At 70.9% G+C, this 55,138-nt stretch carries 60 protein-coding genes (2 of these 60 only partly in view); 26 read left to right on the forward strand and 34 right to left on the reverse strand.

The window, feature by feature from the left end; translation table 11 throughout:
• Positions 1-185 carry the beginning of a GH92 family glycosyl hydrolase gene (locus ABD733_RS15250; RefSeq protein WP_344797742.1) on the reverse strand. The gene continues 4,837 nt to the left of window position 1, outside the view, so only the first 185 of its 5,022 coding nucleotides appear in the window; its start codon is at positions 183-185; its stop codon lies off the left edge, out of view.
• 339 nt (positions 186-524) lie between these two features.
• On the opposite strand from ABD733_RS15250, the gene ABD733_RS15255 reads away from it, so the two are divergent.
• Positions 525-4,394, forward strand: coding sequence for an SCO7613 C-terminal domain-containing membrane protein (locus tag ABD733_RS15255; RefSeq protein WP_344797743.1), 3,870 nt, complete (start codon positions 525-527; stop codon positions 4,392-4,394).
• Positions 4,395-4,486: 92 nt separating this feature from the next.
• The gene (locus ABD733_RS15260; RefSeq protein ID WP_344797744.1) at positions 4,487-5,596 is read left to right on the forward strand and encodes an LLM class flavin-dependent oxidoreductase; all 1,110 of its coding nucleotides are present in this window, start codon (positions 4,487-4,489) and stop codon (positions 5,594-5,596) included.
• Here the strand turns inward: ABD733_RS15260 and ABD733_RS15265 are convergent.
• The 9 genes from ABD733_RS15265 to ABD733_RS15305 form a co-directional block, all read right to left on the reverse strand.
• Entirely contained in the window at positions 5,593-7,494 is a 1,902-nt protein-coding gene (locus ABD733_RS15265) for a bifunctional copper resistance protein CopD/cytochrome c oxidase assembly protein (protein ID WP_344797745.1), read from the reverse strand. The genes ABD733_RS15260 and ABD733_RS15265 overlap by 4 nt on opposite strands.
• Positions 7,495-7,581: 87 nt before the next feature.
• On the reverse strand, positions 7,582-7,869 hold the full coding sequence (locus tag ABD733_RS15270; RefSeq protein ID WP_286345348.1) for an HU family DNA-binding protein: 288 nt from the start codon (positions 7,867-7,869) through the stop codon (positions 7,582-7,584).
• 108 nt (positions 7,870-7,977) lie between these two features.
• Positions 7,978-8,283, reverse strand: coding sequence for a 30S ribosomal protein S14 (rpsN, locus tag ABD733_RS15275; RefSeq protein ID WP_344797746.1), 306 nt, complete (start codon positions 8,281-8,283; stop codon positions 7,978-7,980).
• A gap of 2 nt (positions 8,284-8,285) precedes the next feature.
• Positions 8,286-8,453: a 50S ribosomal protein L33 gene (gene rpmG / locus ABD733_RS15280; RefSeq protein WP_043595944.1), complete on the reverse strand. Its 168-nt coding sequence runs from the start codon at positions 8,451-8,453 to the stop codon at positions 8,286-8,288.
• Positions 8,453-8,689, reverse strand: a complete 237-nt coding sequence (gene rpmB / locus ABD733_RS15285) for a 50S ribosomal protein L28 (RefSeq protein ID WP_055961461.1) — start codon at positions 8,687-8,689, stop codon at positions 8,453-8,455. The genes rpmG and rpmB overlap by 1 nt, the downstream gene beginning before the upstream one ends.
• A gap of 168 nt (positions 8,690-8,857) precedes the next feature.
• Positions 8,858-9,253 carry a Fur family transcriptional regulator gene (locus tag ABD733_RS15290; protein ID WP_344797747.1) on the reverse strand — a complete coding sequence of 132 codons (396 nt, stop codon included), beginning with the start codon at positions 9,251-9,253 and terminating at the stop codon, positions 8,858-8,860.
• On the reverse strand, positions 9,250-10,158 hold the full coding sequence (locus ABD733_RS15295; protein ID WP_344797748.1) for a metal ABC transporter permease: 909 nt from the start codon (positions 10,156-10,158) through the stop codon (positions 9,250-9,252). Before ABD733_RS15295 ends, ABD733_RS15290 begins: the two co-directional genes overlap by 4 nt.
• A complete protein-coding gene (locus ABD733_RS15300; protein ID WP_344797749.1) occupies positions 10,155-11,018 on the reverse strand; it encodes a metal ABC transporter ATP-binding protein in 864 nt (287 codons plus the stop codon). Before ABD733_RS15300 ends, ABD733_RS15295 begins: the two co-directional genes overlap by 4 nt.
• Positions 11,015-11,935, reverse strand: a complete 921-nt coding sequence (locus ABD733_RS15305) for a metal ABC transporter solute-binding protein, Zn/Mn family (RefSeq protein ID WP_344797750.1) — start codon at positions 11,933-11,935, stop codon at positions 11,015-11,017. Before ABD733_RS15305 ends, ABD733_RS15300 begins: the two co-directional genes overlap by 4 nt.
• A gap of 180 nt (positions 11,936-12,115) precedes the next feature.
• Here ABD733_RS15305 and ABD733_RS15310 point away from each other — a divergent pair, with 180 nt between their 5' ends.
• Together ABD733_RS15310 and ABD733_RS15315 are read left to right on the forward strand one after the other, a co-directional pair.
• On the forward strand, positions 12,116-13,330 hold the full coding sequence (locus ABD733_RS15310; protein ID WP_344797751.1) for a sensor histidine kinase: 1,215 nt from the start codon (positions 12,116-12,118) through the stop codon (positions 13,328-13,330).
• On the forward strand, positions 13,327-13,977 hold the full coding sequence (locus tag ABD733_RS15315; protein ID WP_344797752.1) for a response regulator: 651 nt from the start codon (positions 13,327-13,329) through the stop codon (positions 13,975-13,977). Before ABD733_RS15310 ends, ABD733_RS15315 begins: the two co-directional genes overlap by 4 nt.
• Positions 13,978-13,990: 13 nt before the next feature.
• Here the strand turns inward: ABD733_RS15315 and ABD733_RS15320 are convergent, their stop codons facing one another.
• From ABD733_RS15320 to ABD733_RS15335, 4 genes are read right to left on the reverse strand one after another with little or no spacing between them, the layout of a single operon-like run.
• Positions 13,991-15,391 (reverse strand): dihydrolipoamide acetyltransferase family protein, encoded by a 1,401-nt coding sequence (locus tag ABD733_RS15320; protein ID WP_344797754.1) that lies wholly within the window; start codon positions 15,389-15,391, stop codon positions 13,991-13,993.
• Between the two features lie 10 nt (positions 15,392-15,401).
• Positions 15,402-16,367 (reverse strand): alpha-ketoacid dehydrogenase subunit beta, encoded by a 966-nt coding sequence (locus ABD733_RS15325; RefSeq protein WP_425552940.1) that lies wholly within the window; start codon positions 16,365-16,367, stop codon positions 15,402-15,404.
• 53 nt (positions 16,368-16,420) lie between these two features.
• Positions 16,421-17,569 (reverse strand): thiamine pyrophosphate-dependent dehydrogenase E1 component subunit alpha, encoded by a 1,149-nt coding sequence (locus ABD733_RS15330; protein ID WP_344797758.1) that lies wholly within the window; start codon positions 17,567-17,569, stop codon positions 16,421-16,423.
• A 35-nt stretch (positions 17,570-17,604) separates the two neighbouring features.
• Positions 17,605-18,678, reverse strand: coding sequence for a histidinol-phosphate transaminase (locus ABD733_RS15335; protein ID WP_344798020.1), 1,074 nt, complete (start codon positions 18,676-18,678; stop codon positions 17,605-17,607).
• A 45-nt stretch (positions 18,679-18,723) separates the two neighbouring features.
• On the opposite strand from ABD733_RS15335, the gene ABD733_RS15340 reads away from it, so the two are divergent.
• Genes ABD733_RS15340 through purB form a run of 3 tightly spaced genes read left to right on the forward strand, consistent with a single transcriptional unit; the run spans position 18,724 to position 21,105 of the window.
• Complete coding sequence (locus ABD733_RS15340; RefSeq protein ID WP_344797760.1) at positions 18,724-19,128, forward strand: phage holin family protein; 405 nt, start codon at positions 18,724-18,726, stop codon at positions 19,126-19,128.
• 4 nt (positions 19,129-19,132) lie between these two features.
• A complete protein-coding gene (locus tag ABD733_RS15345; RefSeq protein ID WP_344797762.1) occupies positions 19,133-19,732 on the forward strand; it encodes a low molecular weight protein-tyrosine-phosphatase in 600 nt (199 codons plus the stop codon).
• Positions 19,729-21,105, forward strand: coding sequence for an adenylosuccinate lyase (gene purB, locus ABD733_RS15350; protein WP_344797764.1), 1,377 nt, complete (start codon positions 19,729-19,731; stop codon positions 21,103-21,105). Before ABD733_RS15345 ends, purB begins: the two co-directional genes overlap by 4 nt.
• Before the next feature lie 72 nt (positions 21,106-21,177).
• On the opposite strand, the gene ABD733_RS15355 is transcribed toward purB, so the two are convergent.
• Both ABD733_RS15355 and ABD733_RS15360 read right to left on the reverse strand, forming a co-directional pair.
• On the reverse strand, positions 21,178-21,459 hold the full coding sequence (locus ABD733_RS15355; RefSeq protein ID WP_344797766.1) for a hypothetical protein: 282 nt from the start codon (positions 21,457-21,459) through the stop codon (positions 21,178-21,180).
• Positions 21,456-22,115, reverse strand: coding sequence for a DUF308 domain-containing protein (locus ABD733_RS15360; protein ID WP_344797768.1), 660 nt, complete (start codon positions 22,113-22,115; stop codon positions 21,456-21,458). Before ABD733_RS15360 ends, ABD733_RS15355 begins: the two co-directional genes overlap by 4 nt.
• A gap of 220 nt (positions 22,116-22,335) precedes the next feature.
• Here ABD733_RS15360 and ABD733_RS15365 point away from each other — a divergent pair, with 220 nt between their 5' ends.
• The 3 genes from ABD733_RS15365 to ABD733_RS15375 all read left to right on the forward strand — a co-directional run bounded on the left by ABD733_RS15365 (position 22,336) and on the right by ABD733_RS15375 (position 25,004).
• Complete coding sequence (locus ABD733_RS15365) at positions 22,336-23,412, forward strand: fatty acid desaturase family protein (protein ID WP_425552941.1); 1,077 nt, start codon at positions 22,336-22,338, stop codon at positions 23,410-23,412.
• 103 nt (positions 23,413-23,515) lie between these two features.
• Positions 23,516-23,908 (forward strand): hypothetical protein, encoded by a 393-nt coding sequence (locus ABD733_RS15370; protein WP_344797770.1) that lies wholly within the window; start codon positions 23,516-23,518, stop codon positions 23,906-23,908.
• 64 nt (positions 23,909-23,972) lie between these two features.
• A complete protein-coding gene (locus tag ABD733_RS15375; RefSeq protein ID WP_344797772.1) occupies positions 23,973-25,004 on the forward strand; it encodes an aldo/keto reductase in 1,032 nt (343 codons plus the stop codon).
• Between the two features lie 7 nt (positions 25,005-25,011).
• Here ABD733_RS15375 and ABD733_RS15380 read toward each other — a convergent pair whose 3' ends face one another.
• Complete coding sequence (locus ABD733_RS15380) at positions 25,012-25,761, reverse strand: FAD-binding oxidoreductase (RefSeq protein ID WP_344797774.1); 750 nt, start codon at positions 25,759-25,761, stop codon at positions 25,012-25,014.
• Entirely contained in the window at positions 25,758-26,336 is a 579-nt protein-coding gene (locus ABD733_RS15385; protein WP_344797776.1) for a molybdopterin-dependent oxidoreductase, read from the reverse strand. The genes ABD733_RS15380 and ABD733_RS15385 overlap by 4 nt, the downstream gene beginning before the upstream one ends.
• A 65-nt stretch (positions 26,337-26,401) precedes the next feature.
• Here ABD733_RS15385 and ABD733_RS15390 point away from each other — a divergent pair, with 65 nt between their 5' ends.
• Entirely contained in the window at positions 26,402-27,652 is a 1,251-nt protein-coding gene (locus ABD733_RS15390) for a mannosyltransferase family protein (protein ID WP_344797778.1), read from the forward strand.
• A 119-nt stretch (positions 27,653-27,771) separates the two neighbouring features.
• On the opposite strand, the gene ABD733_RS15395 is transcribed toward ABD733_RS15390, so the two are convergent.
• Entirely contained in the window at positions 27,772-28,674 is a 903-nt protein-coding gene (locus tag ABD733_RS15395; protein WP_344797779.1) for a 2-deoxy-5-keto-D-gluconate 6-phosphate aldolase domain-containing protein, read from the reverse strand.
• A 135-nt stretch (positions 28,675-28,809) separates the two neighbouring features.
• Here ABD733_RS15395 and ABD733_RS15400 point away from each other — a divergent pair, with 135 nt between their 5' ends.
• Complete coding sequence (locus tag ABD733_RS15400) at positions 28,810-29,853, forward strand: glycoside hydrolase family 6 protein (protein WP_344797781.1); 1,044 nt, start codon at positions 28,810-28,812, stop codon at positions 29,851-29,853.
• Positions 29,854-29,871: 18 nt separating this feature from the next.
• On the opposite strand, the gene ABD733_RS15405 is transcribed toward ABD733_RS15400, so the two are convergent.
• Both ABD733_RS15405 and ABD733_RS15410 read right to left on the reverse strand, forming a co-directional pair.
• Positions 29,872-30,588, reverse strand: coding sequence for a YqjF family protein (locus ABD733_RS15405; RefSeq protein ID WP_344797783.1), 717 nt, complete (start codon positions 30,586-30,588; stop codon positions 29,872-29,874).
• Entirely contained in the window at positions 30,585-32,069 is a 1,485-nt protein-coding gene (locus ABD733_RS15410; RefSeq protein WP_344797785.1) for a cryptochrome/photolyase family protein, read from the reverse strand. The genes ABD733_RS15405 and ABD733_RS15410 overlap by 4 nt, the downstream gene beginning before the upstream one ends.
• A gap of 38 nt (positions 32,070-32,107) precedes the next feature.
• Here ABD733_RS15410 and ABD733_RS15415 point away from each other — a divergent pair, with 38 nt between their 5' ends.
• From ABD733_RS15415 to ABD733_RS15425, 3 genes are all read left to right on the forward strand, one after another.
• Entirely contained in the window at positions 32,108-32,449 is a 342-nt protein-coding gene (locus tag ABD733_RS15415; protein WP_344797787.1) for an SdpI family protein, read from the forward strand.
• A 38-nt stretch (positions 32,450-32,487) separates the two neighbouring features.
• Positions 32,488-33,066, forward strand: coding sequence for a PadR family transcriptional regulator (locus ABD733_RS15420; RefSeq protein ID WP_344797789.1), 579 nt, complete (start codon positions 32,488-32,490; stop codon positions 33,064-33,066).
• Between the two features lie 65 nt (positions 33,067-33,131).
• Positions 33,132-35,018, forward strand: coding sequence for an MFS transporter (locus ABD733_RS15425; protein ID WP_344797791.1), 1,887 nt, complete (start codon positions 33,132-33,134; stop codon positions 35,016-35,018).
• Positions 35,019-35,190: 172 nt separating this feature from the next.
• On the opposite strand, the gene ABD733_RS15430 is transcribed toward ABD733_RS15425, so the two are convergent.
• The 4 genes from ABD733_RS15430 to ABD733_RS15445 form a co-directional block, all read right to left on the reverse strand.
• A complete protein-coding gene (locus tag ABD733_RS15430; protein WP_344797793.1) occupies positions 35,191-36,216 on the reverse strand; it encodes a C40 family peptidase in 1,026 nt (341 codons plus the stop codon).
• Between the two features lie 328 nt (positions 36,217-36,544).
• Positions 36,545-37,261 (reverse strand): SDR family oxidoreductase, encoded by a 717-nt coding sequence (locus ABD733_RS15435; RefSeq protein ID WP_344797795.1) that lies wholly within the window; start codon positions 37,259-37,261, stop codon positions 36,545-36,547.
• 115 nt (positions 37,262-37,376) lie between these two features.
• Complete coding sequence (locus tag ABD733_RS15440) at positions 37,377-37,865, reverse strand: winged helix-turn-helix transcriptional regulator (protein ID WP_344797798.1); 489 nt, start codon at positions 37,863-37,865, stop codon at positions 37,377-37,379.
• 4 nt (positions 37,866-37,869) lie between these two features.
• Entirely contained in the window at positions 37,870-38,217 is a 348-nt protein-coding gene (locus ABD733_RS15445; protein ID WP_344797800.1) for a LysR family transcriptional regulator, read from the reverse strand.
• A gap of 46 nt (positions 38,218-38,263) precedes the next feature.
• Here ABD733_RS15445 and ABD733_RS15450 point away from each other — a divergent pair, with 46 nt between their 5' ends.
• On the forward strand, positions 38,264-38,611 hold the full coding sequence (locus ABD733_RS15450; protein WP_344797802.1) for an MmcQ/YjbR family DNA-binding protein: 348 nt from the start codon (positions 38,264-38,266) through the stop codon (positions 38,609-38,611).
• 30 nt (positions 38,612-38,641) lie between these two features.
• On the opposite strand, the gene ABD733_RS15455 is transcribed toward ABD733_RS15450, so the two are convergent.
• Entirely contained in the window at positions 38,642-39,502 is an 861-nt protein-coding gene (locus ABD733_RS15455; RefSeq protein WP_344797804.1) for a thioredoxin-like domain-containing protein, read from the reverse strand.
• Between the two features lie 216 nt (positions 39,503-39,718).
• On the opposite strand from ABD733_RS15455, the gene ABD733_RS15460 reads away from it, so the two are divergent.
• The 3 genes from ABD733_RS15460 (at position 39,719) to ABD733_RS15470 (ending at position 41,705) form a co-directional block, all read left to right on the forward strand.
• On the forward strand, positions 39,719-40,123 hold the full coding sequence (locus ABD733_RS15460; protein ID WP_344797806.1) for a DUF3060 domain-containing protein: 405 nt from the start codon (positions 39,719-39,721) through the stop codon (positions 40,121-40,123).
• Positions 40,124-40,290: 167 nt separating this feature from the next.
• Complete coding sequence (gene pucL, locus ABD733_RS15465; protein WP_344797808.1) at positions 40,291-41,184, forward strand: factor-independent urate hydroxylase; 894 nt, start codon at positions 40,291-40,293, stop codon at positions 41,182-41,184.
• Positions 41,181-41,705, forward strand: coding sequence for a nucleoside deaminase (locus ABD733_RS15470; RefSeq protein WP_344797810.1), 525 nt, complete (start codon positions 41,181-41,183; stop codon positions 41,703-41,705). Before pucL ends, ABD733_RS15470 begins: the two co-directional genes overlap by 4 nt.
• 434 nt (positions 41,706-42,139) lie before the next feature.
• On the opposite strand, the gene uraH is transcribed toward ABD733_RS15470, so the two are convergent.
• Positions 42,140-42,463, reverse strand: coding sequence for a hydroxyisourate hydrolase (gene uraH, locus ABD733_RS15475; protein WP_344797812.1), 324 nt, complete (start codon positions 42,461-42,463; stop codon positions 42,140-42,142).
• A complete protein-coding gene (gene uraD, locus ABD733_RS15480; RefSeq protein ID WP_344797814.1) occupies positions 42,460-42,936 on the reverse strand; it encodes a 2-oxo-4-hydroxy-4-carboxy-5-ureidoimidazoline decarboxylase in 477 nt (158 codons plus the stop codon). Before uraD ends, uraH begins: the two co-directional genes overlap by 4 nt.
• Positions 42,937-42,955: 19 nt before the next feature.
• On the opposite strand from uraD, the gene ABD733_RS15485 reads away from it, so the two are divergent.
• On the forward strand, positions 42,956-43,558 hold the full coding sequence (locus ABD733_RS15485) for a nucleotidyltransferase family protein (RefSeq protein ID WP_344797816.1): 603 nt from the start codon (positions 42,956-42,958) through the stop codon (positions 43,556-43,558).
• Here ABD733_RS15485 and ABD733_RS15490 read toward each other — a convergent pair.
• From ABD733_RS15490 to ABD733_RS15505, 4 genes are all read right to left on the reverse strand, one after another.
• Complete coding sequence (locus ABD733_RS15490; protein WP_344797818.1) at positions 43,555-44,565, reverse strand: LacI family DNA-binding transcriptional regulator; 1,011 nt, start codon at positions 44,563-44,565, stop codon at positions 43,555-43,557. The two genes, ABD733_RS15485 and ABD733_RS15490, sit on opposite strands and share 4 nt — an antisense overlap.
• 40 nt (positions 44,566-44,605) lie before the next feature.
• Entirely contained in the window at positions 44,606-45,511 is a 906-nt protein-coding gene (locus ABD733_RS15495; protein ID WP_344797820.1) for a carbohydrate ABC transporter permease, read from the reverse strand.
• A complete protein-coding gene (locus ABD733_RS15500; RefSeq protein ID WP_344798024.1) occupies positions 45,511-46,377 on the reverse strand; it encodes a carbohydrate ABC transporter permease in 867 nt (288 codons plus the stop codon). The genes ABD733_RS15495 and ABD733_RS15500 overlap by 1 nt, the downstream gene beginning before the upstream one ends.
• Positions 46,378-46,582: 205 nt before the next feature.
• Positions 46,583-47,923: an ABC transporter substrate-binding protein gene (locus ABD733_RS15505; protein ID WP_344797822.1), complete on the reverse strand. Its 1,341-nt coding sequence runs from the start codon at positions 47,921-47,923 to the stop codon at positions 46,583-46,585.
• A gap of 193 nt (positions 47,924-48,116) precedes the next feature.
• Between ABD733_RS15505 and ABD733_RS15510 the strand changes: the two genes are divergently transcribed.
• Positions 48,117-50,117: a beta-galactosidase gene (locus tag ABD733_RS15510; RefSeq protein WP_344797824.1), complete on the forward strand. Its 2,001-nt coding sequence runs from the start codon at positions 48,117-48,119 to the stop codon at positions 50,115-50,117.
• A 37-nt stretch (positions 50,118-50,154) separates the two neighbouring features.
• Positions 50,155-51,123 (forward strand): aldo/keto reductase, encoded by a 969-nt coding sequence (locus ABD733_RS15515; RefSeq protein ID WP_344797826.1) that lies wholly within the window; start codon positions 50,155-50,157, stop codon positions 51,121-51,123.
• A gap of 66 nt (positions 51,124-51,189) precedes the next feature.
• Here ABD733_RS15515 and ABD733_RS15520 read toward each other — a convergent pair whose 3' ends face one another.
• A complete protein-coding gene (locus ABD733_RS15520) occupies positions 51,190-51,705 on the reverse strand; it encodes a peroxiredoxin (protein ID WP_344797828.1) in 516 nt (171 codons plus the stop codon).
• On the reverse strand, positions 51,702-52,130 hold the full coding sequence (locus ABD733_RS15525; RefSeq protein WP_344797830.1) for a hypothetical protein: 429 nt from the start codon (positions 52,128-52,130) through the stop codon (positions 51,702-51,704). The genes ABD733_RS15520 and ABD733_RS15525 overlap by 4 nt, the downstream gene beginning before the upstream one ends.
• Before the next feature lie 447 nt (positions 52,131-52,577).
• On the opposite strand from ABD733_RS15525, the gene ABD733_RS15530 reads away from it, so the two are divergent.
• From ABD733_RS15530 to ABD733_RS15545, 4 genes are all read left to right on the forward strand, one after another.
• Positions 52,578-52,703, forward strand: a complete 126-nt coding sequence (locus ABD733_RS15530; protein ID WP_344797832.1) for a hypothetical protein — start codon at positions 52,578-52,580, stop codon at positions 52,701-52,703.
• A gap of 163 nt (positions 52,704-52,866) precedes the next feature.
• Positions 52,867-53,754 carry an ATP-binding cassette domain-containing protein gene (locus ABD733_RS15535; RefSeq protein WP_344797834.1) on the forward strand — a complete coding sequence of 296 codons (888 nt, stop codon included), beginning with the start codon at positions 52,867-52,869 and terminating at the stop codon, positions 53,752-53,754.
• Positions 53,755-53,822: 68 nt separating this feature from the next.
• A complete protein-coding gene (locus ABD733_RS15540; RefSeq protein ID WP_344797836.1) occupies positions 53,823-54,482 on the forward strand; it encodes a hypothetical protein in 660 nt (219 codons plus the stop codon).
• 66 nt (positions 54,483-54,548) lie between these two features.
• Positions 54,549-55,138 carry the 5' portion of an FAD binding domain-containing protein gene (locus ABD733_RS15545; RefSeq protein WP_344797838.1) on the forward strand. It continues 244 nt past the right edge of the window, so only the first 590 of its 834 coding nucleotides appear in the window; the start codon lies at positions 54,549-54,551; the stop codon falls past the right edge of the window.

The following is a 55,138-nucleotide window of genomic DNA, read 5'->3' on the forward strand; positions in this document are numbered from 1 at the left end:
AACGCGGCCCGGCCGACGACGTTGACCGGGTCGCTCAGCGGGGTGCTGGTGAGGGGCTGGGCGTCTCTCGCCTCGAACGAGGTGTGGAAGTCGGCCGTCCCTCCGGATCTCGAGGCCGCCGGTGGCGCGCTCGCGGCCGTCGCCGACAGGGCGCCTCCCGTGGTCATGAGGGCTGCTGCGGTCACGAAGACCGCTCCTCGGCGCAGGATGCCCCACACCCTCGTCGCCCCGTCGCTGCGTGTACCCCTGCGTGCTGCTGACATCGTCGTCGCTTCTCCTGTGTGATCTTCAGGCATGACGGGCGGCGTCCGGTTATGACAGCGTTGTCATGCAGAGTCCTGTCTACCCCCTCTCGGGGGTGAGGTCAACCCTCTGCTGCGTCTCGACCGGCGCCCAACAGGGGCAGAAGTGCCCCCGGGGCACTTGTGCCCTCGCCCGCTCTGGGGCGGGAATCGACGGCTTCCGCGGCACTAGTGTGACGCCACACCCGGCCGTCGCCGGGCACGGATCCACCCGGAGGACCCATGGACACCGACGCCACGCTCTGGCCGCCGAGCGCCGAGGCACTCGCCGACACGACGCTCTGCCCCGCCTGCTTCAGCGAGCTGGCCGGCGTCACCTGTCGGAACTGCGCGCTGCGACTCGACACCCCGTCGGCCGCGCGGCTCCTCGAGCACGTCGCCCGCCTCCTGGCCGACGACCGGGAGCGGCACGAGCTCATCACGGAGATCCGACTCGAGAACCGGCAGGCCGAGGCACGCAGGATCGCGGCCGCCCGTGCCGTGGCGGTCGCTGCTCCCGCCGCCGCCCTCGCGCCCTTCCCCGCCTCCTTCCCCGCAGCCGCACCCCTCGTCGCCGCACCCGCACCCGCACCCACACCCGCCCCAGCCGCACCCGCCCGACGCCGCAGCACCGTGCAGATCCTGCTGCTCGCGACGGGGATCGTCCTCGTGTCGGTCACCGCGGTCTTCTTCGCGCTGATCGCCTTCCTCATCACGTCGGCCAGCGTCCGAGCGGTCCTGCTGCTCGGGGTCGTGGCGGGAGTCGGCGCGACGGCGCACGCGCTCCGCCGCCGCCTGCCCGGCACCGCCGAGGGGATCGCGGCCCTCGCGGTGACCCTGCTGGCGCTCGACGGCCTCCTAATTCGAGCGCAGCGGCTCTTCGGCAGCGACCACCTCTCGGGGTGGCTGTTCACGGGCGTCTTCGCCGCGGCGATGGTCGCGGCCCTGCTCCTCGTCGGGAGGCACTCGTCGCTCCGCGCGTACCGGGTCGCGGCCGTCGTGCTCCTTCCTCTCGCCGCCTTCGGAATCGGCGCGGGAGCGGTGGCGGGCCCGTCCGCCGCGTCCGGATCGGCGACGAGCGTGTTCGTCGGCGCGGCCCTGACTGCAGCCGTCTGCCTCCTCGTCCGGTTCGCACCGCGCCCGTTCCAGGCGGCACTCCCGGCGCCGAGCGACATCGGCGCCCACTCGTTCGAGAACGTCTGGACGCGGGCCGTAACCGGCGTCGCACTCCTCCTCTCCGTCGTCGCCGCACTCAGCGCCTTCCCCGGTCTCGTGGTCGGCGGAGCCCTCGCCCTCGTCGTCGCGGCAGCCCTCTGGGCCTGGCTGGCGCTGGCCGACGACGGCAGCGACAGCAGGATCGCGTCGATCGGAGTCGGCCTCACCCTGGCCGCGGCCGTGCTCGACGTCGGCTGGAGACTCCCCCACCCGCTCGACACGATCACCCTCGCGCCCGGGGGCGTGGCGGCCGTCGGCCTTCTCTTGGCCGCGGCGTCACGGACCGACCGGGCCCGGGTCGCGCGCGCTGCCCGCACAGCAGCAGCCACCACCCTCGGTGCGGCCGGCGTGCTGGCCGTGCCTCTCCTCTGTATCGCGGGCGCGACGATCCTGCGCCGGGCTGCCGTCTGGCTGACGGCGCCCGCCTTCGCCCGCGGCGCCACGACGCCCTGGCCACGCCCCGGGCTCGGCGGGCTCGAGGACCGCCTCGCGCCCTGGGCCCCCGAAGCCCTCGCCGGGGCCGCACTCCTGGTGATCCTCGGCCTGCGGATGCTGGGGCACCGGCCGTACCGGGCGCCGCGATCCGCGCGCAGGATGCCGCCCCTCCTCCTCGGTGTCGCGATCGCCCTCGCGGTGCTCGACGCGGCGATCCTCCTCCCTGCACCCCTGCCGGAGTCGATCGCTCTGGCGGTCGTCGTCGTGCTCGGGCTCGCGGCAGCTCGTGCGCGGTCGAGGATCCCGGCGCCGCTGCGGGTCGTGGCTGCAGCCGGCGCGCTCACCGCCGCCGTGCTCCTCGTGACATCGGCGCGCACCACCCACGCGCTCTGGCTCCCCTCGCTGGGAGCCTCGACAGCCGCGATCCTGGCGCTCCGCTCGTCGCTGCGGCTGCTCCCGATGACGAGGGTCGTGCGCGACGCCGCGCGCTCCGTGCTGTCGCTGTCCGCACTCGTCGTCGTCCTGGTGGCGTCGGTGCGCCTCTCCACCTGGGTCACCGGGGCGACCGTCGGGCGCGACGCCTCGCTCGGGCTCATCCTCACGGGGATCGTCGGCCTCGTCGTCCTGGCGATCGCCCCCGTGGCGCTCCCGCAGGCCGCTCTGCGCTCGGTGAGCCGGGCGGAGGCGCTGCTCCTCGCTGTGACGGCACTCCTCGCGACTCTCGGCGGCGTGGCGTCGCTCGCCGTTCTCCCGCTCTTCGGCGGCGGAGACGAGGTCGTCCTCGCGCCGTGGGCGCTGCCCGCCTTGTTCGCCGCCCTCGGCGCCCTCGGGATGCTGTGGCTGGCCCTGCCCGTCGCCGGCCGTCGGCTCGAGCGGGGGCTCGCGGCCCTCCTGACCCCGGTCGCGCTCCTCGTGTCTGCGAGCGCCTCCGCCGGTAAGCTCGACCTCCGAGGCGACCTCGCCGCAGCAGCCGCGGTCGTCCTGCTGGCCGCCGCCGGGGCCGCCTGGCTGTCGCGTGCACCGCGCCTGCGCATCGTCTGGGACACCGCGACCGGGCTCGGGGGCTGCGCCGTCCTGGTCGTCGTCTCGACGGCGTCGGCGAGCCCCTGGCCGGGGCTCCTCCTGCTCGCGGTCTCCGCGCTCCTCACCGCCGCGGAGCCCCGTGCGCCGCACCCCGCAGGATCACCGCGCCGCCTCCTCGCCTGGCTCGCGCTCCCCCTCGCGACCGCCGCGCTCTGGACGTCGCTGGCCGACCGGTCCACAGCCCTCGTCGAGGCGTACACGCTGCCTCTCGCCGGAACCCTCCTCCTCGTGGTCGCGGCCGGTGCGCTCCGAGACCGCCGGCCGGCGCAGGCCGCCCGTCCTGAGACGATCGATCACGACGCCCTCGGGGAGCGGGGATCGGATCCGCGCACAGCGCTGTTCTCGGCCGCGCTCGCCGTCGCGATCCTGCCGAGCACCGTAGCCGGTGGGAGTGGCGACGCACTCCGACCCGCGCTCCTCCTCGTCGCAGGATGCCTCGCGGCCGCGCTCGTCGCGCGGGCGCCGGTTGTCAGCGGCGGTGTCGCACTCCGGCTCCCCCTCCTCGTCGCCGTCCTGGCTGCCATCGGCGGAACAGGCGTCGTCCGGGCTCTCGGCGACGGCGGGCTCCTGTCCGGGCTCGCGGGCGGCGACGCAGTCCGACTCGACGCCCTCGGCCCGGCCGATGCCTGGATCGCCGGCTCGGCCGCCCTCCTGCTCGCCGCCGCCGTCCTCTGGCGCGGGCTCGAGGTCCGGGCCGTGAGCCTGCCGCTGGTCGCCGCGCTGACCGCGGTCGCCGTCGTCACCGTGCCGACGCTGTTCCTGGTGTCGGCGGCGCCGGACGCGGTGGCGCGCCCGATCGCGGCCTCCGCCGTGCTGCTGGCCGGGTCCGTCGCGGCCGCGACCCGATACCCGGGACAGGACACGCGCATCCTGCGCCACTCGGCCCTCGGGGCGTCGGCCCTCCTCGTGCTCGTCGCCCTGCTGTTCGGCGCCGCCGGACACGTCGCGTTCGAGGCGCTGACCGTGCCCGTCGCGGCGGCCCTCGTCGCCACCGGGGCCCTCGATCTGCGACAGGACGACGGGCGACGCTCCTGGCCGACCCTCGGGCCGGGGCTCCTGCTCGGTCTCGTGCCGTCGCTCCTGGCCGACTACGTCGACGTGCAGGTGATCCGCGTGGTCGTGCTGGGCGTCGTCGCCATCGGCGTCCTGCTCGCGGGAGTGCGGCTGCACCTGCAGGCACCCGCCGTGCTCGGCGGCGTCGTGGTGATCCTGCACGCGCTCGCTCAGCTGTGGCCCGGACTCCAGACGCTGTCGACGACGGTGCCGTGGTGGCTCTGGGCGGGCGTCGGCGGCGTCCTGCTGATCGTCGTGGCCGCGACGTACGAGCGCAGGATCCAGCAGGCGCGGGCCGTCACGCGGACCCTCGCCTCCCTGCGCTGAGGCGCGCACCCGCACCCGGGACGTCCGCGCGGGGAATAGAACAGACCCCGAGGTGTTGCAGTAGTATGCAAACGCATAGAAATGGGGAGACCATGGCGACCGCAACCAATCCCGACCGCATCGTGCCCGACATCGACCCGGCAGCGATCCAGCTCGGCCTCGACACCTTCGGCGACGTCACCGAGCGACCCGGCTCCACGCCGCTCGCCGGCGAGCACCTCAGCCACGCGCAGACGATCCGCAACCTCGTCGACCAGGCGGTCCTCGCCGACGAGGTCGGCCTCGACTTCATCGGCGTCGGCGAGCACCACCGCGTCGACTTCGCCGTCTCCGCACCGGAGGTCGTGCTCGGCGCCATCGCCGCGCGCACCGAGAACATCCGGATGGGCTCCGCCGTCACGGTCCTGTCGTCCGACGACCCCGTGCGCGTCTACGAGCGCTTCGCGACCGTCGACGCCCTCTCGAACGGACGCGCCGAGGTGATCCTGGGCCGAGGCTCGTTCACCGAGTCGTTCCCCCTCTTCGGCCTCGACCTCGCCGACTACGAGGTGCTCTTCGAGGAGAAGATCAACCTCTTCTCCGAGCTCCTGAAAGACGAGGCCGTCAGCTGGACCGGCACCAAGCGCGGCGCCCTCGACCAGCAGTGGGTCTACCCGCGGCCCGAGTCCGGCACCCTGAAGACCTGGGTCGGCGTCGGAGGTTCGCCCCAGTCGGTCATCCGGGCCGCCCACTACGGCATGCCGCTGTTCCTGGCGATCATCGGCGGACAGCCCGCGCAGTTCGCGCCGTACTCCGACCTCTACCGTCGGGCCCTCGACCAGTTCGGCCAGGCTCCACAGCCGATCGCGATGCACTCCCCCGGCTTCGTCGCCGCCACCGACGAGGAGGCGCTCGAGATCCTCTACCCGTACCAGGAGGCGCAGACGAACCAGCTCGGCCGCGAGCGCGGCTGGGGCCCCTACACGAAGGAGCAGTACTTCGCCTCGGCCGCCGAGGACGGCGCGCTCTACGTCGGCTCGCCCGAGACCGTGGCCCGCAAGATCGCGCGCAACCTGCGTCTGCTCGGCGCGACCCGCTTCGACATGCGCTACAGCATGGGGCTGCTCCCGCACGAGCACATGATGTCGAGCATCGGGCTCTACGGCCGCGAGGTCGCGCCGATGGTCCGCGAGCTCCTCGCCTCGGAGGTCGCGGCGGTCTAGCGGTCGGCCGGCTCGAGCGAGCGGGAGCGCGCCCGAGACCGCGCCACCGCAAGCGACACTGCGACGCCGGCGCACGCGACGAGCCCCACGACGAGCAGGACGACGCCGCCGGTCTGCTGATCCGCGACCGGCGGCGCTCCCCACTGGCGGCCCATCGCGCCGTACCAGTCGGAGAGCAGCAGGCCCCGCGTCGACGCGAGCACGAGCCCGAGGGCCAGGACGGCGGCGGCCACCAGGGCGACGAACCCGGTGCGGAGCCCCGGCCCCGCGGCGACGGGCACCGGGTCGACGCCGACGACGGACTGCGCGAACAGCCAGCCGCAGAGCAGCAGCCCGAGCACCAGGGCGAAGTGCCCGGTCGCGGTCGTCGCCGTGAAGCGCAGCAGGGGCGTGTACACGCACGCCCAGATCGAGACGGCGAGCAGGATCGCGCCCATCGGCGGGAACGTCAGCCACGCGGCGCCCCTCGACTGCACGATCATCAGGAACCACTCTCGCGGGCCCCGGCTGCCGTCGCGCCGCTTCGCCGTCGCGAGGAGCGCGAGGGTCCACGGTGCGGCCGGCACCAGCAGGAGCGGCACGACGAGGCCCACGACCACGAGCGCCGACAGGTGCGCGCTGACCAGGTAGCGCGAGTAGACCTCCGGAGCCCCCGACGTGGCGTAGGCGAGGACGACGAGGCCGGCGCACCACAGGATCGTGCGCGACAGCGCCCAGCTCTCGCCCCGACGGCGCAGCCGCGCCACGCCCACGAGGTAGGCCGCGACCCCGAAGGCGCAGGCCAGGAGCCAGACGAGGTCGGGGCTCCAGGCGGTGAGGAGTCGCAGCGGGGTCAGCTCGGGCGGCAGCCTCTGGTCGGTCAGGACCTGCGCCGGGGTGAGCGCCGCGGTGTCGGTCACGGCCGCCTGGGCGACGGGCGTCTCGGTGCGAGCGAGGGCCGCAGCGATGCCCGACGCCAGCCCGAGGAACGCGAGCTCGGCGGTGACGAACCACCAGAAGGTCGGCTTGGACGCCTCGAGCCGGTTCTGCACCCGGGCCACCAGGACGCGGCGGTGCACGACGCCGAAGAGGCCGAGGACGACGAGCGCCACGGTCTTCGCGATCACGAGCAGCCCGTACCGGGAGCCGAGCTCGCTCCAGGAGCCCACGCGGATCTGGGCGCTGGCGACACCCGACACGGCGACGACGACGAAGGCGACCAGCGCGATGGACGAGTACCGCGCGAGCACCGGCCCGAGCCGGGCCTTCTCGATGACGGGCCGGAGCAGCACCAGCGCGAAGAGGCCGCCCAGCCAGACGGCCGCGCCCTCGATGTGGAGCCCCAGCGCCAGGACCGCGCTGGTGTGATCGGCCGTGCCCGCGGCGTGCCCCTGCTGCGCGAGCGGGACGAGGGCCCCCGCGGCGATCAGCGCGACGACGAACACCGGGGTGACGCCCCGGACGGCGAAGCACAGCACCGTGACGGCGGCCGCCATCAGGGTCGAGACCAGCCAGGCGAGCCCGAGCCCGGTGCCGGTCAGGAAGAACGCCAGCGACTGGCCGAACTGCGCGTCGGCGGTGACGCGCACGTTCGAGACGCTGAGGAACGTGAAGAAGCCGGCCACGCAGGATGCCACGGTCCACGCCAGAGCCCCGGCCGACGCGATGTCGAGGGCCCGGCCCCACTCGGGCCTCTCGGGCGTCAGCGCGAAGCAGGCGAGCGCGAGCGTCCCGATCGTCAGCGCGGCGCCGAGATCGGTGACGAGGGTCGCGATCGGGAGGCCGAAGCGCACCGCGGCACCCGGGTCGGCCAGCGGCAGGCGGTCGGCAGCGCCGCCGAAGGCCAGGGCCGCGAGCAGCGCCGCGAGGGCTGCGGCCACGAGGATCGCGGGCGCGGCGAGACGGCTGAGGCGTGGCACCCGGCAATCGTACTGAGCGCCCTCCGCCGTTAACTGAAGGAAGGGCTGGCGACGATCGTCGACAACCCTTCCTGCGATGGAGCGGACCTACTTGACAGAAGCCTTGAGCTTGCTGCCGGCGCTGACCTTGACGCTGTCGCTGGCGGCGATCTCGAGGGCCTCACCCGTCTGCGGGTTGCGGCCGGTGCGAGCGGCGCGGTGCGTCTTCTCGAAGGCGATCCAGCCCGGGATGGTCACCTTGGTGCCATCGGCGACGTTCTTCGAGACGACGGCGAAGAGAGCGTCGACGACGCCGCTCACGGCGGCCTGGCTCTGGCCCGACTCGGTGGCGACAGCTGCGACGAGCTCGGTACGGTTCAGTGACTTGTCAGCCATGTGTGTCCTCCTCGGACAGGGTTGGTGGAAGCTAGCTTGCTCGGACGACCGGTGACAGCCGTGAGGCGGTCCGCCGGGGTACAAGACCCTGTCGAACCGCCTCAGAACCTACCAGGAAGACTTCGTGATGCCCGGCAATTCGCCTCGGTGAGCCATGTCGCGGAAGCGGACGCGGCTGATGCCGAACTCCTTGAGGTGACCGCGGGGGCGCCCGTCGATCGCGTCGCGGTTGCGGACGCGGACCGGGGAGGCGTTGCGGGGGAGCTTCTGCAGGCCGACGCGGGCCGCCTCGCGGCTCTCGTCGGTGCCGTTCGGGTCGATGAGAGCCTTCTTCAGCTCGAGGCGCTTCGTCGCGTAGCGCGCGACGATCTCTTTGCGCTGGTTGTTCTTCGCAACCATGCTCTTCTTGGCCATGTTTAGCGCTCCTCGCGGAATTCGACGTGCTTGCGGATGACCGGGTCGTACTTCTTGAGCACGAGGCGGTCGGGGTTGTTGCGACGGTTCTTCTTGGTCACGTACGTGAAACCGGTGCCCGCCGTCGAGCGGAGCTTGATGATCGGACGGACGTCCTGCTGCCTTGCCATTAGATCTTCTCCCCACGAGCGAGGAGGTCTTTGACGACCTTCTCGATGCCACGGGCGTCGATCACCTTGATGCCCTTGGCGCTGAGCGTCAGGGTCACGTTACGGCGAAGCGAAGGCACGTAGTAGGTCTTCTTCTGGACGTTCGGGTCGAAACGACGCTTGGTGCGTCGGTGCGAGTGCGAGATGTTGTGTCCGAAGCCGGGAACGGCTCCGGTCACCTGGCAGGTTGCTGCCATGATTTCCTCCGTAGATACCGTAGGAGCGCTGTTCGAGAACGGCGGCCCTACCCAAGGTCACTTGTCGGCGCGCGTCAGCCCTCTGCCTGAGCAGTACTGCTGGGAGTCGGCACACATGAGTGCAGATAGCACTCAACCAAGGAGCTAGCCTACGCGACACGCCCGACGTCACGCAAGCCGGGCCGCCGCGGTGCAGGCCGCGCAGAGCCCGAAGACGTCGACGACGTGGTCGGCCTGGGTGAAGCCGTGCTCGGCGGCGACGCTCCTGGCCCACGTCTCGACGGGGTCGGCCGAGATCTCGACCGTGGTGCCGCAGTTGCGGCAGATCAGGTGGTGGTGGTGCGTGCCGGGCGTGCAGGCGCGGTAGAGGCTCTCGCCGTCCTGCTGCAGCGCGTCGACCTCGCCCTCCTGCTCCAGCGAGGCGAGCGCGCGGTAGACGGTCGCCAGGCCGATGGGCGAGCCGGTGTCGCGGAGGGCCGAGTGCAGGACCTGCGCGCTGACGAAGCCCTCGCTGCCGGTCAGCGCCCCGCGGACCGCCTCCCGCTGCCAGGTGTTGCGCTTCACGAGGCCGCCTCCGCCTTCTCGGGGACGGCGGCGGATCGTGCCGGCGCCTGGGAACGACGCGGCGACCGCTTCTCGCGGCGCCCGCCGACGAGACGGCAGACCAGCCAGATCGCGAACGAGATCGTCGTCACGTACGGCGAGATGGGCAGACCGCCGCCGAGAGCCAGCAGGATCCCGCCCACGACCGAGACGACCGCGAACGTCATGCTCAGCACGGGCACCCACAGGGGCGAGACGGTGAGCCGGAGCGCGGCCGCCGCGGGCGTGACCAGGAGCGACAGCACGAGCAGCGCGCCGACGATCTGCACCGACACGGCCACCGAGAGGCCGAGCGCCAGCATGAAGACGATTGACAGCGTGCGGACCGGCACCCCCGCGGCGGCGGCCACATCGGGATCGACGCTCGCGAAGGTGAGCGGTCGCCAGACGACGAGAAGGGTCGCGATGACGACGACCGAGATGGCCAGCAGCCAGCCGAGCTGGGGGTTGTCGACCGAGACGATCTGCCCGGTCAGGAGCCCGAACTTGTTCGCCGCGCGCCCCTGGTAGAGCGCCAGGGCGAGGATCCCGAGGCCGAGGCCGAAGGGCATCAGGACCGCGATGATCGAGTTCCGCTCGCGCGCCCGGTTGCCGAGCAGGCCGATGATCAGCGCGGCGAGCACGCTCCCGACCACCGAGCCGGTGACGACGTTGACGCCGACGAGGAGCGCGATGGAGGCGCCGGCGAACGAGAGCTCGCTGATGCCGTGGACGGCGAAGGGCAGGTTCCGCGTGATCACGAACGGCCCGATGAGGCCGCCGACGATGCCGAGGAGCGCCCCCGCGATGAGCGAGTTGCGGACGAGCACCACGAGCTCGCCGAAGTCCTGGAACGACAGGATGTGCGAGAGGACGTCGAGGTTCATCGGATCGGGCCCTCCGGGTCGACGTCTCCGGAGGAGTCGTGGTGGTGGGCGTGGTCGTGCTCGCCCTCGCCGATAGAGGTGCCCTCGGTGCTGCCCACGATGACGATCCTGCCCAGGGTGCGGACCACGTCGACCGGGGTGCCGTAGAGGTCGCTCAGGACGTCGGCGCGGAGCACCTCGTCGGGCATGCCGATCGTGAAGCGGCCCCCGGCGATGTAGACGACCCGGTCGACCACGTCGAGGATCGGGTTGACGTCGTGCGTCACGAAGACGACGGCGGCGCCCGTCTTGCGTCGCTGGGCGTCGATGAGCTCGGTGACGCCGCGCTGGTGGCGCAGGTCGAGCGAGATGAGCGGCTCGTCGCAGAGCAGGAGGGCGGGCTGCGACGCGAGGGCCTGCCCGACCCGGGCGCGCTGCTGCTCGCCGCCCGACAGGGTCGCCACGGGGGCTGCGGCGAACGGGGCGGCACCGACCTCGGCGACGAGGGCGTCGATCCTGCGCCGCTCGTCTCTCGTCTCTCGACGGAGCCCGAACCGGTGCCCGGTGATGCCGAGCGCGATCATGTCGCGGGCGCGGAGAGGCGTGCCCGACTCCATCAGGCGCTGCTGCGGGACGTACCCGATCTTGCGGTGGCCGCGGCGCACCGGCTGGTCGAGGAACTCGATGGTGCCCTCCGACAGGCCCTGCTGGCCCAGGATCGCCTTCAGCAGGGTGGTCTTGCCGGCCCCGTTCGGCCCCAGCACGGCGATGAACTCGCCCGGGAGCACGTCGAGGTCGAGGCCCCGCCAGAGGGTGCGGTCGCCGAAGCTCATGCCCGCGTCGCGCAGACGGAGCACGGGGTGCCGACCGGTCGGGATCATTTGGCGAGGGCCGCCTTCAGAGCGTCGATGTTCGCCTGCTGCCAGGTCTGGTAGTCGTCGCCCTTCGGGAGCGTCTCGGTCACCGGGACGACGGGGACCCCGGCCTTCTCGGCGGCCTTCTGGACCTGCGACGTCTCGGGGCTCGAGGCCTGCTCGTTGTAGGCCAGCAGCGCGACCTTCTTGCCGGACATGAGCTTCAGGGTATCGTTCAGCGCCCGCGGCGGGACGTCGTCGCCCTCCTCGACCGCGTGCGAGAAGGCCCCGGGAGTCACGTTCTTCAGGCCGACGGCGTCGAAGAGGTAGCCGGGCACCGGCTCGGTGTACGACACGTCGTCGCCCGAGTGCTCCGCCTTGAGCGCAGCGGTCTGCGACTCGAGCCTCGTCATGGACGCTCTGAACGCGGCGGCGTTGTCGAAGAAGGACTCGGCCTTCGACGGGGCCTCCTTGGCCAGGTCGGCCGCGAGGGCGTTCGCGACCTTCACCATGGTCGGGTAGTCGTAGAAGACGTGCTCGTTCAGCTCGCCGTCGATGGGCGTGAAGCCGGACAGCTTCACCGCGTCGATGAGGACGGCCTTCGACGACGTCGACGAGCGCATGGTGTCGACGTAGTCGTCGTACCCGCCGCCGTTCTCCATGATGATCTGGGCCTTCGAGATCGCGAGCTGCGTCTTGGCGTCGGCCTCGAAGCCGTGCGGGTCTTGATTCGGGTTCGTCAGGATGCTCGTCACGGCGACAGCGGAGCCCCCGATCTGCGACGCGATGTCGCCGTAGACGTCGGTGGAGGCCACGACGCGGATGGCGCCGCTCGACGAGCCGCCGGCGGAAGCGGAGCCGGGGTCGCTGGACGAGCAGCCCGCGAGGGCGAGGCTGGAGGCGGCGGCGAGCGCGGTGACGGCGATCAGGGGACGCAGGTTCACGAGGGATCCATCTATGGGCGGCGGGGAGGAGCGGCGGGGTGCCGCCCTCGGGCCCCGACCTTCTGCAAAGTTATTCTAAACGATAATCATTGTCAAAAGGCGGCGATCGGTACCGCGGTACCTGCGGCCGGTCCGCGAGGACCACCGCTGCCTGCCGCTCCAGGAGGTAGCTTCGAGCCCATGACCGACGAGCTGCTGCTGCCTCGGCCGCCGGGGCTCATCCGGCGGTTCTGGCTCCGGCACGCGCTGCTCGCCGACATCCTGCTCGCCGCCTTCGCCCTCCTCACGGGCTACCTCGAGAGCATCGACGTCGGGCTCGGTCTCGTCGGGGCCGACTGGTGGGTGCACGGGCTCGTCGCGTTCCCCGTGATCGGCGCGGCCGCGCTGATCCTGCGTCGCCGTCGTCCGCTCCTCACGGCCGGCGTCGTGATCGTCTGCTCCGGCGTGCTGACCGCGTTCCACGACGGCTCGACCCTCGCCGTCGCCCTCATCGTCGCGATCTACTCGGTCGCGGTCTACCGGGGCACGCTCCAGGCCTGGATCGCAGCGGCGGCCGCGTTCGGCTCGTATCTCGGGCTCGTCTTCGTGACGTCCGCGGGCGGGGTGAGGCCGTCGCTGATCCTGGTCATGGTGCTCCTGGCGCTGCTGATCGGCATCGACATCGGCAACCGGCGCCGGTACCTCGAAGCCCTGGTCGAGCGTGCCGCCCAGCTCGCCCGCGAGCGCGACGCCGAGGGGAGGCTCGCCACCGCGGCCGAGCGCTCCCGGATCGCACGCGAGATGCACGACGTCGTCGCCCACAGCCTCTCGGTGATGGTGCGGCTCTCGGACGGCGCCGACGCCGTGGCCGACACCGATCCGGAGCGCTCCCGCGAGGCGGTGCGGCAGATCGGACAGGTCGGCCGCGACTCGCTCCGCGACATGCGGCGGCTGCTCGGCGTCCTCCGCGAGGACGACGCCCCCGAGACCGCCCCGCAGCCCACCCTGGCCGAGCTCGACCAGCTGATCGAGACCTACCGGGCGACGGGCGTGCCCGTGGCCGTGCAGCAGAAGGGAACTCCCCCGAGCGACCCGACGCTGCAGGTGGCGGTGTTCCGCGCCGTGCAGGAGTCGCTGACGAACGCGCTCCGCTACGCCAGCCAGCCGTCGCGCGTCCTCGTGCAGCTCGACTACGGCGCGACCCTCACCACCGTCGACGTCACCGACGACGGCCTCTACCTCGGACCGTCCGCATCCGTCGGCAGCGGTCGAGGTCTCGTCGGCCTGCGCGAGCGGGCCGCCGTCCACGGCGGCTCGGTCGAGGCCGGGCCGCGAATCGACCCCGAGACCGGCGGCGCCCGCGGCGGCTGGCGCGTCCACATGACCCTGCCTCACCCACCGGAGGACCCCCGATGACCGACATCACTCTCCTGCTCGTCGACGATCAGGACCTGCTCCGCGCCGGCATGGCCATGGTGCTCGGCGCCGCCGACGGGCTCCGCGTCGTCGGCGAGGCGACGAACGGTGAGGACGCGGTCGCGCGCGCGGCCGAGCTGCGTCCCGACGTGGTGCTGATGGACGTCAGGATGCCGGGGCTCGACGGCATCGAGGCGACCCGCCGAATCGTCGCGGCGCAGCCCGAGACGCGCGTCATCATCCTGACGACCTTCGACCTCGACGAGTACGCGTTCGGCGGGCTCAACGCGGGCGCGAGCGGGTTCCTGCTGAAGGACGCGCCCTCGGCCGACCTCGTGCAGGCCATCCGCACCGTCGCCGCGGGCGAGGCGATCGTCTCGCCGCGGATCACGCAGCGGATGATCGAGCTCTACCGCGGGAAGATGCCCGAGACGAGCGCCGATCCTGCGGGTGTCACGCCCCTGTCCGAGCGCGAGCGCGAAGTGCTCGTCGCGATCGGCCGAGGGCTGTCGAACCAGGAGATCGCGGCGGAGCTGTTCCTCTCGGAGTCGACCGTGAAGACCCACGTGGGCCGCGTGCTCGCCAAGCTGCAGCTGCGAGACCGGGTGCAGGCCGTCATCTACGCCTACCAGCGCGGGCTGGTGTAGCGAGCGCGACGGACTAGTCGAGCAGCAGCGCCGGCTCCTCGAGCACGCTCGCCACGTCGGCGACGAAGCGCGACGCGACGTCGCCGTCGACCACGCGGTGGTCGAAGCTCGCTCCGATCGTCGTCACCATGCGCGGCCGGACCTCGCCGTCGACGACCCACGGCTTCTGCTTGATCGTGCCGAGGGCGATGATCCCGACCTCGCCCGGGTTGAGGATCGGCGTGCCGGTGTCCATCCCGAAGACGCCGATGTTGGTGATCGTGATCGTCCCGTCGGCCGTGTCGGCGGGCTGGGTCTTGCCGTCGCGGGCGGTCAGCGTGAGCTGCTCGAGGGCCTGGGCCAGCTCGAAGAGGCTCATCGCCTGCGCCTCCTTGACGTTCGGCACGATGAGACCGCGCGGAGTGGCGGCCGCGATGCCGAGGTTCACGAAGTGGCGGACCAGGATCTCGCGGTCGGTCCACTCCGAGTTGACCGTCGGGTTGCGGCGCACGGCCCAGATGACCGCCTTCGCCATGATCAGCAGCGGTGACACCTTCACGCCGGCGAACTGCGCCGAGTTCTTGAGGCGGCCGACGAACTCCATCGTGCGGGTGGCGTCGACGTCGACGAACAGGCTCACGTGCGGCGCGGTGAAGGCGCTCGACACCATGGCCGACGCGATCGCCTTGCGGACGCCCTTGACCGGGATGCGCTCGATGCGCTCCTCGCTCCACTCGGGCGTCTCGATGTTGTGGAACACGCTGGCCTGGCGCGCGTGGCGGATGACGTCGTCGCGGGTGGTCTCGCCGGCGAGGCCGGTGGGCTCGACGACAGCGAGGTCGACGCCGAGGTCTTTGGCGAGCTTCCGGATCGGCGGCTTGACGATGATCGGCTGAGCCGACGAGGCCGGGACCGACTCCGGGCGACGCCGCTTCTCTTCGGCGACGCGCTGCACGCGGGCGTCGGCCTCGCCCTTCGTGGGGCGGCGACGCCGGGTGCTCAGGTGCGCGCCGGTGATGCCGTAACCGACCAGGACCGCGCCCGACCCCTCGTCGGCGACGGGAGCGGGTGCGCCGGACGCAGCGGCCTCGGCGGCCTTGGTCGAGTGAACGACCTCCTCGAAGGCGACCGCTTCGGCCTCGGCCTCCAGGATCTCGTCGGCGGGCGTCCGCGGGATGACCCCGCCCGACACGCGGATGATCGGCGCGCCGACCTCGACGGTCTGGCCGGCCTCGACGAGGAGCTCGTCGACCGTCCCCGCGAACGGCGAGGGCAGCTCGACGAGCGACTTCGCCGTCTCGATCTCGACGATGACCTGGTTGAGCGCGACGGAGTCGCCGGGGGCGACCTTCCACTCGACGATCTCGGCCTCGGTGAGGCCCTCGCCGACGTCGGGGAGGTGGAACTCGTTGCTGCTGGTGATGGTGGTGGACACCAGGGGCCTCCTAGTAGGCGAGAGCGCGGTCGACAGCCTCGAGCACCCGGTCGGCGTCGGGCAGGAACACGGACTCGAGCTTCGCCGGCGGGAACGGGACGTCGAAGGAGCTCACCCGCAGGACGGGCGCCTCCAGCGAGTAGAACGCCTTCTCGGCGACGGTCGCGGCGATCTCGGAGCCGACGCTGGCGTTGCCGGAGGCCTCCTGCGCGATGACGAGCCGGCCGGTCTTGCGGACGGACGACAGGATCGGGCCGTAGTCGATGGGCGAGATCGAGCGGAGGTCGACGACCTCGATGCTGATGCCCTCCTCGGCCGCGATCTCGGCCGCCTGGAGCAGGACCGAGACCATGGCGCCGTGGCCGACGACGGTCACCTCGGTGCCGGTGCGGACGACGCGGCTGGCGTGCAGCGGGACGCCGGGCGACGACAGGTCGACCGGGCCCTTCGGCCAGTAGCGGCTCTTCGGCTCGAAGAACATGACGGGGTCGTCGGAGCGGATCGCCTCCTGGATCATCCAGTAGGCGTCGTGCGGCGTCGACGGGCTGACGCTGCGGAGGCCGGCGGTGTGCGCGAAGTACGCCTCCGGGCTCTCCTGGTGGTGCTCGACCGCGCCGATGTGCCCGCCGTAGGGCACCCGGATCACGACGGGCATCGACTGCGTGCCCTCGTGGCGGTTGGTGAGCTTCGCCAGCTGCGAGGTGATCTGGTCGAAGCCCGGGAAGATGAAGCCGTCGAACTGGATCTCGCAGACGGGTCGGAAGCCGTACATCGCGAGTCCGATGGCGGTGCCGACGATGCCGGACTCGGCGAGCGGGGTGTCGATGACGCGCTTGGCGCCGAACTCGGCCTTGAGCCCCTCGGTCACGCGGAAGACGCCGCCCAGGGTGCCGATGTCCTCGCCCATCATGACGACCCGCTGGTCGTCCTGCATGGCGCGGCGGAGCCCGGCGTTGATGGCGCGGCCGAGCGGCATGACCTCGGTGGTCGACCCGGCGGTGGTGGCGGTCTGCTCGGTGGTGGTGTCGGTCATAGCGAGTCTCCGAAGGAGGACTCGTAGCTGGCGAGCCACTCCTTCTGTTCGGTGATGCGCGGGTGCGCCTCGGAGTAGACGTGGTCGAACATGAGGTCGGTGGAGGGGCGCTCGAGCGCGAGGGTGCGGCGCCGGACGTCCTCGGCCAGGTCGCGGGCCTCGGCCTCGACCTCCGCGAAGAAGGCGTCGCCCTCGCCGCGCGAGCGCAGGAACGCCTCGAACCGGGTGATCGGGTCGCGCGCGATCCACGACTGCAGCTCGGAGTCGGTGCGGTACTTGGTCGGGTCGTCGGACGTCGTGTGGGCGCCGATCCGGTAGGTGAGGGCCTCGATGAAGCGGGGGCCGTCGCCGCCGCGGGCCGCCGTCAGGTCGCGGAGCGTCACGGCGTAGCTGGCCAGGACGTCGTTGCCGTCGATCTGCGTGGACGGGATGCCGAAGCCCTCGCCCCGACGGACCAGCGGGCTGCGCGACTGCGTCGCCACCGGGACCGAGATCGCGTAGTGGTTGTTCTGCAGGAAGAACAGCTCGGGGGTCTGGAAGCTGGCCGCGAAGACCATCGCCTCGTTGACGTCGCCCTGGCTGGTCGCGCCGTCGCCGAAGTAGGTGATGACGGCCTGGTCGCGCGTCGGGTCGCCGGTCGCGTACGAGCCGTCCATGGCGATGCCCATGGCGTACCCCGTCGCGTGCAGCGTCTGCGACCCGATGACGAGCGTGTAGAGGTGGAAGTTCTGCTTCTCTTCCGGGATCCAGCCGCCGTGCGTCGTCCCGCGCAGGAGGCGGATGACGTCGACCGGGTCGATGCCGCGGACGAGGCCGACGGCGTGCTCGCGGTAGGAGGGGAAGACGTGGTCCTGCGGCCGCATGGCGTGGGCGGAGCCGACCTGCGCCCCCTCCTGCCCGTGACTGGGCACCCACAGCGCGAGCTGGCCCTGCCTCTGCAGGTTGCCGGCCTCGTCGTCGAAGCGCCGGGTCAGCACCATGTCGCGGTGGAACCGCTGGAGGGACTCGTCGTCGAGCGCCTCGATCACGGGGAGGAACTCGGCGGTCCGGTCGTTCTCCTGCAGGACCCCGGCGGGATCGAGGAGCTGGATCGGTGGCGCGTCTGGCCCTGTGGCGTCGGAAGACACTGCGGCGTCGGAAGACATGGGGACGAGCCTATCGGGGGCCTGCCACTCGACACCTAGAGGGTGCGGACAACCTCCTGGGCGGCTCCTAGGAGTTTGTCGACAGATGCGGGCTCGCCGACGGTGATCCGGATGCCCTCCGGAGCGAAGGCGCGGACGACGATCCCGGCCCGGTCGAAGACCTCGGCGGCGTGGGCCGTCTGCGCGCCGGTGGGGAGCCAGACGAAGTTGCCCTGGGCCCGGGGGACGTCCCAGCCCTGGTCGATCAGGGACTGCCGGACCTGGTCGCGGAGCCTCGTGATCCTGCCGACCCGCTCGAGGAGCTCGTCCTCGTGCTCCAGCGACACGATCGCCGCCCGGAGGCCGGGCTCGGTGACCGACAGCGGGATGGCGGTCGAGCGGGCGGCGTCGAGCACGTAGGCCGGGCCGATCGCGTAGCCGACCCGGAGGCCGGCGAGACCGTAGGCCTTCGAGAAGGTGCGGAGGACGACCAGGTTGGGGTGGCGCTCGGTGAGCGACTCGCCGTCGACCGCGTCGTCCTCGGTGACGAACTCGGCGTACGCCTCGTCGAGGATGACGAGGACGGTCTCGGGCACCCGCGCCATGAAGTCCTCGAAGGCGGCCGTGGTGACGATCTCGCCGGTCGGGTTGTTGGGCGTGCAGACGATCACGACGCGCGTGCGGTCGGTGACCGCATCGGCCATCGCCGCGAGGTCGTGCGATCCGTCGGGCAGGTTCGGCACCTGGACGCTCGTCGCCCCGGTGACGGTGACGAGCCCCGGGTAGGCCTCGAACGACCGCCACGCGTAGACGACCTCGTCGCCCTGCTGCGCGGCGGCGAGGAGCAGCTGCGACAGGATCGAGACGGAGCCGGCCCCGACGTGGACCTCCGAGGCGCCGACGCCGAACCGGTCGGCGAGCACCTGGCGCAGCTCGGCGGCCGCAGCGTCGGGGTAGCGGTTCACGTGGAGGGCGCCGTGGAGCGCCTCGACGACGGCCGGCAGCGGCTCGAACGGGTTCTCGTTCGACGAGAGCTTGAAGGCGTCGGGCGAGGCCTGCTTGCCCTGCCGGTACGGCGGAAGCGCGGCGATCTCGGGGCGGAGGCGGACGGGTGCGGTCACACCGGTCAGCCTACGGGCTACCACCAGGGGGCCGGGGTGGGCATAGTTGTGCCCATGCGATTCTTCGTGCGGCTCGTCATCAACGCCGTGGCCCTCTGGTTCACGACCTACATCGTCACCGGGGTGCACGTCACGCCGTACGGCGACCGGTCGCTCGTCCCGACGATCCTGACGTACCTCCTGGTCGCCTTCCTCTTCGGACTCGTGAACAGCATCGTCGGCACGGTCGTCAAGGTCGTGGCGTTCCCTCTCTACATCCTGACCCTCGGCCTCATCTCGTTCGTGATCAACGGGCTCCTCCTGCTCCTGGTCGCCTGGATCTCCGAGCAGATCGGCTTCGGCCTCACCGTCGACAACCTCGGCTGGGGCATCCTGGGGGCGCTCGTCCTGGCGGTGCTCGGCTGGCTGATCGGCATCGTCCTGCGCCCGCTCTTCGGCAACGTGCGCGCCCGCGCCTGATCCGATGGCGTACGAGGGGGCGGACTTCGGCGGGACGGTCGCGGCCGAGACGGCCCTGTTCCGGATCGTCTTCGTCTGCACCGGCAACATCTGCCGCTCCCCCATGGCCGCCACCGTCTTCAGCGCGCTCGTGGCCGCCGCCGGATTCGCCGACCGGGTCGTCGTCGACTCGGCCGGGACCGGCGACTGGCACGTCGGCGAGCGCGCCGACTCCCGCACGATCGCAGCCCTCCGCGGGCGCGGCTACGATGGTTCCAGGCATCGGGCACGGCAGTTCGAGGCAGCGGACTTCGACCGGCACGACCTCGTGGTGGTCTTCGACCGGGGCCAGGAACGCATCCTGCGCGCGTGGGCTCCCAGCGAGACCGAGCGGTCGAAGGTGCAGCTGCTGCTGAGCTTCGACCGCGACGGGCGCACGGGGCGCACCGGCGGCATCCTGCCGCAGAGCGCCGGCGGTCGGCCGGCGGGCGACGGCACCGACGTGCCCGACCCCTACTACTCCGATGCCGCCATGTTCGAGGCCGTCCTCGACATGGTGGAGCACGCCGCCACCGCTCTGTTCAAGCAGATCGAACCAGCACTACGACAGGGATCCCCCAGATGAGCCTTCCCCCGCAGCCCCTCAGCCCGCTCGACGGCCGCTACCGTCCGGCAGTGGAGGGTCTCGGCGACCACCTCAGCGAGGCGGGGCTCAACCGGGCCCGCGTCCACGTGGAGGTCGAGTGGCTGATCGACCAGACCGACCGCTCGTTCGCAGGATCGTCGCCGCTCACCGACGAGCAGAAGGTCTCGCTCCGCGCCGTCGTCGCCGACTTCGGCCAGAAGGACATCGACGAGCTCGCCGTCTTCGAGGCCACCACCCGCCACGACGTCAAGGCCGTCGAGTACTACGTGCGCGCCCGCCTCACCGACCTCGGGCTCGACTCCGTCGCCGAGCTGACCCACTTCGCCTGCACCTCGGAGGACATCAACAACCTCTCCTACGCGCTGACCGTCAAGGCGGCCGCGCTCGAGGTCTGGCTGCCGAGGTTCGACGCGGTGATCGCGCTCTTCGAGGGCCTCGCGCGGGAGCACGCAGCGACGCCGATCCTGTCGCACACGCACGGTCAACCGGCCACGCCGTCGACCGTCGGCAAGGAGTTCGCCGTCTACGCGTACCGGCTCGGGCGCATCCGGGCGCAGATCGCGGCGTCGGAGTTCCTCGGCAAGTTCTCGGGCGCCACCGGCACCTTCTCGGCCCACGTCGTCGCCGCCCCCGAGCTCGACTGGCGGGAGGTCTCGCGCTCGTTCGTGGAGGGCCTCGGACTGACCTGGAACCCGCTCACCACGCAGATCGAGTCGCACGACTGGCAGGCGGAGCTCTACGACCGCGTCGCCCACGCCAACCGCGTGCTGCACAACATCGCGACCGACATCTGGTCGTACATCTCGATGGGCTACATCACCCAGATCCCGGTCGCCGGGGCCACCGGCTCGTCGACGATGCCGCACAAGGTCAACCCGATCCGCTTCGAGAACGCCGAGGCGAACCTCGAGATCTCGTCGGCGCTCTTCTCGTCGCTCGCCGAGACGCTCGTCACCTCGCGGCTCCAGCGCGACCTCACCGACTCGTCGGCGCAGCGCAACATCGGCGTCGCCTTCGGCCACTCGCTCCTCGCGCTCGACAACATCCGCCGCGGGCTCGGCGAGATCTCGATCAACGGCGCCGCCATGGCCGACGACCTCGACCGCAACTGGGAGGTGCTCGGCGAGGCCATCCAGACGGTCATCCGCGCCGAGATCACCGCGGGCCGCTCGCAGATCTCCGACCCGTACGCGCTCCTCAAGGAGCTGACCCGCGGCCACCGGGTCGGTCAGGCCGAGCTCGTGGAGTTCGTCGAGGGGCTCGACATCGGCGACGAGGCGAAGGCCCGGCTCGTCGCCCTGACGCCGGCCGGCTATGTGGGCCTGGCTCCGGAGCTCGTCGGGTACCTCTGATCCTGCGGGCTCTGTGGCTGCCCGGCTGCGGGCCTGCGCGGCTCTGTGGCTGCGGGCCTGCTGACCTGCGGGTCAGTGGCCCCGCGGGTAGTCGTCGTCGCGCTCGAGGAGGCCCTTGGCGCGGCCGTTCTCGTCGCGGATCTCGTGCTGCTCGTCGGCGTTCGGCTTCGAGGCGAGCGACAGCATCGCCAGGATCACGACGCCCACGATGAACGCGATGCACAGGAAGATCGCCGCGAGCCGGATCTCTCGGGTCGAGAGCAGCACGATCAGGCCGGTGAAGAGGCCGAAGACGGCCGACATCCCGAGGAGTTCAGCCGGGCGGACCCGCTCGTGCCTGCTGGGTGTTGTCATTTCGTCTGTGCTCCGTCGATGCTGTTCGTCTCGTCGGCAGCGACCGCGTGGGCCGTGCCGGTCTGCCACTTGAGCGACAGGCCCTGGATGATGAGGAAGATCCCGACGAGGGCGCCGTACGCGCCGACCAGGCCCACGAGGATCGTGGACGAGGTGAGGGTGCCGCGGATCTTCTCGATGCCGCCGAGCTCCTTGGAGTAGTCGGCCGGCACGAGGAGGTAGATCAGCGCGAGCAGGATCGTGAGGGCGCCGAGGAGCATCCAGTCGCGCGCGAGCCCGGAGCGTCGACGCCGACGCAGCCCGGTCACGAGCTCGAGGACGCCCGCGATGACCGCCCACGCGGTGACGAGCGCCACGAGCGTCGGCAGGCCGCCGCCGCGGAACAGCAGCGCGAGGAGGCCGAAGACCACGCCGACCGCACCCTGCACGACCGCGATGGAGCGGCTCGAGGCGTCGTCGAGGAAGCGGCGTGAGCCGGCCGCCAGCGCGACGCCGCCGACCAGGGTGGTGGCCCCGAAGACCGTCAGGCCGATCGACGGCGAGTGGTCGTTCACGAACGTGGTGACCATGCCCAGCACGAGGAGAGGGATCGCCCGCAGGATGGGGACGGGCCAGTAGCGCGCCTCGGATTCGGCGTCGTGCTGAAGGGCCGTCACGATTCTTCTCTCGGGGGGTGAGGGGACTCCCGAGTTTACCGCGCGCGATCCTGAACTCCCGCTCCGCTCCCAGCCGCGCGGGATACCTTCAGGCATCTGCATGGAGCGCTCGCTCATCACCTCCGACTGAGAAGTCGATCCCGAATTCAGGGAGACCGGCTTGTCCGTCCTCGCACCCCCGACGACCCCTGTCGTCGCCCGCTCGATCAACAGCGCCGAGCTGCCCGCCGGTTTCCGCGGAACCACGCACGGCGAGACCTCGAAGCCGATCAGCACCTACACGGCACTGCTCGCCCGCGTCCGCGAGGCGGGCCTCCTGAAGCGCCGGACCGGCTTCTACATCGCCATGTTCGCCGTCGTCACCGCCTGCCTCGCCGGCGCGGTCGCGGGATCGTTCCTGCTCGGCGACAGCTGGTTCCAGCTGCTCATCGCCGCCGGGATCGGCATCATCTTCACCCAGTACGCGTTCCTCGCGCACGAGACGGCGCACCGCCAGGTCTTCGAGTCGGGCAAGACGAGCGACCGGGTCGGCCGCGTGCTGGCCTCCGGCATCGTCGGCATGAGCTACTCGTGGTGGACCTCCAAGCACACGAAGCACCACGGCAACCCCAACACCATCGGCCGCGACACCGACATCGAGTACGACACCGTCTCGTTCCTCGAGCAGGACGCCGTCAAGCAGAAGGGGCTCAGCCGCCTGTTCACGCAGAAGCAGGGCTACGCGTTCTTCCCGATCCTGCTGTTCGAGGGCTTCAATCTGCACTTCATGTCGTACAAGACGGTCTTCGGCCGCAAGAAGGTCGACAAGCGCTCGCTCGAGATCACGATGATCACCGTCCGCTTCGCCGTCTACCTGGGCCTGGTCTTCTGGTTCCTGCCGCTCGGCATGGCCTTCGCCTTCATCGGCGTGCAGTTCGCCATCTTCGGCCTCTACATGGGCTCGTCGTTCGCGCCGAACCACATCGGCATGCCGATCATCCCCGAGTCGAGCCGCGTCGACTTCCTGTCGAAGCAGGTGCTCACCTCGCGCAACATCCGCGGCGGGCGCCTCATGACGGTCGCCATGGGCGGCCTCGACTACCAGGTCGAGCACCACCTGTTCCCGAGCATGGCCCGGCCGCACCTGAAGGCCGCGTCGAAGATCGTCCGCGAGCACTGCGCCGAGCACCGGGTGCCCTACACCGAGACGACCCTCCCGAACGCCTTCGGCATCGTCATCGCCTACCTCAACCGGGTCGGACTGGCCGCGCGCCGGCCGTTCGACTGCCCGATGGCTGCGGAGTACCGGCCGCGCTAGTGCATGAGATTCTCGCGCTGGGCCCGCTTCCATGCGGATCGGGGGCCCTCCTCCGCCGAATGTCATGCATCAGGTCGGCGCTCGAGCGTGATTGAGTTGTCCCATGGCAGACGACCGCACGCTGAGGGCGCTGGCGGAGATCCGCACGGCCGAGGCAGGCCGGATCCTCGGGCTGCTGCCCGCGGGGAGCCTCGTCGACCTCGCGGCCGGGTGGGCGGCTGCCGGGATCACGAGCCCGGGGATCCTGCGCCTCGCCTACGCCGCCGATGTGACGAACGACGAGACCCTCGGCCTGCTGGCGGCGGACGCCCGCGAGCTGGGGCTGACGTTCCGGTCGACGCGGGAGGCTCGCGCGGCGTACGTCGTCGACATCCTGCCGGACCTCGTGACGGCGCCCGACCCCGGCACCCTGTCGATGACCGTCTCGAACAACTACACCGACGAGCTCAGCGGCCGCGCCCGCGGGCTGCTCGGCCGGTTGCGGCGCAAGCGCTGAGACGAATCGCAAAACCGGTTCATCCGGCCGGACGCGTGAGCGCTCACGGTCTAGCGTGAGCGGCATGGACTACAGACGACTCGGAAACTCAGGAACGATCGTGTCGGAGCTGACACTCGGCACCATGACCTTCGGCGCAGAAGCCGACGAGGTCACCTCCCACACCATCCTCGACACGTTCGTGGAGCACGGCGGCACCTTCATCGACACGGCCGACGTGTACTCGTCGGGCGTCTCGGAGACGATCATCGGCCACTGGCTCTCGTCGCACCCGACGGAGGCCGAGCAGGTCGTGCTCGCCACGAAGGGCCGGTTCCCGATGGGCGAGGGTCCGAACGACCTCGGGCTGTCGCGGCGCCACCTCCGCAGCGCGCTCGACGCCTCGCTCACCCGGCTCGGAGTCGAGCACATCGACCTCTACCAGATGCACGCGTGGGATGCCCTGACGCCCATCGACGAGACGCTGCGGTTCCTCGACGACGCGGTCTCCGCGGGCAAGATCGGCTACTACGGCTTCTCGAACTACCTCGGCTGGCAGCTCACGAAGGCGGTCCACCGGGCGAAGGCCCTCGACCTCGTTCCGCCGGTCACCCTGCAGCCGCAGTACAGCCTCCTGGTCCGCGACATCGAGCACGAGATCGTCCCGGCGTCGCTCGACGCGGGCATCGGCCTCCTGCCCTGGTCGCCCCTCGGCGGCGGCTGGCTGACCGGCAAGTACAAGCGCGACGAGTCCCCCACCGGAGCCTCGCGCCTCGGCGAGAACCCCACGCGCGGCATGGAGGCCTGGGAGGCGCGCAACTCCGACCCGCGGACGTGGGAGATCCTCGACGCGGTCCAGAAGATCGCGCAGGATCACGACGCCACGGCCTCGCAGGTCGCCATCGCCTGGCTGCTCGAGCAGCCGGCCGTCACGAGCGTGATCCTCGGCGCCAGGACGGTCGAGCAGCTCGTCGACAACCTCGGCGGCTCGGGGCTCGGGCTGACCGCCTCGGAGGTCGAGACGCTGTCGGCCGCGAGCGCGCCGCGGATCGACGACTACCCGTACGGCACCGCCGGCGTGGCCCAGCGCAACCGGAAGATCGAGGGCGGCCGGTAGCGGCGGGTCAGGCGCCGCCGAAGCGCTCCGTCTTGACGAGCGCAGGATCGTGGCCCAGCGCCGTGAGCAGATCCGTCACGTGCGCCACGAAGCCGTTCGGGCCGCAGACGAAGAACGCGGCGCCGGCCTCCGGCGGGAGGACGGACGACTCGAGGTCGGCCGCCGACAGCCGGCCGGCGGGACGCGGCGACCCCGCCGGGGCCTCGCGCGTGTAGACCGTGTCGAGCCGGAGGGATCCTGCGCTCTGGAACTCGTCGAGATCGGCCCGGTAGTACACGGACTCCGGCGTGCGCACCGAGGAGAGCAGGCGAAACTCGGGCCCTCGGCCGGCGGCGACGCGGGCGCGGATCATGGCCATGAGCGGCGCCACGCCGGAGCCGCCGCCGATGAGCTGCACCGGCCGGGTGTCGGTCGGGCGCCAGACGAACCAGCCGCCGATCGGACCGCGGATCTCGACGGGGTCGCCCGGCTCGAGGCCCTCGACGAGATACGGTGACACCTCGCCGCCCTCGAGCTCTTCGACGGTGAGCTCGACCTCGTCTCTCGCGAGGGGGCGACCGAAGGGGCCGCCGTCGGGGCCCGCGGACAGCGAGTAGGAGCGCACGGCCTGGTAGCCGTCGTCGGCGGTGAGCCGGATGTCGACGTGCTGGCCGGGCAGGACCTCGTCGAGGTCGTCGACGCGCAGGCGGATGCTCCTCGCGGTGGGCGTCTCGAGCCGGGTCTCGACGCAGACGGCCGAGCGCCAGCCCGTCGTCACGAGTAGCGCTCCTCCTTCCACGGGTCGCCGTGGGCGTGGTAGCCGAGGCCCTCCCAGAAGCCGGGGGTGTTCTGCGGCATCGTCTGGATGCCCTGCACCCACTTCGCGCTCTTCCAGAAGTAGAGGTGCGGCACGAACAGCCGGGCCGGGCCGCCGTGGTCGGGCGCCAGGGGCTCGCCCTCGAAGGCGTGGACGATCCAGGCCTTCCCGCCGAGCAGGTCGGCGAGCGGCAGGTTCGTCGTGTAGCCGCCGTAGCTGCGGGCCATCGCGAACTCGTGCGACGTCTCGAGGCCGTCGAAGAGGGTGTCGAGCGAGACGCCCTTCCAGTGCGTGCCGAGCTTCGACCAGCTCGTGACGCAGTGGATGTCGGTGGCGACGTCCTCCTGCGGGAGGGCGAGGAAGTCGTCCCACGAGAACGAGCGGGCGCCGTTCTCGGTCGCGACCTGCAGCTCCCAGCGCTTGATGTTCGGGGTGGGCCCCGCCGAGAGCACGGGGAAGCCGCGCTCGAGGTACTGCCCCGGGGGAAGAGCGGGATCGACGCGGCGTCTGCTCGCGAATCCGGTGAATCCGACCATGGTGCCTCCTTGACTCCATCCTGGGGTGGATGACTCCTCCCAGACAAGCGTGAATAAAATGAGGAGTGCTGGAGAGAGACGTCGCGACGACCCGGGTCGCGTTCGCCGACCCCGCCCGAGTGCCGTCGCGGCTGTTCCAGGCGGCGCAGCGGCTCCCCGCCTGGGGTGCGGTGCTCGTCATCTACGGCCTGTCTCGCGTGTTCTCCACGCTCCTGCTCTTCGTCACCTACCGGATCGCGGCGACGAACCCGGGCCAGTTCGCGGACTCCTACGTCGACGGCGGCGGCACCAAGGGCTTCTTCGGATTCCTGAACGTCTGGGACGCCCGGTTCTACACGACCATCGCGCAGCACGGCTACCCGCACGTCCTTCCCGAGACCGCGAGCGGCGCCGTGCAGCCGAACGCGTGGGCGTTCCTGCCCGTGTTCCCGTGGACCGTCCGCATCCTGGCTCAGATCACCGGCTGGGACACGGGCGCCGTCGCGGCCGGCGTCGCCACGGTCTTCGGCGCGCTGGCCGCTCTCGCCCTGCACCGGTTCCTGTCGATGCGCGTCGACCCGCTCGGAGCGATCTGGGGCACCACGTTCTTCTGCTTCGGCGCCATGGCCTTCACTCTCGAGGTCGGCTACGCCGAGAGCATGTTCCTGTTCTTCCTCTTCGCCGGGCTGCTCTCGCTGATGGAGCGGCGCTACGTCACGCTGATGTGGTGCGGGATCCTGGCGTCGTTCACCCGCCCCGGGGCCCTCGCGCTGGCGCTCGCACTGCTGATCGTCGTCGTGCACCGGTTCTGGAAGCACCCCGACGAGTTCCCGAGGGCGGAGCGCTTCACGGCCATCGTCGCCGGGTTCGGCATCGCAGCCGCCGGGCTCGCCTGGCCGCTGGTCGCAGCCGCGGTCACGGGTCGGAGCGACGCCTACCTCAAGACCGAGATGTCGTGGTGGAAGGGCGTCATCGGCTACACGCCCGACCACTTCGTGCCGCTGTCGCCGTGGTTCCTGATGGCGGTGCGCTACCTCGGCCTCCTGGGCATCGTCGTCGTGCTGGGCGTGGTCGCCCTGTTCGTCTGGGGCATGCGGAAGCCGTCGCTCCGGCGGCTCGGCTTCGACATCCGGGCGTTCCTCACCTCGTACTCGCTCTACCTCTTCGCGGTGTTCCTGCCGCAGCAGAGCCTGCCGCGGCTCATCATGCCGCTGGCCCCGCTCGTCGCGGTCGACAGCATCACGCACCAGCGGGCGATCCGGCGCCTGTGCCTCGCGTCGGGCATGGCGCTGCAGGTCACCTGCGTCGTCATCATGTGGCTGATGGGGCCGCCGTAGGGCCTGCTCGGGGTGCGCTCGCTCCTGCTCCGCTGAGGGCGAGTGGGCGGGCGTTCGCAAGAGTGGGCGGGTCTCCGGAGACCCGCCCACTGCTGCGTGCACCCGCCGACGCTGACCGGCTACTGCCCCCGCGCCCCCAGGAAGTCGCGCGCGTAGGCCAGGTACTCCGACGCGATCCTGCGCTGCGCCTCGTCGCGGTCGATCGTCTCGGCCCGGAGATCGACGAGGGCGTCCCACCAGATGCTCCGGCCGATCGCGAAGCCGGTGAAGCCGTCGATCGGGGCGGCCGCCTCGAGCCAGCGGTCGAGGTCCTCGCGGGTCGAGTGGCGCCCGAGCACGATGCAGGAGGCCTCCCGCCCGTCGCGCACGGCGAGCTCGGCGACGGCGCGGGCGTCGTCCTCGCTGTCCATGCCCTCGACCTTCCAGATCGCAGGATCCGCCCCGTGATCCTGCAGGTACTCGATCGCGCGGAGGGTCAGCTCGGGCCGGAGCTCGTCGTCGTAGCGGTGCTTGTCGCCGTCGACCTGGGCGAGGTCGGCGTCGGTGGCGGGGACGAGGAGCTCGATGATCAGCGGCCGGCGGTTCTCGCGGCACCAGGTCGACAGCGCGGTCATCCTCTCGGCCTGCTCGGTGCGCTTGGCATCGTCGAACTCCGGGTTGTCGCGGATCAGGACCTTCGCGTGGTCGCCGTCGAAGAACAGCGCGTGCTGCTGCCAGTCGTCGTAGGCGAACTCGAACCACTCCTTGCCGCTGGCCTCGAGGGGCATCGAGAGGTTGATCAGCCCGTCGCTCCGCGAGGCGAGCTCGGCCACGGCGGCGCCGTACTGCTCGTCGACCAGGATCCCGGCCTGCACGCCCTCGGGCAGCTCGGGAGCCGCATCGACCAGGGCCTGGTACACCGTCAGCTTGTCCTGGCTGATCCGCGCGGCCTCGGCGGGGGTCGGCGGATCCGTCAGCTCGTACAGGTCGCGCTCCAGGCTGTCGCGGTGGTCGGAGGCGAGGATGAGCAGAGTCGTTGTCATGCTCTCGTCGTACTCGCGCAGGATGGGGGTCGCCCAGGCGGCCGGGGGACGTTGCGGCCGGCCGGCCGGGCGTGATGCACTAGACGCGCGTGCGATGCGGGACGCAGACCTGACACCCACGCCGATCGGGGCACCATGACCCAGCGCCGCACCGACCTCCGCTCGAGCGAGCCGCGCAGCAGACGTCCTGCCCGCACCGTGCTCGCGGCCGCAGCCGTCGCCGCGACGGCGATGCTGCTCCTGGCCGGCTGCACCTCCGGCGAGCCGAAGGAGGACCAGACGAAGACGACGATCCAGAACGAGTCGAACCGCGAGCTGTACCGCGGCGGCCTCTACGTCCAGCCCGACAGCCTCGCGGCCCGCGCCGCCTCGACCCTCCGGGCCGACGGCAAGGACGACGCGGCCGAGGCGGCCCGCGAGATCGCCACGACGTCGGTCGCCATCTGGCTGGGCGACCAGTACAGCGTGACCGAGGTCGCGAAGGTCGTGAAGCAGAACGTGCGCGCCGCCGAGAAGCAGGGCGTCACCCCGGTGTTCGTGCTCTACGCGATCCCGCACCGCGACTGCGGCGACTACTCCGCCGGCGGCTGGAGCGCCTCGGAGTACCCGCGCTGGACGCAGGCCGTCGCCACCGCGCTGAAGGGGCACCGCGCCGCCGTGATGGTCGAGCCCGACTCGCTCGCCATGCTCAGCAACTGTCCGGAGGAGACCGACACGCGCATCCCGCTCATCAGGAAGGCAGTGGAGCAGCTGGCCGCGGCCGGAGTCCCGGCCTACCTCGACGCGGGCAACAGCCACTGGGTCGACCCGTCGGTCATCGCCGACCGGCTGAAGCGGGCCGGGATCGCCGACGCCCGCGGCTTCTTCACGAACGTCGCGAGCTTCTACCCCGTCGACGACGAGAAGGAGTTCGCCTCGGAGGTGTCCGAGCGGACCGGCGGAGCGCACTACGTGATCGACGTCTCCCGCAACGGGCAGGGCTGGAAGGGCACCTGGTGCAACCCGTCCGGCACCGGCCTCGGGCAGGCGCCGCACGTGACCTCCGGCGACACGGCGCTCGACGCGCTGCTCTGGATCAAGACGCCGGGAGTCTCCGACGGCACCTGCAACGGCGGACCGGCCGCGGGCGTGTGGTTCTCGTCGTACGCCGAGCAGCTGGTGCGGAACCGTCAGGGCTGACCGTCCCCGCCGCGCGCGTCAGCCGCGGGAGTACCGGACGTCGCCGCCCGGCGTGAACAGCACCGAGTCGGGCGGCCTCGACGCCAGACCCGCGAGTCCGGCAGCGGCGAGCAGCGTCTCGTCCAGCTCGACGACCTCGGCGCTCCGGAGGGCCCAGGGCGGGTGCTCGAGCCTCCACCAGGACGTCCGGCCGAGGTGCCGGGCGTGGACGCCCCAGCGCTCGGTGAGGAAGGCCGGGAGCGGATCCGCGGGCGAGACCGCGCCGCCGGGCAGCACCCGCAGCCTCGCGCCGACCCCGGTGCGACGGCGGCTGCGGTAGGCGATCTCGTCTCCCAGCCACCGGGATCCTGCGCGGGCCGGGGTGTACGGCAGCCCGATGCCGAGCCGGGCTGCGACGACGGCCGGGAGGTGCTGCGTGTCGATGGAGCGGTGCGCGATGCCGCGGCGGCCGCGGTCGTCGACGGTCAGGATCTCGACCACGATCTCGACCATCGTGCCGAGCCGACCGAGCGGCGGCAGCGGCGGGACGGTGCTGTCGGCGAAGACGTAGGCGACGAGCCCGACCCACGCCGACCCGTCGAAGACCTCGGGCCTGCAGCCGGCGGGGACGAGCGGCGCGACGAGGCCCGGCTCCACGCGCCAGTGCAGCAGGATCACGTCGCGCTGCCGGTGGAAGGTCACCGGGTGGTGCGGCAGCGGCGGGGCGGCGCGCGGCGACACAGGGGCGCTCGTCACAGCGGCGGCCGCTCGCGCTCCTGGGCGACGACCGACTCGCGGTCGGAGAGCCCGCGCAGGCCGGAGAGCGAGCGAGCCATCCGGTGGTTGCTGCGGAGCGCTGTCTCGTTCCGGTCGAGGAACGCCCAGTAGCCCGCGGTGAACGGGCACGCGTCCGGCCCGAGCCGCTTGCTCGGCGAGAAGCGGCAGCCGCCGCAGTAGTCGGTCATGCGGTTGATGTAGGCACCGCCGGACGCATAGGGCTTCGTCGCGACGATCCCGCCGTCGGCGTGCTGCGACATGCCCACGACGTTCGCCGGCATGACCCACGGCGTCCCGTCGACGAACATGTCGATGAACCAGTCGTTGAGGGCGTGCGGGTCGTAGCCGCGCTGCAGCGCCCAGTTGCCGAGCACCATGAGCCGCTGGATGTGGTGGGCCCAGCCGCGCTCGCGGACGTCGTCGACGGCGTGGTGCAGGCAGTTCTCCTCGATCGCGTCGGGCGTCAGCGTCGTGAAGGCCTCGGGCAGGGGCTCGTGCGCGGCGAGCGCGTTGTTCGACGCGGCGAACCCCTCGCCGAGGTACCAGTAGAGGTGCCAGACGTAGTCGCGCCAGCCGGCGATCTGCCGCACGAAGCCCTCGACGCTCGACAGCGGCGCGTTGCCGGCGGCGTGCTCGGCGGCGACGCGGGTGACGACCTCGAGCGGGTCGAGGAGTCCGAGGTTGAGGGGAGCGCTGAGAAGCGAGTGCGCCATCGTCCAGTCGCCGGTGAGCGTGGCGTCCTCGAACGGGCCGAAGTCGCCGAGCCGCGACTCGACGAAGTCGTCGAGCGCCCTGTTCGCCTCGGCCTCGGTCACCGCGAAGCGGCGAGGGCCGTCGGCGCCCACCAGGGTGACGCTCCCCTCGGACTGCCAGCGGTCGAGATCCTGCCGGACCTCCTCGTCGATGTCGTCCTCGGTCGGCCACCACGGCTCGGGCAGCCCGAGCGTCACGGCGCCCTTCGGCGGCGACTGGCGGTTGTCGTGGTCGTAGTTCCACTGGCCGCCGACGGGCTGATCGCCCTCCATCAGCAGACCCGTGCGCTCGCGGACCCTCCGGTAGAAGTCCTCCAGCAGCAGGCGTGAGCCCGCCCGGCCGTCGGCCCACTCGCGGAAGTCGCTCTCGCTCGTGATGAAGCCGCGCGACGGCAGGATCGCACAGCCCACCCGACGCACGTACCGGCGTGCCGCGTAGGAGGTCGGGTCGACGACCTCGAGCCTCTCCCCCGGCGCAGGATCGCGCGCCGCCAGAGCCTCGTCGTACGTCTCGGCCCGCAGGTACTCGCAGCGGTCGCCGAGCTCCCGGGCGCGGTGCCGGATGGCCGAGAGGAGGAGGTGGGCCTTGGCCCGGTGGATCGGACGGCCTGCGACGAGCGACTTCGCCTCGATCAGCAGGATCGGGCCCCCGTCGTCGAAGGCCGAGCCGAGCTGGCCGGCGAACAGCCACCTCGTGGGATCGTTCATGGCCTGAACGGTACTCGTCGCTCAGTAGGCTTGTCGGCGTGACTGCCGCCGCCGTGATCCTGTTCGTCCTCGCCATCACCCTGGTGGGCACGACGGTGCTCGCGGCCGGAGGTGTGGTCCGTCTGAACCGGTTCGCGGGCATCCGGGTGCACTCCTTCCTCCTGTCGCAGGAGGCCTGGCAGAGCGGTCACGCCGCGGCGCTCCTCCCGGTCACCCTCGGCGGGCTGATCGCGGTGGCCGGCGGTGTCGTCGCGCTCGTCCGGCCCGGGTCGGTCGGCGTCGTCGTGGTCGCCTTCCTGCTGCTGTTCGCCCTGGTCGCCTGGGGCATCCTGCGCGGCGACCGCGCCGCTCTCGACGCGCACGCGGCCTCCGTCGAGTAGGTTTGTCAGTCACTGACTACTTGTGCGAGAGTAGTCAGGTGTCATCCATCCGGTTCTTCGTGCTCGACGCGTTCGCCCGCTACGGCGAGATGCACGGTCACCAGCTGCGCCTCCAGGCGGAGCAGGAGCGCGTCCACCTCTGGACCGACATCAGCGTGGGCGCGCTCTACGGCGCCCTCAAGCGACTCGCGGCGGACGGGCTGCTGACCGAGGTCCGCGTGGAGCGCGAGGGGAACTTCCCCGAGCGGCAGGTCTACGCGATCACCGAGGCCGGCCGCGACGCCCTCCGCGAGCTGCACCAGGCGACGCTCGCGGCGGTCGTCCACAGGCCGGACCCGTTCGACCTCGCCTTCGCCCGCCTCGATCCTGACCGGCTCGACGACCTGCCGCGTACTATCCAGGAGCGCCTGTCGACCCTCGAGCGGATGCTCGACGAGACGGTCGCCAACAACGACAGGGCCCGCCAGTGGCTCACGATCGGCGAGGAGCTCGTGATCACCCACGGTGAGCACCGGCTCCGCTCGGAGATCGACTGGCTCCGAACACTCCAGCGCAGACTCCCGGACATCATCGCCGCCGAGCGCACGCGGGTCGGCTCCGGCCGAGCCGCATCCTGATCCGCACCTCCCCCGCACCGACCTCGCAGCACGTCGCATCCTGCGATACGAAAGGCTTCACCACCATGACCAACGCAACCGCCGTGGCAGGCAAAGCGCCCGCCCCCGCGATCCCCAAGACCGCCTGGCGGGCGCTGATCGTGCTCCTGATGGGCATGTTCATCGCACTCCTCGACACGACGATCGTCAACGTCGCGCTCCCCACCATCCGCACCTCGCTCGACGCCTCGGAGTCGACCCTGTCTTGGATCATCTCGGGGTACGCCCTGGCGTTCGGCCTCGCGCTCATCCCCGCCGGCCGCATCGGCGACCGCGTCGGCCACAAGTGGGTCTTCTTCACCGGCATCGCGCTCTTCACGGCCGCCTCGTTCGCCTGTGGAATCGCGCAGTCCGACGAGCAGCTCGTGATCTTCCGCGTGATCCAGGGCCTCGCCGGCGGCATCTACGTGCCCGCGGTCACCGCCTTCATCCAGCTCCTCTTCCCGCCGCAGGCCCGCGGCAAGGCGTTCGCGATCATGGGCAGCGTCATCGGCGTCTCGTCGGCCCTCGGCCCGATCGTCGGCGGCCTGCTGATCCAGGCCTTCGGCGACGCCAACGGCTGGCGCACCGTGTTCTACGTGAACCTGCCGATCGGTGTGGCCACCCTGGTGCTGGCCGCGATCCTGCTGCCGAAGCGCGACCCCTCTCAGCCGCGTCCGCCCGCCGGGCTCGACTGGATCGGCGTCGTCCTGGTGTCGGGCGCGCTCGTCGCCCTGCTCGTGCCGCTGATCCAGGGGCAGGATGAGGGCTGGCCGCTCTGGACCTACCTCACCATCGCCGGCGGCGTCGTCCTGCTCGCGCTGTTCGCCCTCTGGGAGGTGCGGCTCACCCGCCGCGGCGGAAGCGCCCTCGTCCCGCCGTCGCTGTTCAAGCACCCGCAGTTCACCGGCGGCGTGATCCTCGCGCTCGTCTACTTCGCGGCCTTCACCAGCATCTTCTTCACGATCTCGCTGCTCTGGCAGAGCGGTCTGCAGCACTCGGCCCTCGCGTCGGGCGCCGTCACGATCCCCTTCGCGGTCGGCTCGATCCTCGGCTCGTCGCAGAGCAACCGCCTCTCGTCGCGCCTCGGCCGCAACGTCCTGATCATCGGGACCGCGCTCGTCGCCGTCTCGCTCATCTCGATGTGGCTGATCTTCCTCAACGTCGACGGCCCGTCGCTCACCAACTGGATGCTGCTCGCCCCGCTGTTCGTCGGCGGCCTCGGCAACGGCCTCTTCATCGCTCCGAACGCGCAGTTCATCGTGGCCACCGTCGACCGTCGCGACGCAGGATCGGGATCGGCCGTCATCGCCGCGATCCAGCGCGTCGGCAGCGCGGTCGGCATCGCCGTCATCGGGTCGGTGCTCTTCGGCACGCTCGTGATCGACAAGCCGGGCGCCCCGACGTCGAACTCCGCGGCAGCCGTCGCGGCCGTCAAGCGCCAGGCCGCCGAGAACGTCGCCACCGGATTCACGAACGCGGCGGCTCACGCGATGATGGTCAGCGCGATCTTCGCCGTCGTGGCGTTCGCCCTCGTGTTCGCGCTGCCGAAGCGCGTCGGTGCGCCGGGCGGCGGGCACGGTGGTGGAGCCGGCGGCGGTGCTCGCGGTGCTGCCGATGGTGCTGCCGGCGGTTCTGCTGGCGGTTCTACCGCAGGTTCGAAGCGCGGTGCCGCTCCTACTGCCGGCGGCGCTCAGACGCCCGCCGTCGGTGGTGCGCCTGCCGAGCCCGTCGGCGCGCGCGGAGCCTCCGCCGAGGCTCCGACCAGCCCCGAGGTCGGCGGTGCGCCGACCCACGGTGCGCACGCCGCGGATCCTGCGCACCCCGCGGAGCCGGTCCACGCCGGGCACGGGTCGCACGTCGCGGCGCCGGAGCACGGCCACGGGGCGCACGCCGCCGAGGTCGAGCCCGACTCGGGTGAGCCGAAGGCCTGACGCCCGCGCGACACCTCTGGAGCGCCCCTCGCCTGCTGGCGGGGGGCGCTCCGTCGTGGCGGGTGCTTCGGCGGGTGAAGAGCCGCTCCGACCACGAAAGAGGCTCCCGACCACAGACGTTCGTGGTCGGGAGCCTTCTTCGCGGTCGAGAGCCGGAGGGCTAGCCGGCGCGCTAGCCGCCGATGCGCACGAAGTGGTGCGCCTGGTTCCAGATGGGGCGGACGCTGACGTAGCCGCCGGGCTTCGGAGCGTCGAGGATCATGCCGTTGCCGGCGTAGATGCCGTCGTGAGCCTCGTTGTCGAAGACGACCAGGTCGCCGGGGACGGCCTCGCTCTGCGGGATCGTCGTGCCCATCGCGTCTTGCGAGGGGACGTAGTGGGGCAGCGAGATGCCGAACTGCGCGTAGACGAACATGATGAGGCCCGAGCAGTCGAAGGCCGAGGGGTCGGCGCCGCCGTGGACGTAGGGGGTGCCGAGGTACTGCAGGGCCACCTGGAACACCTCGGCGCGGTCGAGGTGGTCGAAGATCGGGTGCGCGACGTACTCCGCGGCCGTCGGGCCGGTGTAGGTCGACCCCTTCTCGGCCTGGCGGTTGGCGATGACCTGCTTCTCGTAGTCGACGACCGAGGTCGCACCGTAGCCGTCGCGCGACGACACCGAGGTGTCGACGTCGGAGGCCACGTCGTAGCCCTGGCTGCCCTTGACGGCGGGGGTGGTCGCGATGCCGGTGCCGGACGCGAACGCCTTGCTCTGCGAGGCGTTGATGACCGGCAGGATGCTCGTGGCCAGGATGCCGCAGACCACCGTCAGCATCGTGACGCGGCGTGCCGCGACGAAGACGCGCCCGCGACCGGCGCGGGTCGCCGGCGCCGCAGGCACAGCGGCCGGGCGGGTGGAGGCCGCAGCGCGGCCGCGCGGGGCGGACGCGGTCGAGCGGCCGGCGGTGCGCCGGAGCGGAGCCTCGGCGGGGACGAAGGTCTGCCGGCGACCGGGCGCGGCGGTCGGTACGGAGGCGGCGAGGCCGGAGATCCCGGTGAGAGTCAGAGGTGCTGTGGCGGGTGCTGCTGCGGATGCGGGCTTGATGGGGGCGACGACGGGCGCGACCACCGGCGACACGGGCGCGCCGCTCGGCACCGACGACAGCTCGGCCGCGGCGGCGGCCTCGCGGGCGGCCCGGGCGGCGCGACGGGGGCTCACGATCTCGGAGAATGCGGGAGCCGCGTCGGAGGACGAAGCGACCGAGGCGACCTCGGCGCGACGACGACCCGAGACGGGAGCGCCCGATCCGGGACCACTCGACGCACGCGCACCAGCCACATCGGGGGCTGAGGCGGAGGTCGCGAGAGGGACCACGGGGGCGTCTGGGGAGTCTTCGGTCGCGCGCATCGTCCTCCACCCTAAGGGGTAGGCGAGGGACCGTCCAAGCTCCTCTTCGAGGGGCGGCGCGTCATCCTGCAGGATGACGCGCCGAGACCGCCGCCGGGGCCGAGGGCGCGCCGATCCTGCGCCCTCGGCCCTCGCCGTGTCAGACGGTCGCGGCCAGCTGCGGGTAGAGCGCCTCGATCGGAGCCGAGAGCCCGGCCTTGACGTCGCGCGACGTCTGGTCGGCCAGCACCTCGAAGGCGCCCGACTCGACGCCGTCGTAGGAGTCGCGGACCACGTCGGCGGCGTCGCCCATCGGGGCGTCGATGCCGACCGTCATGGGGGTCGCGGTGTAGCCGAGGTGGAGGCCCTGCACGAGGGTCCCCTGCTCGGCGAGCTCGAGGCGGAACGAGTTCGTCGCCGACCAGAAGGCCGCCTTCGTCGCCGAGTAGGTGCCGCCGACGCCGATCCAGCTGAGGGCCGAGTGCACGTCGATCAGGGCGCCTCCGCCGTTGGCTCCGAGCACGGGCGCGAAGGCGCGGACGACCTCCACGGCCCCGAAGAAGTTCGTCTCGAAGAGGGCGCGGATGGACGAGCTCGGGCTGGTCAGGAGGGAGTTCTGGCTGTAGTCGGTGATGCCGGCGTTGTTGACCAGGATCGTGGTGTCGGAGGCGGCAGCGGCGGCCGCCTCGATCGAGGCGACGTCGGTGACGTCGAGGCGCAGCGGGACGACGCGGTCGTCGCCCCAGTCGCGCGGGGTGCGGGCGGTGGCGTAGACCTTGGCGGCGCCGCGGGCGAGGGCCTGCGCGACGAACTGCTCGCCGAGGCCTCCGTTCGCGCCGGTGACCAGGACGACTGCGTTCTCGAAGCTCTGGGACATGGGTTCCTACTCTCGTTGGCGGGTCTGACTTGCTTGTTGCAACTCAGATGCGACGAGAACATTCCCGCGGCGTCGAGATAGCCCGGCTCGTCGAGATCGGCCCGGCTCGTCGAGATCAGGGAGCGGCGGTCCGGTCCGGCGCCGGATACTGGTCGGTCTGCTCGAACCGCACCTCGTCGACCGGCACCGGTTCGCCGGCCGCCACGAAGGCCACGGAGGCCGGCGCCCCGTCGGCAGCCCTCCTCCGGACGACGGTCGGCCCGTCGGCGCGCGGCTCGTGCTCGTCGCCCCACTGCTGGAGAGCGCCCAGGACGATCTTCAGGTCGAGGCCGGCCCGCGTCGGGTGGTAGCTGAAACGGCTCCGGGATCCTGCGTCGCGGTACGGCCTCTTCTCGAGCACCCCGCCCTCGACCAGCCGGTCGAGCCGGTCGGTGAGCACGTTGCTGGCGATGCCGAGGTGGTCTTGCAGATCGCGGAAGCGCGACTCCCCGTACATCAGGACCTCGCGCAGGATCAGGAACGCCCAGCGGTCGGACAGCAGCACCAGCGACCGCTCGATCGAGCAGTACGGCTCGACCGGGGTCAGCTCAGGGCCGCGGGCCACGACGTCAGCGCCCTTGACGCTTCTTGAACGGCTTCGGCTCGCCCTTCAGCACCTTGCCGCGGCCGACCCCCTTGGAGGCCTTGGCCTTCCCGCCCGGGGGCCGGGGCGGCGCGGGGGGCGGCGTCGAGGGCTTCGCGAGCTCGGCCCGGGCGTCGTCGAGGGCGCGCTGACCCTCGCGGGTGAGCCGCGGCTCACTGGCGCTGCGGTCGAAGAGGGGCTTGTCGTACTGCAGCTCGACGGCGGCGATCGACGAGTTGAGCTTCTGGCGCGAGATGTCGAGCAGCTGCGCCGCCCGAGGGAAGTGCAGCTCTTCGGCGGCGACCACGAAGTGGTGGAGCTGGCTCGTCTTCACCCTGCCAGGGTACCGTCCGGGCGTCCGGCGCGGCAGGATGCTGCGCATGGACGAAGACACCGCCCTCGACCTCTGCGGCGAGCTTCCCTCCGCGGAGCTCACCCACCCGTTCGGCTTCGAGACCGCCGTGTACAAGGTGCGCGGCAAGATGTTCGCCTTCCTGCCGCTCGACGCGCCGCACCCGTCGATCACGGTGAAGAGCGATCCGCAGGATGCCGCCGAGCTCGTCCGCGAGCACGGAGCGATCGCTCCCGGCTACCACATGAACAAGAGGCACTGGATCACCGTGACGCTCGACGAGGAGCTGCCGGAGGGTCTCGTGGAGGAGCTGATCCGGGAGTCGTACCGCCTCGTGATCCTGACCCTGCCGAAGGCGCGGCGACCGGTCGCCTGATCCCGCCGGAGGGCGGGAGGGGGGCGGGCGCTACTGCGCGGAGCCCGCCGGGTTCGGCTTGCGGCTGCCGTCGGTGGCCGGGCGGCCGCCGGTCTGGATCGGGATGCCGTCGACGGCCGCGCCGTACTCCGGCGTGTACTTCTGGCTGTGCCGGAACGTGTCGACGAACCTCTGGAGCCGCGGGTCGGTGGCGCTGTCGACGCGGAGCTGGTGCCCCCACGCGCTGATGACGATCTTCGACGGGAGATCGTCCTCGGCCCACGGGCTCAGGTCGACGTAGCGGTTCGCCTGCCCGGTGACGCCCTGCTCGGCCTCGTCGATCATCGACTGCTTGGTGACGAACGCGGTCAGCTTCGCGACCGTGGCCTTCGGCAGGTCGGGGTCGTAGGTGATCCAGACGGCGCCGTGCTCCAGGTTGTGGACGGCGCGCTCGGTGGGGACCGGCTTCGTGTAGACGCCCGCGTTCATCCAGACGGCATCGTGCGGACCGCCGACGGGCGGCAGGATGTCGTAGCTCACCGGCCCGGCGACGTGCGAGTGCTCGAGAGCGCCGGCGTGATCCTGCCCGTCGCCCGGCCAGCCGGTGGTGTCCCAGGCGAGGACGCCGTCGATGCCCGAGTCGTCGGTCGCGCGGTCGGTCTTCTTCTGCGTCGTGCTCGATCCACTGACCGCGGCGGGGACGATCTGGTCGCTCGTAGCCGCGCCGCCCTTCGTGCCGGCGGCATCATTGCCCGAGATCGTGCTGACGAAGATCACGACGACGATCGCGACCGTGACGACGGCACCGCCCAGGATCAGGAGGAGGCGTCGGCGCTCGGTCGCCGCCTGCTGCCTCTGGAACTCCTCGACCTTCGCGCGGCGCCTGGCTGCCTGCTCTGCTTTTGAGACCACGGGAGCGAACCTATTGGGCGAGGCTGAGCGCGGGCTCCTGCTCGGGGGCGGGCGGCGCGACCGGCGCGTCGGGGGCAGGCTCGCTGGCCGGGGGGCGTGTGGGGCTGCGACCCGGGCGTCGGGGCAGGCTCGCTGGCCGGGCGTCCAGCGACGGGGCAGTAGCCTCTCGGAGGCTGCTCGGCACTCCGGGCGGCGAGAACCACAGAAAGAAGCACCGTGCGCACCACCCTGTTCCTCGTCCCCGCCGTCGCTCTCGCCGCCGGCCTCGCTCTCACCGGCTGCAGCAGCAGCAGCTCCACCGCCGGCTCCACCCCGTCGGCCTCGTCCAGCACCGCGGCCTCGCCGAAGTGCGTCGACGGCGCGATGACCGTCACCGGCACCGCCCACTCCAAGATCAACATCACGACGGAGTGCGACACCGTCACCGTCACGGCCACCGGCGCGATCATCAGCCTGCCCGACACGAAGACCGTCGACATCACCGGCAGCAAGAACACCGTCACGATCGACTCGGCCACGGCGATCACCGCCACCGGCTCCGACAACGTCGTGTTCTACGGCGCCGCCGCGAAGCCGAAGGTCACCGACTCCGGCTCCGGCAACACCATCGGCCAGCGCTGAGCCGAGGCGCTCCGGCCGCTGTGGACGGCGCTCCCGCCGCTCGCGACACGCGTCCCGGCCCGACACACGCTGCACGACAGGTGTGCCGGGCCGGACTGCGTGTCGGCGCACCCACTCGGAACGCCGACGAAACAAGACGGTCACAAATTGTTGATTGAATCAACATCATGGCGATCATCCTCGGAGACAACCAGTACGGGAAGGCGGAGTCGCGGATCGTCCGCATCGTCCGCGACGGCCCCCGGCACGAGATCCGCGACCTCAACGTCACGACCGCCCTCCGCGGCCCGTTCGAGCAGGCGTACCTCACCGGCGACCAGTCGAACGTGCTGCCGACCGACACCCAGAAGAACACGGCCTACGCCTTCGCGAAGTCGAAGGGCGTCGACTCCATCGAGGAGTACGGCCTCGAGCTGGCGCGCCACTTCGTCGGGGACGTCGACCCCGTGACGGGCGCCAGGATCGAGATCGAGGAGTTCGCCTGGGAGCGCGCGGTCGTCGACGGCTCCGAGCACGACCACACCTGGCTCCGGAAGGGGCAGGACGTCCGCACCGCGGCCGTGACCGTCGACGCGACCGGCGAGTACGTCGTCGGTGGCCTCAAAGACCTCGTGCTGCTCAAGTCGACGGGGTCGGAGTTCGCCGGCTTCCTGAAGGACGACTTCACGACCCTGCCCGAGACCCACGACCGCGTCATGGCCACGGCCCTCGACGCCAAGTGGCGCTTCTCGTCGGTCGACGTCGACTGGAACGACGTCTACCCGCGCATCAAGGCGCTGATGGTGAGGGAGTTCGCCACCCTCCAGTCGCTGGCGCTCCAGCAGACGCTCTGGCACATGGGCACCGCCGTGATGGAGGAGTTCCCCGACATCGTCGAGGTGCGCCTCAAGGCGCCCAACAAGCACCACTTCGACTTCGACCTGGGGCGCTTCGGCGTCGAGAACGCCGGCGAGGTCTTCTGGGCCGCCGACCGCGCCTACGGCCTGATCGAGGCGACCCTCCTCCGCGACGACGCTCCGCCCGCCAACGACGCGTGGCGCTTCTCGGCGGGTCTCGCGTGAGCGCGAGCGACCGGCCCGAGGCCGGGGTCGAGGTCGACGCGGCAGGCACGGGGGCGCAGGATCACGCCTGGCTCGCTCGAGCAATCGAACTCGCGGTCTCCAACGTGGCCGACGGGGGCGGCCCGTTCGGCGCGCTCATCGTCCGCGACGGCGAGGTCGTCGCCGAAGGGCAGAACCGCGTGACCCGAGACCTCGATCCGACGGCGCACGCCGAGGTGGTCGCGATCCGGGCCGCCTGCCAGGTGCTCGGCGACTTCTCGCTGGCCGGGTGCGTCCTCTACACGTCGTGCGAGCCCTGCCCGCTCTGCCTGTCCGCGGCGCTCTGGTCGCGCGTCGACCGGGTCGTGTTCGCCGCCGACCGTCACGACGCCGCGCGCGGCGGCTTCGACGACCTGGAGTTCTACGAGCTCTTCGCTCGGGACCGCTCCACCTGGGCCCTGCCGATCGACGTCGTGCGGCCCGACAACGCGCCGGCGCCGTTCGACGCGTGGCTCGCGAAGGACACGCGGACCGACTACTGAGCTTGCGCGTGCTGGCCTTGCGGCTCGCGCGCGGCGTCGGCGGGTGCTCGCAGGCGTGGGCGGGGCTCCGGGGGCCCGCCGAAACCTGCGAGCGCCCGCCCACTCCGAGCCGCTCGCAGGAGCGACTCGCGCCGAGGGCCCGCGGCGGGGCGCCGTGCCGCACACGAGGCGCGGTGACGGCGGGGGCTCGCAGGCGTGGGCGGGGCTCCGGGGGCCCGCCGAAGCCTGCGAGCACCCGCCCACTCGGAGCCGCTCGCAGGAGCGACTCGCCGAGGGCCCGCGGCGGGGCGCCGTGCCGCACACGAGGCGCGGTGTCGGCGGGCGCTTGCAGGCACGGGCGGGGCTCCGGGGGCCCGCCGAAGCATGCGAGCACCCGCCCACCCCGCTGCGAGGGCAGAGGTCGCGCGCGAGCAACAGCCGCAGCACGGCGGCTGCTAGCTCCCGCGGTAGGTGCTGTACGCGAACGGGCTCAGCAGCAGCGGCACGTGGTAGTGCGCACCGTCGGCGACGCTGAAGTCGAGGGTGACGCGCGGGTAGAAGGCCGGGGTGCCCGACGCGGCGAAGTACTCGCCGGTCGCGAAGACCAGCCGGTACGCGGCGGGGGCGAGGGAGTCGGGGCCGAGGTCGGCGACACGGCCGTCGGCGTCGGTGGTGCCGGTGGCGAGGGTGACGCCCGTGGCATCCTGCAGCTCGACAGCGACTCCGGCGGCCGGGCGGCCGACCGACGAGTCGAGGACGTGCGTGGTGACGTGGCTCACGCGGCGCCGCCGTAGAGCTTCTCGAGGCGCAGCAGGGCGATGTCGCGGAGCTCCTCGCCGACGATGCCGAGCTCGGTCTCGTCGTCGAGCTTGAGCCGCCGCTCGAGCTCGTCGACGATCTCGGCGCGGCTGCGGCCCGCGGCGCGGATGAGGAAGACGCGGCCGTAGCGCTGCTCGTAGGTGGCGTTGCCCTCGGCGAGGGCCTTGGCGAGGTGCTGGTCGTCGACGTCGGGCGCCTGCTGCTCGGCGCGGCTGAAGCCCTCGGCGATGCTCGAGCCGGTCGGACGCTCGCCGATCCGCGGGTGCGACGCCATCGCCTCGTCGACCTCGGCGGGGGCGAGCGGAGTGGCCTCGTCGGAGGCGCGAGCCCGCAGCGACTCCCAGTCGGCGTAGGGCGACCCGGAGGCGACCGCGGCAACCCACCGATCGACGTGGAGGGCGGCTCGGAGGTCTGACTCGGCGACGTCGATCATGGTGTGTACAACTGTAGCCATGGCGGATGCGCACGGGATCGTGCTGGCAGCGGGCGCGGGGCGGAGGTTCGGCGGCCCGAAGGCGCTGGCGCGTGACGCCTCCGGCACGCCCTGGATCGAGCTCGCCGTCGCGATGCTGACGAGCGCAGGATGCCACGGGGTCACCGTCGTCCTCGGGGCCGACGCCGAGCGGGCGCGCGCGCTCGTGCCTCCGGAGGCCGGCATCGTCACCGCCGCCCACTGGCAGTTCGGGATGTCGGCCAGCCTCCGCGCGGGCCTCGCTGCCGCCGCGCAGACGGAGGCGGCGGCCGCACTCGTGACGCTGGTCGACCTGCCGGGGCTGCCGGTGGAGGTGGCGCGGCGGGTGCTCGGCCGGGAGGTGTCGGGGCGGATCCTGCGGCAGGCGGTGTTCGGGGGACGGCCCGGGCACCCCGTGCTCCTCGGGCGCGACCACTTCGCGGAGCTCGTGGCCGGGCTGGAGGGTGATCGGGGCGCCCGAGGCTACCTGGTCGAGCACGGGGCCGAGGAGGTCGAGTGCGGCGACCTCGCGGACGGACTCGACGTCGACGTGCCGACGGGCAGCACTCCGAGCAGCGCGGCGCCCGCGGACGATACCGCCTAGGCCGACTCCCGCTGCACGAGCTCGGTGGGCAGCATCAGCGTCGAGGGCCCGGCCCCGTCGATGATGTCGACGAGCACGCGGACCATCTCGGCGCTGATCCTGCCGAACGGCTGCCGCATCGTGGTGATCGACGGGGTCGTGGTCGCAGCGAAGACCGAGTCGTCGAAGCCGGCCACCGCGACGTCGTCGGGCACCCGCCGGCCCGCGGCCTGCAGCACCTCGATGGCGCCCGCGGCCATGGCGTCGTTCGCGGCGAAGACGGCGTCGATGTCGGGGTGCTCCTGGAGGAGCTCGCGCATGGCGACGACGCCGCTCTCGCGCGTGTAGTCGCCGTGCCGCACGAGCCCCTGGTCGAAGCGGTCGCCGAGCACGCGCCGGTAGCCCTCGAGGCGTGCGATGCCGCCCGGGGTGTCGCGGGGGCCCGCGATGGTGGCGACGCGGACGCGGCCCCGGTCGAGCAGGTAGGTCGTCATGGTGATGGCTCCGTGGAGGTCGTCGGCGGCGACGCAGCCGAGCCTGCCCTCGAAGCCGAGCGGCTGGCCGGCCGAGACCATCGGCACGCGCGCGTCGACCAGGCTCTTCACCAGCGGGTTGCCCGAGGCCGACGTGAAGGCGAGGAGCACCCCGTCGACGTGGCCGGCGGTGATGTAGTTCATGGCACGGGTGCGCTCGGCCTCGTCGCCCGCCATGATCAGCACGAACGAGATGTCGCGCTTGGCGAGCTCGGCCGAGGTCCCGCGCACGAGGGCCCCGAAGTTCGGGTCCTCGAAAAGGACGCTCTGCGTCTCGGTGAGGAGGAACGCGATCGTGTTCGACCGGTTCATCGCCAGGCCCCTGGCGTGGGCATTGACGCGGTAGCCGGTCTTCTTGATGGCCGCGTCGACCCGGGCCTTCGACTCGGGGCTGACCCAGTTCTTGCCGTTGAGCACCCGGGAGACCGTGCCGCTCGACACCCCGGCGACCGTCGCGACGTCGCGGATCGTGGGTCGGCGGGCGATGTCGGTCACGTTGCGAATCCTAGTGTCCGGCACGCGCCGGGCGGCAGGATCACGCCTTCACGGCACCGGCGCCGAGGTCCACCTTCCAGAAGCGCTGCAGCACGAGGAACAGGACGACCAGCGGGATGATCGAGAGCAGCGCGCCGGTGATCACCAGCGAGTACAGCGCCGGCACGGTCGAGCCCTGGTTCAGCAGGCCGTTGAGGCCGACCGTGATCGGGTAGAGGCGGTCGTCGCCCAGCATGATGTACGGCAGCATGAAGTTGTTCCAGATGCCCACGAACTGGAACAGGAACACCGTCACGAGCCCCGGGCCCATCATCGGCACGGCGAGCTGGACGAAGATGCGCAGGTCGCTCGCCCCGTCGGTGCGGCCGGCCTCGATGATCTCGTTCGGCACCGAGGCGCCGGCGTAGATGCGGGCGAGGTAGATGCCGTAGGGGCTGATGATCTGCGGGAGCAGCACCGCCCAGTAGGTGTTGGTGAGGCCGATCTGCGCGAGCAGGAAGTACTGAGGGATCGCCAGGATGACGCCCGGCACGAGCACACCCGCCAGCAGCACCATGAAGGTCGCCTGCTTGCCCTTGAAGGTGTACTTCGCCAGAGCGAAGCCGGCGAACGCCGAGACGACGGCCGAGAGCAGGGCGCCGACGCCGGCGTAGAGGGCCGTGTTGAGCATCCAGCGCCAGTAGAGGCCGCCCCGGTACTGCGTCAGCTCGACGATGTTGTTCCAGAGCTGGCCGGCCGGCACGAAGGTGTTCGTCGTGAACAGCGCGCCGCCCGACTTCGTCGACGCCATCACGACCCAGGCGAGGGGCAGGAGGCAGTAGGCGGCTCCGACCAGGAGCACGAGCGTCGCGATGACGCTCGCCTTGTCGTTCGCGGCGAAGCGTCCGGAGCGGTTCCTCGACAGGGCGGGGCGGGCCGAGACGGCGGACTTGGCGGTGATGCTCATCAGTTCTCCTCGAAAGCGCGCTTCTGGACCACCCGGAGGAAGAAGAAGGAGAGCGCGAAGATGGCGACGGCGATGACGATGCTGGTCGCCGAGGCCGAGTAGACGTCGTTGCGGGTGAAGGCGTCGCGATAGACCTTCATCAGCGGGGTGTAGGTGCTCGAGATCGAGTTGGTCAGCGGCTTGAGCGTCGTGGGCTCCGCGAAGACCTGGAGGGTCGCGATCAGCGAGAAGATCGCGGTCATGATCAGCGACGGCAGGATGATCGGGATCTTGATCCGGATCGCGACCTGGATCTCGCCGGCGCCGTCGAGCCGGGCCGCCTCGTAGATGTCGGAGGGGATCGCCTTGAGAGACGTGTACATCACGACCATGTTGAAGCCGACGCCGCCCCAGAGCGCGATGTTCGCGATGGCGAAGATGACGCTGTTCGGCGACAGGAGGTTCGGGGCCGGGATGCCGAGCGAGGTGGCCAGATCGACGAACGGGCTGACGCTCGGGAGGTACAGGAAGCCCCAGAGGAGGCTCGAGATGACGGCGGGCACGGCGTAGGGCAGGAAGATGACCACCCGCGAGAAGCCGACGAGCCGCGTGCGGCGCGAGTCGAGCAGCAGTGCGAAGACGAGCGCCAGGATCAGCATGGTGGGGACGACGATGAGTCCGTAGAGCCCCACGCGGCCGACGCTCGACACGAAGTCGGGGTCGCCGAGCGCTGCGGCGTAGTTCGACAGGCCGGCGAAGACCGTCTTGCGCGATCCCGACCCGAGGCCGAGGCCGCTGACCTGCGTCTTCTGCAGGCTGAGCACCAGCGTGTAGACGATGGGTGCCGCCATGAACAGGACGAAGAGCACCGCCGCGGGCGCGAGCATCAGGTAGGGGGTCGCCGTGAAGCGCGGTCGGCGCTGTTGTGCAGGGCCGCCGGAGGGGTCGGCCCGCCGGGCCGCCCGAGCCCCCGCGGATCCGCGCGCGGCCTCGCTCGAGGCGTCTGCCGAGACAGTCGTGGTCATGATTCGTTCTCTTCCGTTTCGGAGACCGTGGCGGGGGCGGGCTGGTCGCCCGCCCCCGCTGGGGGTGCTACTTCTTGACGGTGAATCCGCTGCTCTTCAGGTCGGAGACTGTGATCTTCTGCATCTGCTGCAGAGCGTCGACGAACGCTTGCTGGCTCTTCGCCTGCGCGGCCTTGCCGAACTGGTCGTTGAACGCCGAGTAGGCGACGTTGACGTTCGGTCCGTAGGTGAACGGCTTGACCGTCTTGGCGACCTTCGCGGCCGTCGTGTAGAAGTCGGGCTGGTTGCTGAAGAACGAGCTGCCCGACGCGAGCGCGTCCTTCGACTCGACCGTGTCGGCCGGGTAGAGGCCCGAGGTCTTCACGAGCATCGACACGGCGGTCTTGCTGGTGTTGAGCCAGGTGTTGAACGACACCGCCGCCTTGACGTGCTTCGACTGCGACGTCACGGCGATCGCCGAGCCGCCCCAGTTGCCGGTGGCGTTCTCGCCGGCGCTCCACTGCGGGAGCGGGGCCATGCGCCACTTGCCTGCCGTGCCGGGGGCGTTGCCCGAGAGCACGCCGGGCGCCCAGACAGCGCTCACCCAGCCGACCTGCGTGCCGTCCGCGAGGCCCTTGTTCCAGGCCGGCGTGTACTGCGGCTCGTTGTCGATGACGCCGGACTGCACGAGCCCACCCCAGTACGACGCGACCTTCGTGGCCGCCTTCGAGTCGATGTCGACCGACCAGGCGTCGCCCTTCGAGCCCCACCAGGAGGCGCCCGCCTGCTGCGTGAGGCCGGCGAACTCGCCCGCGTCGGCGGAGGAGAACGTGCCGAGGTAGTTCGTCGGGTCGGCGTCGTGGATCTTCTTCGCCGCGTCGGCGTACTCGGCCCACGTGGTCGGCACCGAGATGCCGAGCTTCTTGAAGATGTCTTCGCGGTAGTAGAACATCATCGGGCCCGAGTCCTGCGGGATGCCGTAGAGAGCATCTGAGCCGAGGGTGACCGACGACAGGACGCCCTTCGAGAACTTGGCCGTGGTCGAGGCCGCGACGTCCTTCTTGATGTCGACGACAGCGTCGGCCGAGACGAGGGTGGGGATCTTCTGGTACTCGGCCTGCATGAGGTCGGGAGCGCCCGATCCTGCCTTGATCGCGGTCAGGAGCTTCGTGACCGCCGGGTCGCCCGCGTCGGTCTTGACGTAGGTGACCTGGATGTTCTTGTGCGTCGCGTTGTACTCGGCGACGACCTTGTCCATGTTCGGTGCCCAGCCCCAGAAGGTCAGCTTGACGGGATTCGCGGCCGAGCCGAGCCCGCCGCCGTCGCCGCTCGAGCTGCTGCCGCCGCCGCCGCCGCTGGTGCAGCCTGTCAGGGCGAGGGCCGTGGCCAGCACGCCCGCTCCGATCGCCGCGCGGATGGATCTGCGCATGGTTCCTCCTCGTTGAGTGCCGGGCGTCCTCGCCTCGGCTGCTGTGACCGCCCGATGCCGGGCTTGTGACTGTTAGCGGTTACAGTACGTCACGGTGTACCAGAGTTGTCAAGTCACTCTTTTGCCGCAATACTCGGGACTAAGAGCGGTAACAGGTCTGTAACCGCACACAGTTTTCAGCGAGGAGAACCCCATGACGTCGACCGTCACCCCGAGCACCGCCCCGAGGTCCGCGACGCCGACCGGCTGGATCCCCGGCACCAGCACGATCGCCTTCGGGGGCGACTACAACCCCGAGCAGTGGCCCCGCGAGGTCTGGCAGGACGACATCCGCCTCATGAAGCAGGCCGGCGTCAACCTGGTCAGCATCGGCATCTTCTCGTGGGTGCTCCTCGAGCCCCGCGAGGGCGAGTTCGACTTCGGCTGGCTCGACGAGGTGATCGAGCTCCTCCACGGGGCCGGCATCGACGTCGACCTCGGCACTCCTACCGCGTCGCCGCCCGCCTGGTTCTGGGCGGCCCACCCGGAAGCCCGCCCCGTCACCCGCGACGGCGTGCCGCTCGGCTTCGGCTCGCGCGGCATGGCGAGCCCGTCGTCGCCCGCCTACGCCGCCGCCGTGACGCGCATCGTCACCGCCCTCGGCGAGCGCTACGGATCCCACCCCGCGGTGAAGCTGTGGCACGTGCACAACGAGTACGGCGCCCCCGTCTCGGAGAGCTACGACGAGGCGTCCGTCGCGGCGTTCCGGGTCTGGCTGGAAGACCGCTACGGCGACCTCGACCAGGTGAACGCCGCCTGGGGCACGACCTTCTGGGGTCAGCGCTACGGCGCCTGGAGCGAGATCGACGCGCCCCGCACCGCCGCCACCGTCGTCAACCCGGCGCAGCGGCTCGACTTCGCCCGGTTCACCAACCACGCGCTGCTGACCTGCTTCCGGCGGGAGCGCGACATCCTGCACCGACTCTCCCCGGGCATCCCGGTCACGACCAACTTCATGGCGACGAACTGCCCCTCGGTCGACTACTGGACCTGGGCCCGCGAGGTCGACATCGTCTCGAACGACCACTACCTCGTCGCCGAACGCACGGACAACCACATCCTGCTCGCCCTCGACGCCGACCTCACCCGGTCGCTCGCGGGCGGACGCCCGTGGATCCTGATGGAGCACTCCACGTCGGCCGTCAACTGGCAGCCGCGCAACCTGCCGAAGCTGCCGGGCGAGCTCCGCCGCAACAGCCTCCAGCACTTCGCTCGCGGGGCCGACGGGATCCTGTTCTTCCAGTGGCGGGCCTCCCGCTACGGGGCCGAGAAGTTCCACTCGGCGATGCTGCCGCACTCCGGTCCGACCTCGCGGGTCTTCCGCGAGGTGTCGGCCCTCGGCGGCGAGCTCGGCGGTCTCCGCGAGGCGCGCGGCAGCCGCGTGACGGCCCGCGTCGCGATCCTGTGGGACTGGGAGTCGTTCTGGGCGCAGGATCTCGAGTGGCGTCCGTCGGTCGAGCTGGGTCACCGCCGCCAGATCGAGACGTTCTACACGCGCCTCTGGAACGACGGGGTCACCGTCGACTTCGCGCACCCCGCCTCCGACCTGTCGGGGTACGACCTCGTGCTCGCGCCGAGCCTCTACCTGATGTCGGCCGAGTCGTCGGCGAACGTCGAGCGCTACGTCGAGGGCGGCGGCACCTTCGTCGCGTCGTACTTCACCGGCGTGGTGGACGAGCACGACACGGTGTTCCCGGGTGCCGTGCCCGGCGCCCTCAGCCGCGTGCTCGGGATCTCCATCGACGAGTTCGGCCCGCTGCCGGCCGACACGGCGGTGCGCCTGGCGTCCGGGGCGTCGGGAACGCGCTGGACCGACGCCCTCCTCCTCGAGGGGGCCGAGGCCGTCGACACGTACGAGACGGGACCGGTCGCAGGATCACCGGCGGTCACCCGGCACGCCTTCGGTCGCGGAGCCGCCTGGTACCTCTCCACCGACTTCACGGCCGACGCCCTCGCATCGGTGCTCGCCGGCGCCTACGCCGACGCGGGCGTCGTGGCCGGCGATGCGTCGCTCGCTGGAGTCGAGCGGGTCGAGCGGCGCGGCGACGGCGTCACCTTCACGACGTGGATCAACCACACCGACCACGCGGCCGCCCTCCCCACCGGGGAGACCCTCGCGGCGGGCGACGCCGTGATCCTGCGCGCCCTCGACTAGCAGCCGGGCCACACTGGGTCGAGACCATGGAGGAAGAATGACGTCACTGCCGACCAGGACCTTCGGACGCACCGGGTACGAGGTGTCGCCGCTCTGCATCGGGACCTCGTCGTGGGGGCGCACGCGCTCCGGCGAGACCGAGGAGCAGGGCGACGCCAGGATCGCGGAGATCGCCTCGAGCTGGGCGTCCGGATCGATCGGGCTGAACTTCCTCGACACGTCGAACGAGTACGGCGGGGCCCGCAGCGAGCTCCTGATCGGGCGGGGTGTGGCTGGCGCCGGGGCCGTCGTCGACGGGGAGCTGTCGGGCGGGCTCGTGCTCCAGACCAAACTCGACCGCGACGTGGCGACGGGCGACTTCAGTGCCGACAGGATGTGGCGATCGCTCGAGGAGACGCTCGAGCGGCTGGGACTCGACCGGCTGCAGATCCTGCACCTGCACGACCCCGACAGCATCGGCTTCGACGCGGCCATGGCCGACGACGGACCCGTCTCGGCGCTTGTCGCGATGAAGGAGCAGGGGCTCGCCGCCTCGATCGGCATCTCGGGCGGACCGGTCGGCATGCTGCAGCAGTTCGTCGAGACCGATTTGTTCGACGCGCTGATCACGCACAACCGGTACACGATCCTCGACCGGTCGGCCTCCGACCTCTTCGATGCGGCGACTTCGCGCGGTCTCGGCATCACGAACGCCGCGCCGTACGGAGCCGGGATCCTCACCGGCGACCCGCGCTTCGCCGGCACCTACGGCTACCGGCCGATCACGCCCGAGGCAGCGGAGGCTTTCGAGGCCGTGCGCCTGCTCTGCGACGAGTACGGTGTGCCTCTCGCCGCGGCCGCGCTGCAGTTCAGCCTGCGCGAGCCGCGGATCCACTCGACCGTGGTCGGCGTCTCGAGCCTGCCGCGGCTGGAGTCGGCGATCGACGACGCGCAGCTCGTGATCCCGGACGACCTGTGGGCCGCGATCGAGGACGTCGTGCCGGAGGGGATCGCGCTCGACGCGTGAGGGTGGGCTGTGGTCGTCTCGTGCGGTCACCGCGGCGGGGCCTGTCGGGGCTGCTGGCGGCGGCGGTCAGTGACGCTCGACCTGGACCAACCGAAGGACTTCTGTGACGTGGTGCGACGGGTCGTCGTCGGCGACGAGCAGGTCGACGACGACGCCGCTGACGATCAGGAGCGTCACGCGGCGGTAGAGGATCAAGTCATCGAACTCGAATGTGGCGAGTCCCAGTGCATCGCAGAGAATCAAGCCGGTGTCGCTGAGGAGCGGATACGGCAGGTGCAGACGGGCCGCGGCCTCGACCTGGTAGGCCGTCGTCTGCGCGGAACATCCCGCCACGTCCCATCCGAGGGCAGCGAACTCGTCTCGGAGATCTCGGAAGGAGCACGCCTCCGCGGTGCAACCCCTCGCACCGGGAATCGCCGCCCATGCCGTCGAGTCTGGGTGTGCAGGATCGCCGGTCCTGGGGTAGACGAACACGATCCTTTGGGATCCATCATCCGATCCGAGGTCGAGGGCCCCGCCGGACGTCGAAGGCAACTCGACTCCGAGCAGCCGCTTGCCGATGAGATCCTCACGCCTGGTCATGGAAGCGCCTTCGTGCTCTCGTCGAGCTCGCCACGATCACGCCCGGGCACGAAACCGCGCGGGAGGCGGCTGTCGAGCGTGAACCCGCCCACCAACCCGACGACGAGGAGCCCGAGCGCCACTGCCCAGGGCCATGTTCCGACGAGGTGCGGCGAGACGCCGACGAGATATCTGGCGATCGAGGCCCCGACGACGATGACGGCCGCTACAACTGTGATGACGGAGATGAAGCGGACACCAGGTGGAGTCGCTCGCCCGCGTGGAGTCGCTTTCGCGAAGGATGCAGGATCGCCGACGATGTCGCCGACCCCCTCGCCTCGCTCGTGAGCGAGTGCCGACACACGCGTCAGTACGTCGACGATCTCGCTCTCACCGAGGCGCTGGCCCCTCAGTTCTCGCGCGAGGTCGCGGTAAATGTCCGCCATAGTCCTCTTTCCGTAGACGAGCCTCGAGTTTGCTCCATGCGACATGTTAATGCAACACTCACTCGGGGCCGAACGCGACGACGCGTTCTCGTCGAGCGAATGAATCGCGGCGAATGCAGGCTCCGTCACAGCTAGGAAGCCATGAAAAAGCGTTTCACTCTGACAGCCGCCACTCTCCTCGTCGCCCTGGGCGCGGGGTTCGGCGCCACTCCTGCGATGGCGAGCCAACCATCGGCATAAGCGGTCACCTCCTCCGGGCTAACCGTGCCTCAGACGACTGGAGAACGAGAACTCACAACTTCATCGACGATTCCGCCATCGACCGCGCCGGCCTCCTCTTCGACGGCCGTCCCAGAAGCACGGAACCCCATTTTCGCGGCCGCGGCGCGAGCGTTCATCGCCGCGGTCAAGACGGTCCCCGGCCTCTTCGCGAAGATGCTGCCTGCAGTGAAAGCCACCTTGGCCAAGTTCGTGTCCTGGGTGAAGTCGATCCCCGGATGGGTGAAGAGCATCATCAGCGGTCTGGCGACCGACGTGATCTGGGAGCACATTAAGGGAGCCCTCGGTTTCTGAGTCGCCGTGGGGTCGCCCCGATCGACCCCGCATCATCCTGAAGATTATGGGAAAGCCAATGATTAACTCTTCTGACCCGCATCGAGCCGAGGCCGCGTCGGACCCCGCCCCGGCAGGAACCATCTCAGTGAGCGGCCTGACGAAGGCCTATGGTCGGCGCCGCGTGGTCGACGACGTCTCATTCGAGTGCCCACCAGGATCCATCACAGGATTTCTCGGTCCGAATGGATCCGGCAAGTCGACGACCCTCCGCATGATGATCGATCATTCCGCCCGCACCGCGGGCCGTGCGACCTTCGGCGGTGTCGAATTCCGCGAGCTTCAGAACCCGGGACGTCAGGTGGGGGTGCTGCTGGATGCCTCTGCTCAGCATGTCGGTCGGACCGTCTGGGAGACGGTCCGTCTTGCGGCACTCGTCCTCGGAGTGTCCCGGAAGCGCACGACGTCGTGTGTGAATGCGGTCGGTCTCGGGACGGTGCTTCGCAAGCGAGTCGGAAACCTCTCTCTCGGTATGCGCCAGCGTCTCGGATTGGCGGTCGCCGTTCTCGGGTCGCCTCACTTCCTCCTTCTCGATGAGCCCGCCAATGGGCTTGATCCTGAAGGCATCACGTGGCTTCGAATCTTCCTCCGTCGCTTCGCCGAGCAGGGCGGAACGGTTCTGGTATCCAGCCATCAGCTCTCTGAGATCGAAGCGGTTGCCGACCAGATCCTCGTCATCGATCGCGGCGTCCTGCTTGAGGAGCATGTCTTGATGAGCAGCGAGACATTCCCTGTGACCCTCGCCGCAAGTGAAGACGATGATGCCCTCCGTCGCTATCTGGCCTCATCGTCGATCAGTATTTTGTCTTCCGAGGGCGAGTCACCCCTGCGCATTCAAGCGGATCCCCTTCGGATCGGTCGTCTCGCCCAGGATAACCACCTCGCGCTCTCCCACCTCAGTGTCGAAAAAGCATCGACACTCGAGCGCCGGTTCTTGGAATCGACCCGGGGTGAACACGCGGCACTGTCCAGTGACGATCTCCTCGCTCACGTCGGATCGGAACGCTTATGAACGCGCGGTTCGTCCTCGTGGAATTCCGCAAGTGCCTCGACACTCGATCGGCGAGATGGCTCCTCTTCGTGATCGCCGTGCTCTCGACCGGCTGCGCGCTCCTGACCTCGTCCAACAGTCCGACCCTCGCGCAATTCGTCGGCTCAGCGCTTCTCCCATTGCCTCTCGTTCTGCCGATAGTGGCCGTCCTCGCTGCTACCAGCGATTGGACTCAGCGGGCTTCCGTGACGACATTCGCATTGGTGCCGCGCCGGAGCCGAGTCCTCGCCGCTCGAATCCTGGCGACCCTGGCGACAGTCCTCGCGACGACAGGCACCATCAGCCTCGTCAGCGGATGCGTGTTCCTGATCCGCGCTCGGGAGGCTCCCTGGCACACCGACTGGACGGGGATCGGCTCGACTCTGTGGTCTCTCACCGCCCTGGCCATCGCATCATCTCTGACCGGAGTCGCGATGGGCTATCTCCTCCTGAACACGCCTCTCGCGATTGCCGTCACGGTTCTCGTGCCGATCTCCTATGACCTCGCTTTCGGCCTCAGATATCCAGAGGTTGCCCAATGGGTGTCGAGTCTCGCCTTCAGTCAATGGCTCACCGAGCCGACGTGGATCTGGTCGCCCGAGAATTCCCTGCAGGTCGGGTCAGGACCCGCTCTTACGTCCTTCCTCCTCTGGACCCTCGCACCCCTGGTCGCCGGCTGGATCCGCCAGCTGAGACGCGAGGTCAAGTAGACGAAGCACGCCGTCGAGAGAGTCGCAACACGGCGGTAACAGAGATGCGGTTGACTCGTCCTCCATATGGACCTGATCGGCGTGAACGAGATCCGGGTGGCCCGCACCCGCGACGACATCCTGGTGGGCGGCGGCGTCGAGCCCCTGGGCGGCGGCACCTGGCTGTTCTCCGAGCCGCAGCCGGGTCTCACCGGGCTCGTCGACCTGACCGCGCTCGGCTGGCCGTCGACCACCCGCACCCTCGAGCACCTCGTCGTCGCCGCGACGTGCACGATCCGCGATCTGACCCGCGTCGATCCTGAGCCCGACTGGACAGCGCACCGCCTCTTCCGCCTCTGCGCCGACTCGCTGCTCGCCAGCTACAAGATCTGGGCCGTCGCCACCGTCGGCGGCAACGTCGCTACCGCACTCCCGGCCGGTGCGATGACCTCGCTCCTGGCAGCCCTCGACGCGACCGCGGTCATCTGGGGTCCGGGCGACGCAGAGCGCAGGATGCTCGTGTCCGAGCTGGTCAGCGGGGTGCGCACCACCCGGCTGACCGAGGGCGAGATCCTGCGCGCGTTCGAGATCCCGCTGGCATCGCTCCGCTCGCGGGTGGCCTTCCGCAGGATCTCGCTCTCGAACCTCGGCAGGTCGGCCAGCCTGGTCATCGGCCG

The organism is Frondihabitans peucedani, assembly GCF_039537585.1.
Taxonomy (GTDB): domain Bacteria; phylum Actinomycetota; class Actinomycetes; order Actinomycetales; family Microbacteriaceae; genus Frondihabitans; species Frondihabitans peucedani.

Excerpts from the sequence above, each read along its gene's own strand:
- ABD733_RS15255 (WP_344797743.1), top strand. The coding sequence starts at position 525 with ATGGACACCGACGCCACGCTCTGGCCGCCGAGCGCCGAGGCACTCGCC.
- ABD733_RS15260 (WP_344797744.1), top strand. The coding sequence starts at position 4,487 with ATGGCGACCGCAACCAATCCCGACCGCATCGTGCCCGACATCGACCCG.
- ABD733_RS15270 (WP_286345348.1), bottom strand. The coding sequence starts at position 7,869 with ATGGCTGACAAGTCACTGAACCGTACCGAGCTCGTCGCAGCTGTCGCC.
- rpsN (WP_344797746.1), bottom strand. The coding sequence starts at position 8,283 with ATGGCCAAGAAGAGCATGGTTGCGAAGAACAACCAGCGCAAAGAGATC.
- rpmG (WP_043595944.1), bottom strand. The coding sequence starts at position 8,453 with ATGGCAAGGCAGCAGGACGTCCGTCCGATCATCAAGCTCCGCTCGACG.
- rpmB (WP_055961461.1), bottom strand. The coding sequence starts at position 8,689 with ATGGCAGCAACCTGCCAGGTGACCGGAGCCGTTCCCGGCTTCGGACAC.
- ABD733_RS15295 (WP_344797748.1), bottom strand. The coding sequence starts at position 10,158 with ATGAACCTCGACGTCCTCTCGCACATCCTGTCGTTCCAGGACTTCGGC.
- ABD733_RS15300 (WP_344797749.1), bottom strand. The coding sequence starts at position 11,018 with ATGATCCCGACCGGTCGGCACCCCGTGCTCCGTCTGCGCGACGCGGGC.
- ABD733_RS15310 (WP_344797751.1), top strand. The coding sequence starts at position 12,116 with ATGACCGACGAGCTGCTGCTGCCTCGGCCGCCGGGGCTCATCCGGCGG.
- ABD733_RS15315 (WP_344797752.1), top strand. The coding sequence starts at position 13,327 with ATGACCGACATCACTCTCCTGCTCGTCGACGATCAGGACCTGCTCCGC.
- ABD733_RS15325 (WP_425552940.1), bottom strand. The coding sequence starts at position 16,367 with ATGCCGCTCGGCCGCGCCATCAACGCCGGGCTCCGCCGCGCCATGCAG.
- ABD733_RS15330 (WP_344797758.1), bottom strand. The coding sequence starts at position 17,569 with ATGTCTTCCGACGCCGCAGTGTCTTCCGACGCCACAGGGCCAGACGCG.
- ABD733_RS15340 (WP_344797760.1), top strand. The coding sequence starts at position 18,724 with ATGCGATTCTTCGTGCGGCTCGTCATCAACGCCGTGGCCCTCTGGTTC.
- ABD733_RS15345 (WP_344797762.1), top strand. The coding sequence starts at position 19,133 with ATGGCGTACGAGGGGGCGGACTTCGGCGGGACGGTCGCGGCCGAGACG.
- purB (WP_344797764.1), top strand. The coding sequence starts at position 19,729 with ATGAGCCTTCCCCCGCAGCCCCTCAGCCCGCTCGACGGCCGCTACCGT.
- ABD733_RS15355 (WP_344797766.1), bottom strand. The coding sequence starts at position 21,459 with ATGACAACACCCAGCAGGCACGAGCGGGTCCGCCCGGCTGAACTCCTC.
- ABD733_RS15370 (WP_344797770.1), top strand. The coding sequence starts at position 23,516 with ATGGCAGACGACCGCACGCTGAGGGCGCTGGCGGAGATCCGCACGGCC.
- ABD733_RS15375 (WP_344797772.1), top strand. The coding sequence starts at position 23,973 with ATGGACTACAGACGACTCGGAAACTCAGGAACGATCGTGTCGGAGCTG.
- ABD733_RS15385 (WP_344797776.1), bottom strand. The coding sequence starts at position 26,336 with ATGGTCGGATTCACCGGATTCGCGAGCAGACGCCGCGTCGATCCCGCT.
- ABD733_RS15395 (WP_344797779.1), bottom strand. The coding sequence starts at position 28,674 with ATGACAACGACTCTGCTCATCCTCGCCTCCGACCACCGCGACAGCCTG.
- ABD733_RS15400 (WP_344797781.1), top strand. The coding sequence starts at position 28,810 with ATGACCCAGCGCCGCACCGACCTCCGCTCGAGCGAGCCGCGCAGCAGA.
- ABD733_RS15410 (WP_344797785.1), bottom strand. The coding sequence starts at position 32,069 with ATGAACGATCCCACGAGGTGGCTGTTCGCCGGCCAGCTCGGCTCGGCC.
- ABD733_RS15425 (WP_344797791.1), top strand. The coding sequence starts at position 33,132 with ATGACCAACGCAACCGCCGTGGCAGGCAAAGCGCCCGCCCCCGCGATC.
- ABD733_RS15435 (WP_344797795.1), bottom strand. The coding sequence starts at position 37,261 with ATGTCCCAGAGCTTCGAGAACGCAGTCGTCCTGGTCACCGGCGCGAAC.
- ABD733_RS15450 (WP_344797802.1), top strand. The coding sequence starts at position 38,264 with ATGGACGAAGACACCGCCCTCGACCTCTGCGGCGAGCTTCCCTCCGCG.
- pucL (WP_344797808.1), top strand. The coding sequence starts at position 40,291 with ATGGCGATCATCCTCGGAGACAACCAGTACGGGAAGGCGGAGTCGCGG.
- uraD (WP_344797814.1), bottom strand. The coding sequence starts at position 42,936 with ATGATCGACGTCGCCGAGTCAGACCTCCGAGCCGCCCTCCACGTCGAT.
- ABD733_RS15485 (WP_344797816.1), top strand. The coding sequence starts at position 42,956 with ATGGCGGATGCGCACGGGATCGTGCTGGCAGCGGGCGCGGGGCGGAGG.
- ABD733_RS15495 (WP_344797820.1), bottom strand. The coding sequence starts at position 45,511 with ATGAGCATCACCGCCAAGTCCGCCGTCTCGGCCCGCCCCGCCCTGTCG.
- ABD733_RS15500 (WP_344798024.1), bottom strand. The coding sequence starts at position 46,377 with ATGCTCGCGCCCGCGGCGGTGCTCTTCGTCCTGTTCATGGCGGCACCC.
- ABD733_RS15505 (WP_344797822.1), bottom strand. The coding sequence starts at position 47,923 with ATGCGCAGATCCATCCGCGCGGCGATCGGAGCGGGCGTGCTGGCCACG.
- ABD733_RS15510 (WP_344797824.1), top strand. The coding sequence starts at position 48,117 with ATGACGTCGACCGTCACCCCGAGCACCGCCCCGAGGTCCGCGACGCCG.
- ABD733_RS15515 (WP_344797826.1), top strand. The coding sequence starts at position 50,155 with ATGACGTCACTGCCGACCAGGACCTTCGGACGCACCGGGTACGAGGTG.
- ABD733_RS15520 (WP_344797828.1), bottom strand. The coding sequence starts at position 51,705 with ATGACCAGGCGTGAGGATCTCATCGGCAAGCGGCTGCTCGGAGTCGAG.
- ABD733_RS15525 (WP_344797830.1), bottom strand. The coding sequence starts at position 52,130 with ATGGCGGACATTTACCGCGACCTCGCGCGAGAACTGAGGGGCCAGCGC.